The sequence below is a fragment of the Cellulomonas sp. Leaf334 genome, assembly GCF_001424195.1.
Taxonomy (GTDB): domain Bacteria; phylum Actinomycetota; class Actinomycetes; order Actinomycetales; family Cellulomonadaceae; genus Cellulomonas.
In genome coordinates this window covers 283,641-341,046 of the sequence record NZ_LMOO01000008.1, presented here as the reverse complement: position 1 = coordinate 341,046, position 57,406 = coordinate 283,641, and the positions used below count along the sequence as shown (strand labels likewise).

49 protein-coding genes (2 of these 49 only partly in view) are annotated in these 57,406 nt (G+C 72.1%); 24 read left to right on the top strand and 25 right to left on the bottom strand.

Annotated elements, in window-relative coordinates:
* A protein-coding gene (gene nth, locus ASF78_RS19650; protein ID WP_056593547.1) for an endonuclease III crosses the window boundary here: on the top strand, positions 1–202 show its final stretch. Its footprint begins 500 nt before the window's first position; the window shows 202 of its 702 coding nt (coding positions 501–702); its start codon lies beyond the left edge, outside the window; its stop codon occupies positions 200–202.
* Here nth and ASF78_RS19645 read toward each other — a convergent pair.
* The 3 genes from ASF78_RS19645 to ASF78_RS19635 form a co-directional block, all read right to left on the bottom strand.
* Complete coding sequence (locus ASF78_RS19645; RefSeq protein WP_056593544.1) at positions 192–1,133, bottom strand: alpha/beta fold hydrolase; 942 nt, start codon at positions 1,131–1,133, stop codon at positions 192–194. The genes nth and ASF78_RS19645 overlap by 11 nt on opposite strands.
* Positions 1,134–1,144: 11 nt before the next feature.
* Positions 1,145–2,425, bottom strand: a complete 1,281-nt coding sequence (gene nhaA, locus ASF78_RS19640; RefSeq protein ID WP_056593541.1) for a Na+/H+ antiporter NhaA — start codon at positions 2,423–2,425, stop codon at positions 1,145–1,147.
* Between the two features lie 62 nt (positions 2,426–2,487).
* Positions 2,488–3,216 (bottom strand): response regulator transcription factor, encoded by a 729-nt coding sequence (locus ASF78_RS19635; RefSeq protein ID WP_056593539.1) that lies wholly within the window; start codon positions 3,214–3,216, stop codon positions 2,488–2,490.
* A 210-nt stretch (positions 3,217–3,426) separates the two neighbouring features.
* Between ASF78_RS19635 and ASF78_RS19630 the strand changes: the two genes are divergently transcribed.
* The 3 genes from ASF78_RS19630 to ASF78_RS19620 all read left to right on the top strand — a co-directional run bounded on the left by ASF78_RS19630 (position 3,427) and on the right by ASF78_RS19620 (position 5,153).
* On the top strand, positions 3,427–4,161 hold the full coding sequence (locus tag ASF78_RS19630; protein WP_056593536.1) for a hypothetical protein: 735 nt from the start codon (positions 3,427–3,429) through the stop codon (positions 4,159–4,161).
* Positions 4,162–4,164: 3 nt separating this feature from the next.
* Positions 4,165–4,626, top strand: a complete 462-nt coding sequence (locus ASF78_RS19625; protein ID WP_056593534.1) for a thioredoxin family protein — start codon at positions 4,165–4,167, stop codon at positions 4,624–4,626.
* 74 nt (positions 4,627–4,700) lie between these two features.
* Entirely contained in the window at positions 4,701–5,153 is a 453-nt protein-coding gene (locus ASF78_RS19620; RefSeq protein ID WP_156374247.1) for a DUF4395 domain-containing protein, read from the top strand.
* Here ASF78_RS19620 and ASF78_RS19615 read toward each other — a convergent pair.
* The gene (locus ASF78_RS19615) at positions 5,150–5,521 is read right to left on the bottom strand and encodes a DsrE family protein (RefSeq protein WP_056593531.1); all 372 of its coding nucleotides are present in this window, start codon (positions 5,519–5,521) and stop codon (positions 5,150–5,152) included. The genes ASF78_RS19620 and ASF78_RS19615 overlap by 4 nt on opposite strands.
* A gap of 174 nt (positions 5,522–5,695) precedes the next feature.
* Here ASF78_RS19615 and ASF78_RS19610 point away from each other — a divergent pair, with 174 nt between their 5' ends.
* From ASF78_RS19610 to dtd, 8 genes are read left to right on the top strand one after another with little or no spacing between them, the layout of a single operon-like run.
* A complete protein-coding gene (locus ASF78_RS19610) occupies positions 5,696–6,274 on the top strand; it encodes an FABP family protein (RefSeq protein WP_056594079.1) in 579 nt (192 codons plus the stop codon).
* A complete protein-coding gene (locus tag ASF78_RS19605; protein WP_056593528.1) occupies positions 6,274–7,461 on the top strand; it encodes a folate-binding protein YgfZ in 1,188 nt (395 codons plus the stop codon). The genes ASF78_RS19610 and ASF78_RS19605 overlap by 1 nt, the downstream gene beginning before the upstream one ends.
* Complete coding sequence (locus ASF78_RS19600; RefSeq protein ID WP_056593523.1) at positions 7,458–8,558, top strand: aromatic acid exporter family protein; 1,101 nt, start codon at positions 7,458–7,460, stop codon at positions 8,556–8,558. Before ASF78_RS19605 ends, ASF78_RS19600 begins: the two co-directional genes overlap by 4 nt.
* Before the next feature lie 33 nt (positions 8,559–8,591).
* Positions 8,592–8,861, top strand: coding sequence for a type II toxin-antitoxin system Phd/YefM family antitoxin (locus ASF78_RS19595; RefSeq protein WP_056593520.1), 270 nt, complete (start codon positions 8,592–8,594; stop codon positions 8,859–8,861).
* A 1-nt stretch (position 8,862) separates the two neighbouring features.
* Positions 8,863–9,282, top strand: a complete 420-nt coding sequence (locus ASF78_RS19590) for a type II toxin-antitoxin system VapC family toxin (protein WP_056593517.1) — start codon at positions 8,863–8,865, stop codon at positions 9,280–9,282.
* 19 nt (positions 9,283–9,301) lie between these two features.
* Complete coding sequence (locus ASF78_RS19585; RefSeq protein ID WP_056593514.1) at positions 9,302–9,643, top strand: DUF2516 family protein; 342 nt, start codon at positions 9,302–9,304, stop codon at positions 9,641–9,643.
* A gap of 11 nt (positions 9,644–9,654) precedes the next feature.
* Complete coding sequence (locus ASF78_RS19580) at positions 9,655–10,602, top strand: asparaginase (RefSeq protein WP_056594076.1); 948 nt, start codon at positions 9,655–9,657, stop codon at positions 10,600–10,602.
* A complete protein-coding gene (dtd, locus tag ASF78_RS19575; protein WP_056593511.1) occupies positions 10,599–11,036 on the top strand; it encodes a D-aminoacyl-tRNA deacylase in 438 nt (145 codons plus the stop codon). Before ASF78_RS19580 ends, dtd begins: the two co-directional genes overlap by 4 nt.
* Here dtd and ASF78_RS19570 read toward each other — a convergent pair.
* Complete coding sequence (locus ASF78_RS19570) at positions 11,033–11,671, bottom strand: hypothetical protein (RefSeq protein WP_156374246.1); 639 nt, start codon at positions 11,669–11,671, stop codon at positions 11,033–11,035. The genes dtd and ASF78_RS19570 overlap by 4 nt on opposite strands.
* Positions 11,672–12,585: 914 nt before the next feature.
* Between ASF78_RS19570 and ASF78_RS19565 the strand changes: the two genes are divergently transcribed.
* Both ASF78_RS19565 and ASF78_RS19560 read left to right on the top strand, forming a co-directional pair.
* A complete protein-coding gene (locus ASF78_RS19565) occupies positions 12,586–13,104 on the top strand; it encodes an O-acetyl-ADP-ribose deacetylase (RefSeq protein WP_056593505.1) in 519 nt (172 codons plus the stop codon).
* A 10-nt stretch (positions 13,105–13,114) separates the two neighbouring features.
* Positions 13,115–13,864, top strand: a complete 750-nt coding sequence (locus tag ASF78_RS19560) for a PIG-L deacetylase family protein (protein ID WP_056594073.1) — start codon at positions 13,115–13,117, stop codon at positions 13,862–13,864.
* Here ASF78_RS19560 and ASF78_RS19555 read toward each other — a convergent pair whose 3' ends face one another.
* From ASF78_RS19555 to ASF78_RS19515, 9 genes are all read right to left on the bottom strand, one after another.
* Positions 13,865–16,642: a cation-translocating P-type ATPase gene (locus ASF78_RS19555; protein ID WP_369816348.1), complete on the bottom strand. Its 2,778-nt coding sequence runs from the start codon at positions 16,640–16,642 to the stop codon at positions 13,865–13,867.
* 102 nt (positions 16,643–16,744) lie between these two features.
* Positions 16,745–18,847 carry an MMPL family transporter gene (locus tag ASF78_RS19550; protein ID WP_056593502.1) on the bottom strand — a complete coding sequence of 701 codons (2,103 nt, stop codon included), beginning with the start codon at positions 18,845–18,847 and terminating at the stop codon, positions 16,745–16,747.
* 169 nt (positions 18,848–19,016) lie between these two features.
* Entirely contained in the window at positions 19,017–20,069 is a 1,053-nt protein-coding gene (locus ASF78_RS19545) for an aminotransferase class V-fold PLP-dependent enzyme (protein ID WP_056593499.1), read from the bottom strand.
* Positions 20,070–20,126: 57 nt separating this feature from the next.
* Complete coding sequence (locus ASF78_RS19540) at positions 20,127–20,654, bottom strand: alpha/beta family hydrolase (RefSeq protein ID WP_056593493.1); 528 nt, start codon at positions 20,652–20,654, stop codon at positions 20,127–20,129.
* Positions 20,654–21,460: a Cof-type HAD-IIB family hydrolase gene (locus tag ASF78_RS19535; RefSeq protein WP_235518712.1), complete on the bottom strand. Its 807-nt coding sequence runs from the start codon at positions 21,458–21,460 to the stop codon at positions 20,654–20,656. Before ASF78_RS19535 ends, ASF78_RS19540 begins: the two co-directional genes overlap by 1 nt.
* 13 nt (positions 21,461–21,473) lie before the next feature.
* Entirely contained in the window at positions 21,474–22,718 is a 1,245-nt protein-coding gene (locus ASF78_RS19530; protein ID WP_056594066.1) for an allantoate amidohydrolase, read from the bottom strand.
* The gene (locus tag ASF78_RS19525; RefSeq protein WP_056593489.1) at positions 22,718–23,935 is read right to left on the bottom strand and encodes an alanine--glyoxylate aminotransferase family protein; all 1,218 of its coding nucleotides are present in this window, start codon (positions 23,933–23,935) and stop codon (positions 22,718–22,720) included. Before ASF78_RS19525 ends, ASF78_RS19530 begins: the two co-directional genes overlap by 1 nt.
* On the bottom strand, positions 23,932–25,419 hold the full coding sequence (locus ASF78_RS19520; protein WP_235518710.1) for an AtzH-like domain-containing protein: 1,488 nt from the start codon (positions 25,417–25,419) through the stop codon (positions 23,932–23,934). Before ASF78_RS19520 ends, ASF78_RS19525 begins: the two co-directional genes overlap by 4 nt.
* Positions 25,416–26,489 (bottom strand): acetamidase/formamidase family protein, encoded by a 1,074-nt coding sequence (locus ASF78_RS19515; protein WP_056593481.1) that lies wholly within the window; start codon positions 26,487–26,489, stop codon positions 25,416–25,418. Before ASF78_RS19515 ends, ASF78_RS19520 begins: the two co-directional genes overlap by 4 nt.
* Before the next feature lie 65 nt (positions 26,490–26,554).
* Between ASF78_RS19515 and ASF78_RS19510 the strand changes: the two genes are divergently transcribed.
* Entirely contained in the window at positions 26,555–27,196 is a 642-nt protein-coding gene (locus tag ASF78_RS19510) for a YoaK family protein (protein ID WP_056594064.1), read from the top strand.
* A 4-nt stretch (positions 27,197–27,200) separates the two neighbouring features.
* Here the strand turns inward: ASF78_RS19510 and allB are convergent, their stop codons facing one another.
* From allB to ASF78_RS19495, 3 genes are read right to left on the bottom strand one after another with little or no spacing between them, the layout of a single operon-like run.
* The gene (gene allB, locus ASF78_RS19505; protein ID WP_056593478.1) at positions 27,201–28,517 is read right to left on the bottom strand and encodes an allantoinase AllB; all 1,317 of its coding nucleotides are present in this window, start codon (positions 28,515–28,517) and stop codon (positions 27,201–27,203) included.
* 26 nt (positions 28,518–28,543) lie between these two features.
* On the bottom strand, positions 28,544–29,296 hold the full coding sequence (locus tag ASF78_RS19500) for an aspartate/glutamate racemase family protein (protein WP_056593475.1): 753 nt from the start codon (positions 29,294–29,296) through the stop codon (positions 28,544–28,546).
* Positions 29,297–29,299: 3 nt separating this feature from the next.
* Positions 29,300–30,895, bottom strand: coding sequence for an NCS1 family nucleobase:cation symporter-1 (locus ASF78_RS19495; RefSeq protein WP_056593472.1), 1,596 nt, complete (start codon positions 30,893–30,895; stop codon positions 29,300–29,302).
* A gap of 218 nt (positions 30,896–31,113) precedes the next feature.
* Here ASF78_RS19495 and ASF78_RS19490 point away from each other — a divergent pair, with 218 nt between their 5' ends.
* Entirely contained in the window at positions 31,114–31,755 is a 642-nt protein-coding gene (locus tag ASF78_RS19490; protein ID WP_056593469.1) for a helix-turn-helix domain-containing protein, read from the top strand.
* A 48-nt stretch (positions 31,756–31,803) separates the two neighbouring features.
* On the opposite strand, the gene ASF78_RS19485 is transcribed toward ASF78_RS19490, so the two are convergent.
* Complete coding sequence (locus tag ASF78_RS19485) at positions 31,804–32,772, bottom strand: ScyD/ScyE family protein (RefSeq protein WP_056593466.1); 969 nt, start codon at positions 32,770–32,772, stop codon at positions 31,804–31,806.
* Between the two features lie 312 nt (positions 32,773–33,084).
* Between ASF78_RS19485 and ASF78_RS19480 the strand changes: the two genes are divergently transcribed.
* From ASF78_RS19480 to ASF78_RS22120, 3 genes are all read left to right on the top strand, one after another.
* On the top strand, positions 33,085–35,670 hold the full coding sequence (locus ASF78_RS19480) for an ATP-dependent Clp protease ATP-binding subunit (RefSeq protein ID WP_056593463.1): 2,586 nt from the start codon (positions 33,085–33,087) through the stop codon (positions 35,668–35,670).
* Between the two features lie 288 nt (positions 35,671–35,958).
* The gene (locus ASF78_RS19475; RefSeq protein WP_056593460.1) at positions 35,959–37,410 is read left to right on the top strand and encodes a serine hydrolase; all 1,452 of its coding nucleotides are present in this window, start codon (positions 35,959–35,961) and stop codon (positions 37,408–37,410) included.
* 78 nt (positions 37,411–37,488) lie between these two features.
* Positions 37,489–39,867, top strand: a complete 2,379-nt coding sequence (locus ASF78_RS22120) for a pectinesterase family protein (RefSeq protein ID WP_082495250.1) — start codon at positions 37,489–37,491, stop codon at positions 39,865–39,867.
* A gap of 173 nt (positions 39,868–40,040) precedes the next feature.
* On the opposite strand, the gene ASF78_RS19465 is transcribed toward ASF78_RS22120, so the two are convergent.
* Positions 40,041–41,249, bottom strand: coding sequence for an MIR domain-containing protein (locus tag ASF78_RS19465; RefSeq protein WP_056593458.1), 1,209 nt, complete (start codon positions 41,247–41,249; stop codon positions 40,041–40,043).
* A gap of 215 nt (positions 41,250–41,464) precedes the next feature.
* Between ASF78_RS19465 and ASF78_RS19460 the strand changes: the two genes are divergently transcribed.
* Positions 41,465–42,292 carry an Ltp family lipoprotein gene (locus tag ASF78_RS19460; RefSeq protein WP_056593455.1) on the top strand — a complete coding sequence of 276 codons (828 nt, stop codon included), beginning with the start codon at positions 41,465–41,467 and terminating at the stop codon, positions 42,290–42,292.
* 60 nt (positions 42,293–42,352) lie between these two features.
* On the opposite strand, the gene ASF78_RS19455 is transcribed toward ASF78_RS19460, so the two are convergent.
* The 3 genes from ASF78_RS19455 to ASF78_RS23160 all read right to left on the bottom strand — a co-directional run bounded on the left by ASF78_RS19455 (position 42,353) and on the right by ASF78_RS23160 (position 49,195).
* Complete coding sequence (locus ASF78_RS19455; protein WP_056593451.1) at positions 42,353–44,956, bottom strand: discoidin domain-containing protein; 2,604 nt, start codon at positions 44,954–44,956, stop codon at positions 42,353–42,355.
* A gap of 67 nt (positions 44,957–45,023) precedes the next feature.
* The gene (locus ASF78_RS19450) at positions 45,024–46,412 is read right to left on the bottom strand and encodes a DUF1996 domain-containing protein (RefSeq protein ID WP_056593448.1); all 1,389 of its coding nucleotides are present in this window, start codon (positions 46,410–46,412) and stop codon (positions 45,024–45,026) included.
* 164 nt (positions 46,413–46,576) lie between these two features.
* A complete protein-coding gene (locus ASF78_RS23160; protein WP_056593445.1) occupies positions 46,577–49,195 on the bottom strand; it encodes a discoidin domain-containing protein in 2,619 nt (872 codons plus the stop codon).
* 327 nt (positions 49,196–49,522) lie between these two features.
* Here ASF78_RS23160 and ASF78_RS19440 point away from each other — a divergent pair, with 327 nt between their 5' ends.
* On the top strand, positions 49,523–50,671 hold the full coding sequence (locus ASF78_RS19440; protein ID WP_082495210.1) for a LacI family DNA-binding transcriptional regulator: 1,149 nt from the start codon (positions 49,523–49,525) through the stop codon (positions 50,669–50,671).
* 155 nt (positions 50,672–50,826) lie between these two features.
* Here ASF78_RS19440 and ASF78_RS19435 read toward each other — a convergent pair whose 3' ends face one another.
* From ASF78_RS19435 to ASF78_RS19425, 3 genes are all read right to left on the bottom strand, one after another.
* A complete protein-coding gene (locus ASF78_RS19435) occupies positions 50,827–52,137 on the bottom strand; it encodes an ABC transporter substrate-binding protein (RefSeq protein ID WP_056593443.1) in 1,311 nt (436 codons plus the stop codon).
* Positions 52,138–52,205: 68 nt separating this feature from the next.
* On the bottom strand, positions 52,206–53,141 hold the full coding sequence (locus ASF78_RS19430; protein WP_082495209.1) for a carbohydrate ABC transporter permease: 936 nt from the start codon (positions 53,139–53,141) through the stop codon (positions 52,206–52,208).
* Complete coding sequence (locus ASF78_RS19425) at positions 53,134–54,075, bottom strand: carbohydrate ABC transporter permease (RefSeq protein WP_056594055.1); 942 nt, start codon at positions 54,073–54,075, stop codon at positions 53,134–53,136. The genes ASF78_RS19430 and ASF78_RS19425 overlap by 8 nt, the downstream gene beginning before the upstream one ends.
* A 168-nt stretch (positions 54,076–54,243) precedes the next feature.
* Here ASF78_RS19425 and ASF78_RS19420 point away from each other — a divergent pair, with 168 nt between their 5' ends.
* The 3 genes in view from ASF78_RS19420 to ASF78_RS19410 are tightly spaced (at most 11 nt apart) and all read left to right on the top strand, a layout consistent with a single transcriptional unit that may run on beyond the window.
* Positions 54,244–56,196: a DUF6807 family protein gene (locus tag ASF78_RS19420; protein WP_056593440.1), complete on the top strand. Its 1,953-nt coding sequence runs from the start codon at positions 54,244–54,246 to the stop codon at positions 56,194–56,196.
* Entirely contained in the window at positions 56,193–57,350 is a 1,158-nt protein-coding gene (locus tag ASF78_RS19415) for a Gfo/Idh/MocA family protein (RefSeq protein WP_056593438.1), read from the top strand. The genes ASF78_RS19420 and ASF78_RS19415 overlap by 4 nt, the downstream gene beginning before the upstream one ends.
* 11 nt (positions 57,351–57,361) lie before the next feature.
* A protein-coding gene (locus ASF78_RS19410; RefSeq protein WP_200940662.1) for a GNAT family N-acetyltransferase crosses the window boundary here: on the top strand, positions 57,362–57,406 show its 5' portion. The gene runs 432 nt beyond the window's last position; only the first 45 of its 477 coding nucleotides appear in the window; the start codon lies at positions 57,362–57,364; its stop codon lies off the right edge, out of view.

Sequence of the window (57,406 nt, the reverse complement as noted above, 5' to 3'; positions counted from 1 at the left end):
GCTGGTCGTCGAGCAGGAGCTCGGCGCGCTGCTGCCCCGCAAGGACTGGACGATGGCCTCGCACCGGCTGATCTTCCACGGGCGGCGCACCTGCTTCGCGCGCAGGCCCGCGTGCGGGGCGTGCCCGGTCGCGGCGATGTGCCCGTCGGCGGGGATCGGCGAGCTCGATCCCGCGAAGGCGGCAGCGATGGTCAAGCCGTGAGGGGTTCGACCTCGCGCAGCCAGGCCAGGAGCAGCTCGGTGACGCGCTCGGGCTCCTCCTCCGCGGGGTAGTGGCCGGCCTGCGGCAGCAGCTCGTACTGGTAGCGCGACGCCACCAGCGCGGCCGTGTCCTTGGACAGGGCTGCGCGGGACGCAGGTCGCAGCCCGTCGCGACCGCCGTGCACCTGCAGGACCGGGAGCGGCCGGGTGCTCTCCGCGAGCGTCGAGTGGTAGCGGCGGCCGTCGGGGCGGGGCCGTGACCGGACCATCCAGCGCAGCTGCTCCATCTGGCTGTGCGCCGCGAAGGGCACGCGCGCCGCGGACCGGTACATCGTCTCCGCACGGGGGTCGAGCCAGCCCGTCACGCCGCCCCAGTCGCGCAGGAGCTGGACCACCAGGTCGCCCTCCATCAGGGCCTGCTCCGGGAACGACGGCAGCTGCACGAACGCCAGCCGGCGCAGCGCGGACGGGCGGACGGCGGTACGGGGGTGCCGACGGGTGTCCAGCGGGTGGGGGGCCGCGAGCGCGGCGACCGCGCGGACGCGGGCGGGGTGCAGGCCGGCCATCGCCCACGCGATCTCGCCGCCCGTGCCGCTGCCGACGATCACCGCGTCCGCGGCGCCGAGCGACTGGATGACACCCGCGACGTCGGCGGACAGCGTCGGGACGTCGTAGCCCACCGGTGGCTTGTCGGAGCCCCCCGTGCCGCGGACGTCCATCGCCGCCACCCGGTAGCCCGCGTCGGCGAGGGCGGGCAGCTGGTGGCGCCACGCCCACCAGAACTGCGGGATCCCGTGCAGGAGCACGACCAGAGGGGCGTCGCGGTCGTCGGGGCCGGCGACGGCCACGTGGAACCGTGCGCCGTTCGCGGCCACGTAGCGGTGCTCCCACGGGCCGTCGACGAGGAGCGAGGCGGAGTCGACGGTGCTCATCGGTGCCGAACCTACCCGGTCTCGTCGGTGTCGCGTGAGGCCCGGGCTGCCACGTGCGCGTGATGCCGGTCGCGCTGGTACAGGGCTGTCCCGCCGAGGACGGCCGCGACGAGCGACGCCACGAGCACGGAGACGACGACGTGGTCGTCGTGCGGGCTCCCGGCGCCGAACGCGAGCTCGCCCACGAGCAGCGAGACGGTGAACCCGATCCCGCCGACCAGCCCGACGGCCCCCACGTCCGCCCAGCCGAGGCCGGGGGCCAGCGTCGCGCGCGTGAACCGGGCGACCAGCCAGGTGGCACCGAGGATGCCCAGAGGCTTGCCGACGACGAGGCCGAGCGCGACGCCCTGCGCGACGGGGTCGTCGAACGTCGTCCGCACCGTGCCGAGGCTGAGGGTCACCCCCGCCGCGAACAGCGCGAACACGGGCACGGCGATCCCGGCGGACAGGGGTCGCCACAGGTGCTCCCACCGTTCCGCGAGCGACTCCGTCGGCAGCGCGTCGAGCCGGAGCGCCCGTCGGGTGGCCTCGGGCGTGGCGGGCACGACGAGACCGAGAGCGACCCCCGCGATCGTCGCGTGGACGCCGGACGCGTGGACCGCCGCCCACGCGACGACGCCGAGGGGCACCAGCAGCCACCCGCTGACCCAGCCCCGCCGGATCAGGAGCGCGAACACGACCACGGTCGCGACGCCGGCGCCCAGCCAGAGCGCGGAGACCGATTCGGTGTAGACCGCGCCGATGACGATGATCGCGAGCAGGTCGTCGACGACCGCGAGGGTGAGCAGGAACGCGCGCAACGCGTTCGGCAGGCTGCGCCCCACGATCGCGAGGACGGACACCGCGAACGCGATGTCCGTCGCCGTCGGGACCGCCCACCCGCGCACGTTGCCGTCGGGGGACGACAGGTTGACGGCGAGGTAGATGGCGGCGGGGACGAGCATGCCGCCGACCGCGGCGACGATGGGCACCACCGCCGTGCGCGGGTTGCGCAGCTCACCGGCGACGATCTCCCGCTTGAGCTCGAGCCCCACGACGAAGAAGAAGATCGCGAGCAGCCCGTCGGTCGCCCAGGTGGCGAGGGTGAGGTCGAGGTGCAGCGCCGCGGGTCCGACGACGGTGTCCGAGACCGCCGTGTACGACGCCGGTGCGACGTTGGCCCACAGCAGGGCGACGACGGTGCCGGCGAGCAGCAGGGACCCGCCGACGCGTTCGCCGCGCAGGGTGTCGAGCAGGTTGCGCTCGGCGCCGGGGGAGAGGGCGGCGAACAGGCGACGGGCGGGCGTGGGCACGAGGACCTCCGGGCAGGCTGGTGGGACTGCCGACCAGGCTTCCCGGCGCACCGCGGGACAGGCTACGCGTCCGCGGGCTCCGGGACCTCGTTGCGACCGTCCACCGCGCCACGGCGGTCCTTCGGTGGGTCGAAGCGGTAGCCGACGTTGCGGACCGTGCCGATGAGCTGCTCGTGCTCGGGCCCGAGCTTGGCGCGCAGGCGTCGCACGTGGACGTCGACCGTCCGGGTGCCTCCGTAGTAGTCGTAGCCCCAGACCTCCTGCAGCAGCTGGGCACGCGTGAACACGCGGCCAGGGTGCTGGACCAGGTACTTGAGGAGCTCGAACTCCTTGTAGGTGAGGTCGAGCGGCCGACCACGGAGCCGGGCGGTGTAGCCCCCGGCGTCGATCGTGAGCTCGCCGGACGAGATCTCCTGCGGCGCGTCGTCGTACCCCGCGGTGGCCGCACGCTCCATGACCAGCCGGAACCGCGTCTCGACCTCGGCCGGGTTGGCGGTCTCCAGGATGATGTCGTCCGCGCCCCACTCGGCCGTGACGACCGTGAGGCCGCCCTCGGTGAGCACGAGGATGAGCGGGACGGTCAGCCCGGTCGCGCGCAGCAGCCGGCAGGTGGTCCTGGCCGTGACCAGGTCGCGTCGTGCGTCGAGCACGACGATGTCCGCGTCCGGTGCGTCCACGAGAGCCGACGGTTCGACGGGAAGCACACGGACGCGGTGGGACAACAGACCGAGGGCCGGGAGCACCTGGGCGGAGCCCCCGGACGCTGGAGTGAGCAGCAGCAGATCTGCCACCTGGGACCTCCCCGCGTGCGAGTGGGGGCAACGGTACCGCGCGACCCGAGCAACCTGCGCCCGCGGGTCGGGTGATGGCGCGTCTCACCGGTTTGCGCCGGCCCGATCTCACCGGGATGCGACAATCGGCGGCGTGCTCCTCCCCTCCGTGCCGACCGTTCCGCCGTGCGTACCCCCGGTGACCCCGGTCGCAGGACGGTAGGGGACTCCATGCAGCTCGCCACCAGGGCGGTCGTCACGGCCGTGCTCGCCGCCGCCGTGGCCGTCGCCGGCTACCTCGGCGGCCTGCCGCTGAGCGCCACCGCGGCGGTCCTCGCGATCCTGCTCGCCCTCGGCTGGCCGGCGCTCGCGGGCCTGCCGTTCAAGCCGGGGTCCGCGACGGTCGTCGCGCTGGGAGGCGTCGGTGCCGTCGCCGTCGTCCATCTCACCGTCACGCAGCCGTACCTGCGGGACCTCCCGGTCGTCTTCGCGGCCGCGATCCTGCTCGCGTTCCTCAACGAGCTCCTGCGGCGCGACGGCCGCACCCGCCTCGTCGAGTCGGTGTCCGGGACGGTCGCCGGCACGCTCGTCGCGGTCGCCGTGGCCGGGTGGGTCGCGATCGGCCGGACGCCCGGCGGGGAGCCGATCGTGGTCGTCGGTGCCCTCGCGCTGGCCGTCGGCTCGGTCGTCGTCGCGCTGCACCTTCGGCCGTGGGTCGGTGCGCTGGCCACCGCGGGGGCCGCAGCCGCGGCCGGTGCCCTGGGCGGGGTCCTGCTCCCGGCGATCGACCCCCTGGCGGGCGCGCTGCTGGGGCTCTCCGTCGGGGTGCTCGTCGCCACCCTGCACGCGCTCTTCGACCAGCTGCCGTCGCTCCAGAAGCGCTGGCCGTCGCTGGCCGCCGTGACCCTGCCGGTGACCGTGACGGGCATCCTCGTGTACGTCGTCGGCCGGGTCCTGGTGGGCTGACGCGTGGACCGCGTCCTGCTCGTCCTCGCCCTCCTGGCCGTCGCGGCGGTGCTGGGCCTGTGGTGGCGGTCGCGCAACGGCCGCTACACCGCGGTGGACCGGGCGCTGCTCGCGGACGTCCCGGTCGACGTGGTCGACGACGCGCGCCTCACCGCCGACGAGCTCGGGGTGCCGCTGGGCAACCGGGCGACGTTCGTGCAGTTCTCCAGCGAGGTCTGTGCGCCCTGCCGCCGCACCCACGCGGTCCTCGCGCAGCTCATCACCGAGCACGAGGGCCTCTCACACGTCGAGATGGACGTGGTCGAGCACCTGGGTCTCGTGCGACGCTTCGGCATCATGCGCACCCCGACCACGCTCCTGCTCGACGCCCGCGGCGTCGTGGTCGGACGCCTGTCCGGTGCCACGGACCGTCGGCACGCGCTCGCGGCTCTCGACTCGTGTCCGGGCGGGGTCTCCGCAGCCTGAGCCGGCTCCCGGCGCGGGCGCGCAGCCCCCGGCCGATGGACCCCTCATCCTTGCGCGACCCCCTGGAGCCCTCCATGAGCACGCCCGTCCCCGCCGGCATCGACCCCCGCGCCCCACGCTTCGGCGCCGCCGTCACCCTCGTCCTGCTCGTCGCCGTCCTCCTGCTCGGCACCAGCCCGGCCGCCTACGTCGTCCTGGGCGTGATCGTCGCGAGCTTCGCGCTCGGTGCGTTCGGCGGCATCGGTCGCACCTGGCAGGGCTGGGTGTTCCGCACGCTCGTCCGCCCGCGCCTTGCGCCGCCGACCGAGCTCGAGGACCCCCGGCCGCCGACGTTCGCGCAGCTGGTGGGTCTGATCATCACGGGTGCGGGGCTGGTGCTCGGGCTGGCCGGCGTCGCCGTCGCCGTCCAGGTCGCCGCCGCGTTCGCGCTGGTCGCGGCGTTCCTCAACGCGGTGTTCGGGCTGTGCCTGGGGTGCGAGATGTACCTGCTGGGCCTGCGGCTGCGCGCCGGGCGCGCCGCCGTCTAGTAGACGAGCGCCTGGGCCCGCTCCGCCAGGGACTCCTCGACGAACACGGCCGCGCCGGCGATCCGGACGCCCGGCAGCACGTCCTGCGGACCGATGCCCCGGCGGGCGGCGCACTGCGTGCACACGGTCACGCGGCCGCCCTCGAGCACCAGGTCCAACAGCTCGCCCAGGGGGGTCGCGTGCTCCAGGACGAGGTCGGCCGCGCGCCCCGGGAGCCCGAACCACGCCGACTCGCCCGTGAGCCACAGGCTGACGTCCGCACCGGCCGCGACGGCGGCAGCAGCCACGGTGAACGCCTGGTTGGTGGCCTCCGGACGGTCGGTGCCGGACGTGGTCTTGATCACCAGGGGACGTGGCGTAGGACTCATCGGAACAGGTTAGGGGTCAGTGCTCGTTAGGATCGTCGGCATGACTGGGCTCGAGATCTTCTTCATCGGCCTGCTGGTCGCGGCGACACTGGTGATCGGTTGGTTCTCCGTCTTCGTCGTGTACCGGCTCTACAAGGGCCAGCGCTGACGTCTGCCGTGATGCTGGGAGGCTCCATGCCGTTCGTCCTCGACCCCGAGGGTCTCGCTCCCGAGGTGTACCCGCTCGCGTGGCTCGTCGGCACGTGGCGCGGTGAGGGCGTCGTCGACTACCCCGGTATCGACGAGGCGACGTTCACGCAGGAGATCGTCATCGCCAGCGACGGCGGGCCGTACCTGTCGTACACGTCGACCATCCGCCTCGTCGTGGCGCCGTCCAGCACCGCTGCACTGGAGGACGAGCCGCCCGCGCCCGTCTGGCAGACCGAGTCCGGCTACTGGCGGATCCCGCCCGAGCGGCCCGCGGACTGGGGGCTGACCGAGGACCAGCATGCCGTGGAGCTCCTCGTCGCGGACCCGTCGGGACACGTCGCCGTGTACATCGGGGCGGTCGGCAAGGGACGCATCGACCTGGTGAGCGACGCCATCGTGCGCACGGCCTCCGGGGCCGACGTCAGTGCCGGCAAGCGCCTGTACGGGCTCGTCAACGGCGAGCTCATGTGGGCGCACGACATCGCCGCGTTCGGTCACCCTATGCAGTCCTACGCCTCCGGCCGCCTCGCGCGCGTCGAGGCCCTCACCGACGACGAGGCCTGATGACCACCGACGTTCCCGTCGAGACGCCTTCCGCACACGGCGAGCCTCCCCGTCACGTCAGTCCCTTGCTGGCCCGACGAGGTGCAGTCCGGGGGGCCGGCCCCGACGACGGGGTCGCATGGCACTACGGCGACCCCACCGCCGAGCAGCGCGCCCTGTCCCGCGGCGGTGCCGTCGTGGACCAGTCGCACCTCGGCGTCGTCACCGTCACCGGCCCCGACCGGCTGACCTGGCTGAACTCCATCACCACGCAGGAGCTGACCGCGCTGACGCCGCGGACCTCGACGGAGCTGCTGGTGCTCAGCCCGCAGGGGCACGTCGAGCACGCCGCGGCAGTCGTCGACGACGGCGAGACCACCTGGCTGATCACCGAGACGCCGATCGCGCTGGCGGCGTGGCTGAACCGGATGAAGTTCATGCTGCGCGTGGAGATCGTCGACGCGACCGACGACTGGGCCGCCATCGGCGAGCCCGTCGACGCGGAGGGCACGCCCGACGAGCCGATCACCTGGCGCGACCCGTGGCCCACCACGGCGACCGGTGGCACCCGGTACGGGCCCGCCGACGACGAGCACCCCGGCGCCGACCGCGACTGGCGGCTCGTGCTGGTCCCGCGCGACCGGCTGGTCGAGGAGGTGCGCGCACGGGAGGCCGCCGGCTGGCCGCTCGTGGGCACCTGGGCCAGTGAGGCCGCCCGCGTCGAGGCGTGGCGTCCGCGCGCGTCCCACGAGGCCGACCACCGGACCATCCCGCACGAGCTCGACTGGTTGCGCACCGCGGTGCACCTGACGAAGGGCTGCTACCGCGGGCAGGAGTCCGTCGCGCGCGTGCACAACCTCGGCCGACCCCCCCGTCGCCTCGTGATGCTGCACCTCGACGGGTCCGGGCACCTGCTGCCCGAACCCGGCGCGTCCGTGCACGACGTGGTGAAGACGGCCGACTCGCAGGAACCGGGCCGGGTCGTCGGGCACGTCACCACCGTCGCGCGCCACCACGAGCTCGGTCCGGTCGCGCTGGCAGTGGTCAAGCGGTCCGTGCCCGCGGACGCGGAGCTCGTCGTCGAGTCCGAGGCCGGGTCCGTCGCGGCCGGGCAGGAGCAGATCGTCCCGGGCGACGGTGTGTCCGTGGACCGGCCGGCGGCCCGCGGACCCCTGACCCGCGGCCTGGGGCAGCACCCGATGCTGTGACCGGTTCCGACTCGCGTGCGCGCGTCGTCGTCGAGATCCGGGTGCGCCAGGGCTGGGCGCGCGTCCGCGCTGCGTGGTTCCCGATCCTGCAGGCGTCGATCGCGGCGGCGATCGCGTTCGCCATCGCCAAGTACGCGATCGGGCACCCGTACCCGTTCTTCGCACCCGTCAGCGCGTGGATCGCGCTCGGGTTCACCACGGACCGGTCGGTCCGACGGGTCGCCGAGCTGGCCGTCGGCGTGGCCATCGGGGTCGCGCTCGGGGACCTGCTGGTGCACCTCATCGGGAACGGCGCGTGGCAGGTGGCCGTCGTCCTGTTCCTGGCCGCGATCATCGCGCGGTTCATCGACCGCGGGGGGATGCTCACCACGCAGGCGGGCGTGCAGGCGCTCGTCATCGTGGGCCTGCCGGCGATCTCCGCGACCGGGGGGCCCGTCGGCCGGTGGATCGACGCCGCGATCGGCGGTGCCGTGGCGCTCGCGGTCGCGCTGCTCACCCCGAGCGACCCCCGTCGGCACCCCCGGACCCTGGCCCGCGCTGCGGTCGAGGACCTGGCGGGCGTGCTGCGCGTCCTGGCGCGCGGTCTGCGCGCGGGGTCGACGGCGGACGTCGAGGACGCACTCGTGCGGGGGCGGGCGTCCCAGCCGGCGCTCGACGAGTGGTCCGAGACGGCGACCAACGCGGGCGAGCTGGCCCGCGTGTCCCCGACCATCCGTAAGCACCGCGAGGAGCTGGCCGGGCTCGCCGCCGACGCGGTCCTCGTCGACCGGGCCATGCGCAACGCCCGGGTGCTGGCGCGACGCTGCCTCGCGGCGGTCGAGGCGCAGACGCACGACATGACGACGATCGCCGTCCAGGTGGAGGCCACCGCCGTGGCCGTCGACGAGCTCGCCGCAGCCCTCGGCGCGGGCCGGGACCCCGAGCGCGCGCGGACGCTGCTGCTGGCGGTCTCCGGTGCGCTCGACCCGTTCCGGCTGGCCGCCCTCGACTGGCAGGTGCAGAGCCTCGTGCTGCTGCACCGCTCGCTGGTGGTCGACCTCCTGGAGGCGGCGGGCGTCGACCCGCAGGTCGCCCGAGACTCCCTGCCGGAGATCTGACCCGCGGAGCCGCGGGTTCGGTACGGTCGCTGCGTGGACGTCTCGGTCAGCGCGTTGCGCGCAGAGCTCAGGCAGTGGATCGAGGCCGCACGCGCCGGGGAGGACGTGGTCATCACCGAGCGCGGGATCCCGGTGGCGAGGCTCAGCGGCATCGCGGCGGCGGACCTGCTGACGCGGCTGGAGCGGGACGGGCTGCTGACGCCCGCCCCGGCACCGCGCCCACCGGCGCGGTCGTCCACGGAGCGCGGCGCCCCGGCAGCCAAGGGTGGGGTCTCGGACCTGGTCCGCCGGCTGCGACGCTGAGATGGCGGTCGTCTACCTCGACACCAGCGCGCTGGTGAAGCTGTGCGTCGCCGAGCCTGGTACCGCGCTGGTCGTGGCGCTGTGGGACGGCGCCGACCTCGTCGTCACGTCCCGGCTCGCCGACGCCGAGGTGCGGGCGGTGCTGGCCGGTGGCCGGCGCGCGGGTCGGCTCGACGACGAGGCCGCGGCACAGGCGCTCGCGGCGTGGGATCGGCTGTGGCCCGGGCTGCACGTGATCGAGCTGCGCGACGTCGTCACGGCGTCGGCCGCCGCGCTCGTCGGGCGCCACCCGCTGCGCGCCGCGGACGCCCTGCACCTCGCCTCCGCCCTGGAGCTGCGGTCGCCGGACCTCGTCGTCGCCGCGTGGGACGAGCACCTCGCGGCCGCGGCGCGTGCCGAGGGCCTGCTCGTCGTCCCCTGATGTCTCGTAGGCTCGCCCCGTGATCGCGAGCCTGCAGGTCGTCATCTTCATCGTCTTCTACGTCGCCATCTTCGGGCTGAGCCTGTGGGCGCTGATCGACCTGCTCCGGCGGCCGTCGAGCGCGTTCCCGCAGGCGGGGAAGCGGACCAAGGGGTTCTGGGGAGCGATCGTCGGCGTCGCCACGGCCGTGTCGTTCAGCGTGATCCCGATCCCCGGGGTGCCGCACCTCCCGTCGTTCCTCGCGCTGCTCGCCGCGGTCGGCGCGATCGTGTACCTGGTCGACGTGAAGCCCGCCGTCGCCCCGTACTCCGGCGGCCGCCGCGGACCCCGCGGACCGTCCGGCCCCTCCGGCGGCTGGTGAGCGTGCCCGACATCGGCGCCGCCGCGGTCCCGCTCGCGCGGGTGCTGCGCGGGGGACTGGTGGAGTCGGTGCACACCGGCCACGTCGTGGTGCTCGCACCCGACGGGTCGCAGCGGTTCGCCCTGGGTGACCCCGACGCGACGATGTGGGCGCGGTCGTCGCTCAAGCCGTTGCAGGCGGTCGCGATGCTGCGCGCGGGGCTCGACGTCGACGGCGCCGAGCTCGCCCTGGTGTGTGCGAGCCACAACGCCGAGCCCGCGCACCTCGACGTCGTGCGCGACATCCTCGCGGCGGCAGGACTGGGTGCCGACGACCTGCGGAACACACCCGACTGGCCCCTGGACCCCGACTCCGCGTGGCGGCGGCGCGCCGACGGGCACGGCACCGAGCCGCTCACCCAGAACTGCTCCGGCAAGCACGCCGGGATGCTCGCGACCTGTGTCGCCGCGGGGTGGCCGACCCAGGACTACCTCGACCCGGAGCACCCGTTGCAGGTGGCGACGCGTGACGTCGTCGGCGAGCTCACCGGGGTGCCCGTGGAGCTGGCGACCGTCGACGGCTGCGGCGCACCGCTGTTCTCGACGACGCTGCGCGGGCTCGCCCGCTCGTTCGCCGCCCTCGCGTCCGGTGCCGGGCTCCCGCGGCGTACCGGGCGCGCGATGTCGACGCACCCGTGGCACGTCGCCGGCACCGGTCGGGACGCCACGCGGTTCATGGAGGCGGTTCCGGGCCTCGTCGCCAAGGACGGTGCCGACGGCGTCTACGCCGCCGGCCTGCCGGACGGCGGTGCGGTCGCGCTGAAGATCCTCGACGGGTCGTCCCGGCCCCGGCCCGCCGTGCTCGCGGCCGCGCTCACCGTGGCGGGTGTCGATCGCGCGCTGGTCGAGGCCGTCGCCCTGACGCCCGTCCTGGGCCACGGCCGAGCCGTCGGCGAGGTCGTCGCGACCTTCGGCGCATGAGGGCCGTCGTCCAGCGCGTCACGCGCGCGTCCGTCACGGTCGACGGTGTCCTGGTCGGCGCGATCGACCGGCCCGGACTGGTGGCACTGGTCGGCGTGACGCCCGGCGACGGTCCCGCGCAGGTCGAGCTCGTCGCCCGGAAGATCGCCGAGCTGCGCATCCTGCGGGACGAGCAGTGCGCTGTGGACGTCGGCGCACCCGTGCTCGTCGTGAGCCAGTTCACGCTCTACGCCGACACCCGCAAGGGCCGGCGGCCCACCTGGAACGCGGCGGCGCCCGGGCCGGTCGCGCAGCCGCTGGTCGACGCCGTCGTGGAGGCCCTGCGCGCTCGCGGGCTCGAGGTGGCCACCGGGGTGTTCGGGGCGGACATGGCCGTCGAGCTGGTCAACGACGGACCCGTGACGATCCTCCTGGAGTCGGTGCCCGACGCCTAGCTCTCCCCGCAGCGGCTCGTCGCGACGCTCAGGAGCTCCATGCCGGGCGGTGGTGCCGGCGGGTCGTCGATCGCGGGGTCGGCGGTGTCGGTCAGGCGCACCCCGAACCGGTCCCGGCAGTACGCGCCGTCGCCGAGCGCCTCCCACCCGCGGGCCAGGAGCTCGGTCCCGACGTCGGCTCGTGCCGTGCCGGAGTCGTGCACCGCGTACAGGTACGACACCTGCGAGCACTCCTGCAGGCAGAGGGTGTTCTCGACGCTCGACACCGTGAGCAGCTGGGCGCCGGTCGCCACGGGCAACGACGCCCCCACGCTGGTCATGCGCGCGAGGCTGGGTCCGCCCAGCCCGCCCAGGTTGAACCCCACCGCGACCAGGACCGTCGCGGCGAGGGCCATGAACCACCCGCGGGAGGGGGCTGCGCGGAGCAGGAACCAGGTCGGGACGAGCGCCACCATCATCGCCGTGACGGCGACCACCGTGCTCACGGCGGTCCCACCGCTGCCCGTGAGGAGCAGCGTGGCGCCCACGAGGAACGCCCACACCGTCATGACGGCCAGGACGCCGACTCCGCGGAGCACCCACCTGCCGGCCGTCGCCCGACGCTCCACGTCGGCGGGCTCCGTCACCATCGCCACCACGGCACTCCCTCCCCGGCCGCGACCGCGCGGCAGCACTGATGCACACCCACGCGATCGGTGCTCCGCGGGCGGGACGGACCATACCGAAACGGGAGAAACGCCACGCCAAGAGGAGGTGCTCGGCACCCGAGCCAAAACGATTCGGTGGGAGCGAACGGAGAGGGCCCCTCGGAGTAAGCGTCCGAGGGGCCCTTCCGTGCTCGCAGGCCGTGCGTCACCGGCGGACCGGTGACCAGCGCCGCGCTGACGGTGCGGCTCCGTCTCGACCCCGGGTTTCGTCGCCGACGCGGTCACCCCGAGGGGTTCCGGCACCGACGACCCGCCGCGGGCGGGACGACTGCGAACGACCTTCCGGTCCTTGACGGCCCCCGCGTCGTCATCCGCGGGTCGTCGCGTTGCCACGACGATGTGGTCATCCGTTCTCCGGTCGGTCCGACATCCACAGCCTGTCCCCACCGACGCCACCTCCCCGAAGGGCGTTCTGCGCCGCCTGCTCGGCTCCCCGGAGGGACCCGTGCGTCGAGGTTCCGGCCCTGTCCGAGTGGTCGTCGACCCGGTCCACGCGATCTCCGAAGAGGCCACCTGACCTGCGGTTTCAGTCTCCCCGGGAGGGATCCTTCGCCTGCGGTTCTCGATCTGTCGATCTCGATGTGAGATTTCTAACCCTCTTCGGTAGGGGGCCGCAAGGGCTTCTCGGACCTTTCTTTGTCCACCGCTCCGTCCACAGCCTCGTCCACAGGTTCGCCTGCGTGAACACTCGGTAGACACAGGGGTGTGGACGAAAGATGTGGACGACGGGCGCGTCGTTCACCCGTCCGGCAGGGGGCCTCTTGTACCCTGGGAACCGGTGAAGGCCCCTCGGAGTAAGCGTCCGAGGGGCCTTACCCATGTGCGTGGGTCACGATGGTTCGATGCAGATCGAGGCCGTTCTCGGTGACATCACCACGCAGGACGTCGACGTCGTCGTCAACGCCGCGAACTCGTCCCTGCTCGGCGGTGGGGGAGTCGACGGGGCGATCCACGCCGCCGCAGGCCCCGAGCTCCTGGCCGCGTGCCGGGAGCTGCGCCGGACCACGCTGCCGGACGGGCTCCCCGTCGGGGACGCCGTCGCGACCCCCGGGTTCAGGCTCCCCGCCCGGTGGGTGATCCACACCGTCGGGCCGAACCGGCACCGGGGCCAGACGGACCCCGCGCTGCTGGCATCGTGCTTCGCACGGCCCCTGGAGCTCGCCGTGGAGCTCGGGGCGTCCAGCGTGGCGTTCCCTGCCGTCAGCGCAGGCGTGTACGGCTGGGCGGTCGAGGACGTGGCTCGGATCGCCGTCGGGACGGTCCGGGGGTGGCAGGACGTGTCCGAGGTCGGGCTCGTGCGGTTCGTGCTCTTCTCGGCCGCCGCGCTCGACGCCTTCCGTGCGGAGCTGGACCGCGCGTAGCGTCACCGGCATGCCCGAGCTGCTGCTGGCCCTGCCGGACTCCGAGTTCCGTCGCGTGCTGTGCGTCGTGGCCCACCCCGACGACGTCGAGTACGGCACCTCGTCCGCGGTGGCGGTGTGGACCGCGCGCGGTGTCGAGGTCTCCTACCTGGTGCTCACCCGCGGGGAGGCCGGCATGGACGCGTCACCGCCGGACCGCACCCGGGAGATCCGCACCCGTGAGCAGGTCGCGGGATCGGCGGCGGTCGGGGTCACCGACGTGACGTTCCTCGAGCACCCCGACGGTGTGCTCGAGTACGGGCTGCCGTTGCGGCGGGACATCGCGCGGCGCATCCGGGAGCTGCAGCCCGACGTGGTCCTCACCGGGTCGTGGGAGATCGAGTTCGTCGCCGGGCTGAACATGGCGGACCACCGGGTCGCCGGGCTGGCCACGCTCGACGCGGTGCGCGACGCCGGCAACCGGTGGGTGTTCACCGAGCTCCTCGACGACGACGGCCTGGAGCCGTGGCAGGTCCGCTGGCTGCTCGTCAGCGGAGATCCCCGCGCGACCCACGGCGTGGAGGTCACCGCAGAAGCCCTGCGGGCCGGGGTCGCATCCCTGGAAGCGCACGAGGAGTACCTCGCGGGACTGCCGGGGCACCCCGCCCCGAAGGACATGCTCCCGATGATCGCCGGCATGCAGGGGCGTGCGATGGGGGTCGAGCACGCGGTCCTGTTCCGGGCGTACGACCTCCAGGCGCCGCCGCCGATGCTCGAGTGACTACCCGCGGGCGCGTGCCGGGCTCACCGCCTCCTGCGGGTGCAGGACGAGCGCGGTGGCCGCCCGGCGCCGCATGAACACCTTGTCCAGCTCGGCGACGATCGGCAGCAGCAGCGCGAGGCCCAGGCAGGCCAGCCACTGCGGACCGGACAGCGACTGGGTCGTGAGCCACCCCTGCAGGAAGCCCAGCTCGGTCGCCAGCACGACGAGGATCACCGGGGCCGAGAGGACCTTCACCGCCGTCAGCAGGGGTGCCGCGAGGCCCGACTCCGGCTCGCGGCGCATGACCAGCCCGGACAGGACCGAAGCGAGCCCCATCACCACGAACGCCATCGTCATCGACGCCGTGGGTCGGTCGGCGGCCGGGGTGTCCGGTCCGGCCACCAGCGGGATCGCCGACGAGATGCACAGGACCATCCCGTAGAGGATCCAGCGACGCACCGCGGAGCCGTTGCTGATGCCCAGCTTCGGGTCGCGTGGCGCTCGGTCCATGATGCCGGGGCCCACCGGGTCGAGCATGATCGCGATCACCGGGAACACGACGACGAAGAAGTTGAGGAACAGGACCATCATCGGGGTCATCGCGACACCGTCGGCGATGTCGAAGACGCTGGCCGCCAGGAACAGGACCACGAGACCGATGAGCTGGCTCATCTGGAAGCGGATGTACGCGGTGATCTTCTGGTAGATGCTGCGGCCCAGCTCGACGGCGTGCACCAGGGTGCTGAAGTTGTCGTCGGTGAGCACCAGGCGGGCGGCCTGCTTGGTGACCTCGCTGCCGGAGCCCATCGCGACACCGATGTCGGCCTGCTTGATGGCGGCGGCGTCGTTGACGGCGTCGCCGGTCATGGCGACCACCAGGCCCTGCTTCTGCATGAGCTGGACGAGCCGGAGCTTGTCCTCGGGGGTGACGCGGCCGAACACGTGCAGGTCCGGCAGCCGCTCCAGCAGCTCCTCGTCGGTGAGGGCGGCCAGCTCGGGCCCGCTGATCGCGCCCGGGCCGAGACCCAGCTGCCGGCCGATCGCGCTCGCGGTCACGGCGTGGTCGCCGGTGATCATGCGGACCTCGATGCCGGCCTTGAGGGCGATCTCGACGGCCACCTTCGCGGTGGGCCGCAGCGGGTCGACGATGCCCACCAGGCCGACGAACACGAGCTGCTCGACGTAGGACATCGGGTCGGCGACCAGGGCGCTCTCGTCGGCGGGCGTGAGGAACCGCGTCGCGAACGCGAGCGTGCGCAGACCCTGGTCGGCGAGCCGGTCCATCTCCTCCTCGATGTCGGCGCGCATGGTCTCCAGCGGGACGACCTCGCCGGGGCCGGCGAGCGCGTGCGTGCAGCGCTGCAGCACCACGTCCGGGCCGCCCTTGACCACCTCGACCAGAGACCGGTCACCACGCCAGGGCAGCCAGTGGGCGGTCGCCATGAACTTGTACGCCGAGTCGAACGGCACCTCCGCGACGCGGGGGTACGTCCGGCGGCTCTCCTCCGCGTCGATGCCCAGCTTCGCGGCGAGCACCACGAGCGCGGCCTCGGTCGGGTCGCCGATGACGGCACCGTCGTCGGACACGGTCGCGTCGCTCGCCAGGCACAGGCCGTACGCGAGCGGCGTCAGGTCCGGGACCTGGGCACCGGCCGTCTGCAGGATCTTGCCCGTCTTGGCGTACCCGTTGCCCTCGACGGTGAAGTGCTGGCCCACCGTGTACAGCGCGACGACCGTCATCTCGTTGAGTGTCAGCGTGCCGGTCTTGTCGGAGTTGATCGAGCTGGTCGCCCCGAGCGTCTCGACGTCGTTGAGGTTGGCGACGACGGCCTTCGCGTCGGCGAGCTGACGCGCCCCGTACGCGAGCATGGCCTGCACGAACGTCGGCAGACCGGTCGGGATGGCGGAGATGGCCACCGCCGTGGCGAGAAAGAGCAGGTCGCTCGGGGACTGGCCGCGCGCGATGCCGATGAGCACGATGACCGCCACCGCGCTCCACGCGATGACGCCGAGGACCTTGGTGAGCTTGTCGAGCTCGCGCTGCAGCGGCGACTTCGTCTTCTCCACCGACGACAGGAGCGTCGCGATGTTCCCGATCTGCGTGGTCATGCCCGTCGCGGTGACGAGCATCGTGCCGGTACCGCGGGTGACCGACGTGTTCTGGAACGCCATGTTCGCGCGGTCGCCGAGGGGGACGTCGTCGTCGGCGAGGGTGATCACGTCCTTGCCGATCGGGGTGCTCTCGCCGGTCAGCGCGGCTTCCTGCGTCTCCATCGTCGCCGTCCGCAGCAGCCGGCCGTCGGCGGGCACGATGTCACCCGCCTCGAGCTCGACGATGTCGCCGGGCACGAGGTCGTGCGCGGGGATCTGCACCAGGGAGCCATCCCGTCGGACGCGGGACTGCGGCTCCTGCATCGTCGCCAGGGCGTCGACGCTCTTGCGCGCGAGCATCTCCTGGCGGGCCCCGATGACGACGTTCACCACCACGAGGAACCCGACGATGAGCGCCGTCGACCCCTGCCCGATGGCCGCGCTCACCGCCGCGACGGCGATGAGCATGATGTTCATCGGGTCGCGCAGCTGCTGGAACACCACTGCCCACACCGACGGTGGCGCCTGTGCGGTGAGGGTGTTCGAGCCGTACCGCTCCCGCCGGGCGGAGACCTCCGCCGCGGACAGCCCCGTCGTCGGGTCGGTGCCCAGCTCCGCGGTCGCGGCGTCCGGGTCGAGGGCCCACCATCGCGTAGCAGGGCTGGCAGGGGTGGAGGAAGACGGGGGTGCAGCGATCTCTGTCACGTGCGCTCCTGGGCCGCAGTGATGCCCCGCGAGGGGCCCTGAGCCGACGCTAGCGCGAGATGCCCGGATCGCGGACGATCCGGGCATCTCGCGTCGTGACGGTCAGGCCACCGGGACCGGGACCTTCTCCTGCGCGGGCTCCGGGTCCGGCGCCTTGCTGAGTGCGCTGGGCCACCACATCGCCTTGCCGATGTCGAGGTTCAGGGCCGTGACCAGCACGGACCGGACCACCAGGGTGTCGAGCAGGACCCCGAACGCCACCGCGAACCCGATCTCCGCGAACGACACCAGGGGCAGCGTGCCGAGCACCGCGAACGTCCCCGCGAGCACCAGACCGGCCGACGTGATCACCCCGCCGGTTGCCGCGAGACCGACCAGCGAGCCACGCCGGTGCCCGAGGCGGATCGCCTCCTCCCGGACCCGGGTCATGAGGAAGATGTTGTAGTCGATCCCCAGCGCGACCAGGAACACGAAGACGAACAGCGGGAACGACGAGTCCGCCCCGGCGTAGCCGAACACGTACCGGAAGATGAGCGCGCTGACGCCGATCGCCGCTCCGAACGAGAGCACGACCGTCCCCATGAGGACCAACGGGGCCAGGATCGACCGGAGCAGGACCACGAGGATGAGGAACACGACGAGCAGGATGATCGGGATGATCAGCCGGTTGTCGGCCGCCGAGGCCCGTTGCGCGTCGAGGTTGACCGCCGTCGCACCTCCGACGAGGGCGTCCGCGTCCGGCACCGCGTGCACGGCGTCCCGCACCCGGTCGACCGTGTCGTAGGCCTCGTCGCTGTCGGGTGCCGACGTGAGCGTGCCCTCGAGGTACGCCAGGTCGTCGATCACGACCGGCTCCGCGACGCTCGTCGGGTCGATGCCCTCGACGTCCCTGAAGACCGCGGCCACATCGGTCGCGCGGTCGGCGTCCGAGATGACGACGACCGGGGCGCCGGCGCCGCCGGGGAAGTGCGCGGAGAGCACCTTCTCGCCCTCGATGGACGGCTGCTCGCCGGTGAACGACTCCTCCGTGGTCAGGCCGGTCGCGTTCAGGGTGACGATGCCGAGGCACGCCACCGCGAGGATCGCGGACGTCCCGATCCAGGTCGCGCGCGGCCGGCGTTCGATGCGGCCGCCGACACGTGCCCAGAAGCCGTGCTCGGACGGCTCGTCGTCGCCGAGCTTCGGGGTCCGGGGCCAGAAGATCCACCGGCCGCACGTCACGAGCAGCGCCGGCAGCAGGGTCAGCATGACGAGGACAGCGACGCCGACGCCGATCGCGGCAACCGGGCCCAGGCCCGCGGTGGAGTTCATGGTCGCGAACAGCAGGCACAGCATGCCGATGGCCACGGTGGCGCCGGACGCGATGATCGCCGGGCTGGCGCGGTGCAGGGCCAGCGCCATCGCCTCGTGCCGGTCGCCGTGCTTGCGCAGCTCCTCGCGGTACCGCGCCACCAGCAGGAGGGCGTAGTCCGTCCCCGCACCGAACACGAGGACCGTGAGGATGCCGGCGCTCTGCGCGTTGACGGTCAGGTCGTAGTTGTCGGCGAGCAGGTAGATGAGGGCCTGCGAGACCGTGAGCGCGACGCCCGCCGACAGGACCGGCAGGATCCACAGCACCGGGCTGCGGTACGTGATGAGCAGGATGACGATGACGACCGCGACGGCCGCGTAGAGCAGCGTGCCGTCGATGCCCTCGAACGCCGCCGACGAGTCCGCGGCGCTCCCGGCCGGGCCCGTCACGTAGACGTCCAGGTCACCGGCGCCGTCCTCGGCCGTGGCGCGCAGGTCGTCGACCGCGTCGGCCGCGAGGTCCCAGCCCTCCGCCCCCAGGTCGAGCGGGACGATGATCTGCGCGGCCTGCCCGTTCTCCGACGGGATCGGACCGATCACGTCGCCGTCGAGCGTGGCGAGCGTGCCGAACTCCTCGGCGTCCGCCGCGACGGCCTCGAGGTCGGCGGCGGTGAGCCCCGACGTGCGCTCGTACACGATGACCGCGGGGATCGTGTCGGAGGACACGAAGCCGCTGGCGACGTCGAGCACCTCCGTCGACTCGGCGTTGGCGGGGAGCCAGGACTTCGCCTCGTTGTCCTGCGCACCCGTGAGCTTGCCTGCGAGGGGTCCCAGGAGTGCCACGACGACGAGCCAGAAGACGATGACGGCGAACTTGAGGTAGCGGTGGGTGATCCATCCGGCGACCTGAGACATGGGTGCGTCCTCATGTTGGGGTGTGTCGACGACGACAGGAAGGTGCGGCCAGCTCGACGGGAGATACGTCGTCGAGAGCCGGTGTCGATGCTGTGAACGAGCCTAGGATTTCGCCGTCACCCGGGACAGGGATATCGGGGAGACCCCCGAGTCGCCCCTCAGGTTCCCCTCAGGAAAGAGTCAGGGTGGCCACCGCACGCTCGACGTCGGCAGCGTCGTTCCAGACGTGGAACGCGAGCCGGACACCGCCGCCCCGCCCCGCCGCCCTGGTCCCCTGCGCCGCGAGCAGCGTCCGGCGCGAGCCTGCCGCGTCGTCGGGGAGCCGGACGATCGCGCTCCCGCCCGGCGGCAGGCCGACCCCCGCGCGGAACGCGTCGGCGAGGCCGACCGTGTACCGGTGGACGGCGTCGCGCGGGACGGCCGCGAACAGCTCCAGCGCCGGGACGGCCCCCACCCAGCACAGCCATGCGGGGGAGACGTCGAACCGTCGCGCGTCCCGGGCCAGCGCCATCGACGGCCCGTACACGGACGACCAGATCTCCTCGCCCGCGTACCACCCGGCGCTCGTGGGGCGCAGCCGGTCGAGCAGCTCGGGCCGGACCGTGAGGAACGCGGTCCCGCGCGGGGCGGACAGCCACTTGTACGACGCGCACACCGTCACGTCGAACAGTGCCGCGTCCACCGGCAACCATCCGGCGGCCTGCGTCACGTCGCAGACCGTCAGGGCACCCGACGCGGCAGCCACGCGACCGACGGCCTCGACGTCGGCCACGCGTCCGTCGACCGACTGCACCAGCGAGAACGCGACGACGTCGGTGGACGGTCGGATCGCGTCGGCCAGCGACTCCAGCGGCACGGTCCGGACGGTGACGCCGCGGTCCGCGTGGGCGAGGAACGGGAAGACGACCGAGGCGAAGTCCCCGTCGACCGTGAGGACCTCGGCACCGTCCGGCAGGCTCGCCGCGACCACGCCGAACAGCACGGACGCCTGCGAGCCGACCGCCACCCACGACGGATCCACCCCGACCAGCCGGGCGTACGCCGCACGCGACGCGGCGACGGCCTCGTCGTACACCGCGAGGTCCGCCTTCCCCGCCTGCCAGGTGTCGAGCGCCGTGTGCATCGCGTCCGCGGTCGCCCGCGCGGGCAACCCGCAGGTGGCGGCATCGAGGTAACCGGGAACGGGGGAGAACGCTGCGCGCAGCGTGTCGAGGGTCTCCATGGGTCGATCGTCTCGCACGCCACCGCCGGACGGACGCTCCTCGGCCGGGGTCCGGGCTCAGCCGAGCGTCGCGAGCCAGTCGCGCACCGCGTCCGCGACCGCGGTGACGCTCGTCGGCAGGTGCGGGCCGGGCAGGAAGACCGTGGTGACCGGGCCCGGGACCGCGGCGAGGTGGTGGGTCAGCTCGTCCGGGGAGCCGAACGGGTCGGTAGAGCCCGAGACGGCGAGGACCGGGACGTGGATCTCCGGCAGGTGCGCGGTGCGCAGGGTCTCGGGGCGGCCCGGCGGGTGCAGCGGGTACGAGAGCAGAACGAGCCCGGCCACGGGCAGCCCCTGCGCGACCGCCATCGAGCACATGCGACCGCCGAAGGAGCGGCCGCCGAGCACCAGGTCCGCGGTGCCGACGCCCAGCGACGACGCGAACGCCTCGGCCTGCGCGCGGACCTCCGCGATCGCCGGGCCGGCCGTCTTCGGCAGGCCGAGCCGCAGCACCGGGAGCGGCGCGACGCCCTTCTCGACGGCCACCAGCGGCGCACTCTCACGGCTCCCGCCGAAGCCGGGCGTCAGCAGCAGGCCGGCGACCATCACACGAGCCCGAGGACCGAGCGGATGGTGCGGACCACCCCGTTGGCGGTGTTCGGCGGGGCGACGAACCGCGCGTGCGCCCGGACGTCGGGGTGCGCGTTGTCCATCGCGAAGGAGAAGGTCGCCGCGTCGAGCATGCCGACGTCGTTGAAGTAGTCGCCGAACGCCATCGTCTGGTCGGCGGTGATGCCGAGCGTGTCCTGGGCGGCGCGCAGCGCGTGCCCCTTGTCCGCGGTCGGGCTCATCACGTCGACCCAGTGCTCACCGGACACCAGGGCGTCGAACCGGTGCAGCAGCGGACCGGCGCCCGTCGTCGCGGACCCGAAGTCGTACACGGCGACCTTGAGGACGTCGTCGTCGACGGTGAGCAGGTCGTCGACCACCTGGAGCTTCGCGTAGTACGGGGTGGCCTGGTCGAGGAAGGCGTCGTCGGTGCGCTCGACGTACGCGGACCGTTTGCCGCACAGGACCGTGCCGAGGTCGAGGTCGGTCGACGCGCGGACCCGCTCGATGGCGGCGCGGGCCGTGTCCAGGGGCAGGCCGTCCGCGCTGATCTCCTCGTCGTGCTGGACGACGTGCGCGCCGTTCTCCGCGATGTAGACCAGCTCGTCGCGGCCCATCTGGCGGCGCAGGGTGGCGTACTGCCGGCCGCTCGCCGGGCACAGGAGGATCCCGCGGGCGGCCAGCTCGTCCAGGAGCGGCCAGAAGTCGTCGTGGATGCGCTTCTCGTCGTCGAGCAGGGAGCCGTCCATGTCGACGGCGATGAGCCGGATGTCGGGCACGGTGTCGAAGACGGGAGGTTCCACGGGAACGATCTTCTCAGCCGGCCTCGCGGGCCAGGTGCTCGACCGTCGCGACCAGCGCCGTCAGGCCCGTCTCGACGTCGGCCAGGCTGACGTCCTCGTCGGGGTGGTGGCTGATGCCGTCGGGGTTGCGCAGGAACAGCATGCCGACGCCCGTGATCGCGCCCATCGCCATGGCGTCGTGCCCGGCACGGCTGAACAGTGCGGGGACGTTCCGGCGGCCGGTGTCCTCGATCCCCGCGCGCACGACGTCCTGCAGGAGGGAGTCGCACCGGACGGCGGGCGCCTCGTGCAGCTCCCGCGCGGACCAGGTGAGCCCGCGTCGGCCGGCGATCTCGTCGAGCTCGCGCGTGATGCTGCCCCAGACGCGGTCGCGGTCGTCGTCGTGCTCACCGCGCAGGTCGACCGTGAGGCGCGCCTCGCCGGGCACGACGTTGACGGCACCCGGGAACGTCTCCAGGCGGCCGACGGTGCCGATGATGTGGTGCTCCGCGCGGCACAGCCGCTCGACCGCGAGCGCGACCTCGCTGGCGCCCAGCAGGGCGTCGTGCCGCTTCTCGTACCGGGCCCCGCCCGCGTGCCGGGCCTCGCCGTCGATCTGCACCGCGAACCGTCGGGCGCTCGCGATCGAGGTGACGACGCCCAGCGCCGCGCCCCCGTCGTCGAGCTCCGGACCCTGCTCGATGTGCGCCTCGAGGTAGCCGGCCAGCGACTCCCGCGACCGCGCGGCCGTCCCGATGCGACCCGGGTCGAGCCCGAACTCGCCGAACGCCGTGCGCAGCGTGGTGCCGTGCTCGTCGGTGAGGTCCCACCACGCCTCGTCCCAGCGGCCTGCCATCGCGGACGACCCGAGCAGGGCGGTGCCGAACCGGGCGCCCTCCTCGTCCCAGAACGCGACGACGTCGAGCCCGAACCGCAGCGTGCTCGCGACCGGCCGCAGAGCACGCACCACCTCGATCGCCATGAGCACGCCGAGGATCCCGTCGTACCGGCCGGCGTCGCGCACGGTGTCGAGGTGCGACCCGAGCAGCAGCGACGGCGCCTCCGGGTCCCGCCCCGCCAGGTGCCCGCACTGGTTGCCGGCCGCGTCTTGCCACGTGTCCAGCCCGACCTCGCGCATCCAGCGGGCCGCCACGCGGTTCACGCGCGCGTGCTCGGGGGAGAGGTAGACGCGCTCGATGCCGTCGGTCATCGAGGTGTACGCCGCGAGCTCGTCGCAGCGCGCCATGATGCGCCGGGCAGCGGAGTGGGCGTCGAGCATCAGGCCGCTGACCACCCTGAGTAGGCGGCGTCGACCCCGCCGCCGTGGGGGACCGTGGCACCCGCACGGCGCAGCACCTGCTCGAGCGCGGCCAGCGTGGTGAGCACGGTGTCGAGCCGGGCGTTGGCGCCCATCGTGCCGATCCGCCACACGCGGCCGTGCAGCGGGCCGAACGACGTGCCGATCTCGATGCCGAAGTCCTGCAGCAGCGCGCCGCGGACCGCGTCGCCGTCCACGCCGTCGGGGATCTCGACGGCGACCACGTTGTTCATCTTGTGCGCCACGTCCCCGAACACCCCCAGCCCCAGACCCCGCACCCCCGCGAGCATCGCGCGGCCGGCCCGCTCGTGCCGGTCGATGACGGCCTGCCGGCCTTCCTCGACGATGATCCGCGCGCACTCCCGCGCCGCGTACAGCATGCTCGTCGCCTCGGTGTGGTGGTTGAGCCGCCGCGGACCCCAGTAGTCGAGGATCATGCCGAGGTCGAAGTAGTTGGAGTGCACGGGCTCGCCGGTGTCCTCGTCGGACTCCTCGCGGATCCCCGCCTCGATGCGCCGACGCCCCCGGATCACCTCGACAGCCTTCTCGGACAGGCTGATCGGCGCGCTTCCCGACGGGCCCGACAGGCACTTCTGCAGCCCGGCGGTGGCCGCGTCCAGATCCCACGCATCCATCTCGAACGGGTTGCCGCCCAGGGACGCGGTCGCGTCCGTGTAGAACAGCACGCCGTGCTTGGCGCAGACCTCCCCGAGCTCGTCGAGCGGCTGGAGCATCGTCGTCGACGTGTCGCCCTGCACCATCGCGAGCAGGTGCGGGCGCACGCGCACGATCGCCTCCTCGACGGCTCGCGCCCCGAACACCTGCCCCCACGGCACCTCGATGGTGTGCACCTCGGCCTGCGCGCGCAGCGCGATCTCCGCGAGCAGGTGCCCGAACCGCCCGAACACCGGCACCAGGACGCGCTCGCCCGGCCGGACCAGCGACACCAGCGCCGCCTCGATCCCGGCGCGGGACGTGCCGTCGACCAGCAGCGTCGCCTCGTTGGTCGTCGCGAAGACCTCGCGGTACAGCGCCATCGTCTCGTTCATGTAGCCGGTCATCACCGGGTCGTACTGGCCGACCAGCGGGGTCGAGAGAGCGCGCAGCACGCGTGGGTCCGCGTTGACCGGTCCCGGGCCCATGAGGAGGCGGGGCGGCGGGTTCACCGGGTGGGTCATGTGAGGCCTCCAAGGGCGTGCCGGACCAGGGACAGATCGCTGCCGCGAGGCCCGACGAGGCAGACGCCGACGGGAGCGGACCCCACCCGCAGCGCGGGGACAGACAGCGCGGGCAGCCCGCCGATGCCGGCCAGTGCCGTCATCCGCAGCGTGGTGGCGCGGACCCGGTCGAGCTCGGCGGCGCTCGCGGTCCTCGCCGGGGCCGGACCGGGCGTCGTCGGCAAGACGAGGACGGCGTCGTCGACGATCGCGCGGATCGTCTCTGCGAGCCGCTCGACCTCCCCGCGGGCAACGGCCTCCTCGGTGGCGGTCACGTCGCTCGCGATCGCGAACCGCTCCCGGGCACCGGGCCCGACCGCCTCCGGGTGCGCCGTGACCCACTCGCCGTGCGCGCGCCACGCCTCCGCGGCCTGCACGACGCGGAAGGCCTCGAACCACTCGTCGAGCGGCCCGACCTCGACCTCGTCGACGGCACCTCCCGCCCAGGTCTCGACAGCCTCGCGCGTCGCCGGGTCGACGAGCCGGAGCACCTCCACCGGGACCGCTCGCCGGGCGGGGAGCGGCGGGGCGTCGTCCTCGAGGCACCACGTCGCGACCGCGTCCAGGGTCGTGCCGTCGCGGGTCAGCCAGCCGACGGTGTCGAACGACGGCGCCAACGGCACCATGCCCTGCCGCGGCACCAGCCCGTGCGTCGTCCGCAGGCCCCACAGCCCCTGGTAGCTCGCCGGGACGCGGATCGACCCCGCCGTGTCGCTGGCCAGGCCCACGTCCGCCTGGCCGGTCGCGACCGCGGTCGCGGGACCGCTCGACGAGCCCCCCGGCAGCGCCCCCGGGACGGCGCCGTTGGCCGGGGTGCCGTAGTGCGGGTTGGCGCCGGCGATCGAGTACGCGAGCTCGTCGGTGCGGGCCAGGCCACGCACCGACGCGCCCGCCTTGAGCAGGTCGAGGACCGCCGGGGCGTGCTCGCGCTCGCGGGCGGCACCCCGCAGCCACGTCGGGTTGCCCGCGCCGATCCGGTAGCCGCGCACGGCGAACAGGTCCTTGACCGCGACGCGCAGACCGAGCAGCGGCCCGTCGAACGCACCCTGGTACAGCGGGTCCCCGACCGTCCGCCACACGGACGTGTCGAAGCTCGGCGTGCGGCCGGTGACGTGCGCGGCCGTGATGCGCCAGCGACCGTAGGCGCGCTGCCACACCTGCGTCTGCAGCCCCGTGCCGCCACCCTCGTAGCGCGACGTCGCCACGATCAGCCAGCAGTCGTCGGCCAGGCGGCGGGACTCGACGCGGTCCAGCACCCGGGGCGTGATGCCGCCGCGTGCGGCCCGGAACGCGCTGATCGCGTCGTGCCCGACGAGCAGGCCGTCACGGTCCCCGCGGAGGGTGTCGTCGCCCGGGGCGAACGCGTCGTCCAGGGCCGCGACGTCGTCGGTGGCCAGGGCGCGCTCGTAGGCGTCGAAGGCGTCCTGGAGCTCGGTCGGCATCATCGGCCGATCGCCTCCAGGTCGGCCTTGCGGATGCGCGCGTGCGCACCGCAGACCTGGTCGACCACCTGCGAGATGTTGATGTCGGTGGCCGCGGACAGGTAGGCGTACGCGAGGTGCTCGTCGAGCCCCCAGCGCGCCTGCAGCAGGGCGAGCGCCGCCCGGACGCATCGGCGGACGGCCTCGTCCAGGTCCTTGTCGAGGCCCGTCGGGACGAGGTACTCCGGCGTCTCGACCAACGGCCCTTCGAACGGCCCGAACCGCGCGAGCGCCTCGACCGCCGGGACCACGTCGAACCGGAGGGTGACCCGCAGGGACGCCTCCAGCGCGGTGAGCGCGACCTCGCCGTCGCCCTGCGCGAAGTGCGGGTCGCCCACGTACGCGAGCGCACCCGGCACCTGCACCGGCAGGTACAGCGTGCTGCCCACCTGGAGCAGGTTGATGTCGATGTTCCCGCCGTGCGTCCCTGGCGGCACCGAGTGCGGGCGCTGGTCACCGGCCACCGCGACGCCCATGATGCCGAGGAACGGTGCCAGCGGGAACTCGATCAGCCGCTCGCCGCCCTCGACCGCGGGGAGGCAGCCCACGCGGCCGTCCCTGACCGTCGCGAACACGCTCACGTTCCCCGGGCCCCTCGGCAGCTCGCCCGGCAGCGCGCCGCGCCCGTGCCGGTTCGAGATGACGCCGTAGGGGACGCGGGGGGTCGTCTCCAGGACGGTGATCGCGAGCAGGTCGCCCGGCATCGCGCCCGCGACGTGGATCGGTCCGGTCACCACGTGCGGACCGTCCTGAGCCGAGCGCGTCAGGGTGCCGACGATCTCCACCGCGTCGGTCAGGACGTCGTCCGGAGAGACGCCGTGGCCGGTGAAGAACGCCACCGGGTCGCTGCCCTGGTCGTCCAGCAGCCCCTCGTGGCTGACCGTGTCGATGGTGACCTCGGTGCCGGGCTCGACGCTCAGCACGGGCGCGTCGGTCGCGCAGGGGAGGCGCCCCCAGAGGACGGTGGCGGGCGTCGACGGCAGGTACGCCGCGGCGCGGATCGGGCCCGAGCCCGGCTGGAGCGTTGCACTCATCGGTCCTGCACCCCCACGATGACGCGGTGAAGACATGGGACGACGCTCGCCGACACCTGGTGCTCATGCTGGCACTGACGTTCACGACGGGCATCGTCGACGCCGTCGGCTACCTCGGCCTCGACCGGGTGTTCACGGCGAACATGACCGGCAACGTGGTCATCCTCGGCATGGCGCTCGCGGGTGCCGACGACCTGCCCGTGCTCGGTCCGACGCTCGCCCTGGCCGGCTTCCTGGCGGGTGCGGCGATCGGCGGCAGGGTGCTCCGGAGCGCGCCGGCCGGCTGGTCCGACCGCACCAGCGGGACGTTCGCGGCCACCGGGGTGCTCGCGGCGGGCCTGGGGGTGGGTGCCCTCGTCGCCCCGCCGGAGGAGGGGACGGCCTGGGGCCTCGTCGTGACCGGCGTGCTGGCACTCGCCATGGGCCTGCAGGCCGCGGCGGCCCGCCGGCTCGCGGTGAAGGACGTGACGACGGTCGTGGTGACCTCGACGCTCACGGGTCTCGCCGCGGACAGCAGGCTGGCCGGGGGCACCGGTGACGGCTGGGCCCGCCGCGTGCTCGCGGTCGCGTTGATCCTGGTCGGTGCCGCCGTGGGTGCGCTGCTGCTGGCGGTCAGCGGGGACCTGGGCGTCGGCGTCGGGATGCTGGTGGCCGGTGTGCTGGCGCTGGCGGCCGCGGGGCTCGGGCACCGGCACCGCGAGGCCTGACGGCTCAGTCACGCAGGTTCCCCCGCCCCGGTGCGGTGACGGCGCCGCGCTCCACGATGGGCACGCCGTCCAGCCACACCGTTCGCACCGCGCCAGCGAGCGTCGCGCCGTCGTAGGGCGAGACCGGGTTCTTGTGCTCCAGCGCGTGCACGTCGACCACGTGCTCCTCGTCGGGAGCGAACGCCACCAGGTGGGCCGGGGCTCCGACCGCGAGGATTCCCGCGGACAGCCCGGCGACCCGCGCGGGGCCGGTGGTGAACAGCGGGAGCAGGTCGTCGAGCGCGATGCCGCGCGTCCGGGCCTCCGTCCACACGGCCGACAGGCCCAGCTGGAGCCCCGCGATACCGCCCCACGACAGCCCGAAGTCCGCGTTCTTCAGGTCCGCGGTCGACGGCGAGTGGTCGGACACGATCGCGTCGATCGTCCCGTCCAGCACCGCCGCCCAGAGCAGGTCCTGGTTGCCGGCGTCGCGGATGGGCGGGCAGCACTTGAACTGCGTCGCGGCCGACGGCACGTCCTCTGCGCGCAGTGCCAGGTAGTGCGGGCACGTCTCGACGGTCAGTGGCAGCCCCTCGGCCTTCGCGGACCGGATCAGGTCGAGCGAACCCGCGTCGGACAGGTGCAGGATGTGCGCCCGGGCGCCGGTGCGGCGCATCGCGTCGATCACGCGGGCGATCGCGTGGCGCTCGCTGACCGCGGGGCGGCTGGCCAGGAAGTCGGCGTACTGCTCACCCAGGGCGCCGTCGCCGCGCAGGTCCGCCGGGTCCTCCGCGTGCACGACCAGCACGCTGCCGAGCGCGGCGACCTCCGCCAGTGCCGTCTCCAGCTGCTCGGTGTCGAGGTGCCCGAACTCGTCGACGCCCGACGGCGTGAGGAACGCCTTGAACCCGCGGACGCCCGCCGCGTGCACCGGACCGAGCGACCCCAGGTTCTCCGGCACCGCCCCGCCCCAGAACGCGACGTCGACGCTGAGCTTGCCGTCCGTCGCGGCCCGCTTGGCGGCGAGCGCCTCGACCGTCGTCGTGGGGGGGATCGAGTTGAGCGGCATGTCGACGAGCGTGGTGACCCCGCCCGCCGCCGCAGCCCGCGTCGCCGACGCGAAGCCCTCCCAGTGCGTGCGGCCCGGCTCGTTGACGTGCACGTGGCTGTCGACGAGGCCGGGGAGCAGGACCTCGTCGTCGGCCAGCTCGACCACGACGACGCCGTCGGCGGTGCCGTCGAGCGCGGTGATCCGCCCGTCGGTCACCGCCACGCGGGCGGGCTGCCAGGCGCCGTCCACCCACGCTCGGCGGGCGCGTACGACGAGGTCAGGCAGGGTCATGGCGGCTCCCGGGGTCGTCTGCTGCGTCAGGCTACGGCCACGGGCACGCCCGCGCGGATCTCGAAACCCGTGAGGAGGCCGGCCATCGGCTTGGCGGGCGGCGCTGCGTACTCGCCGGTCGTGGCCGGCCGGAGCCCCAGCGCGACCAGGGACTGTGCCAGCACCGTCCCGGCGGCCACGCCGTCGACCACCGGGACCCCGACCGCGTCGGCGATCCCCTCGCACAGCTCCGCCATCCCGGCACAGCCCAGCACGACGGCATCGGCCCCGTCGACGCGGACCGCCGAGCGGCACTCGTCGGTCAGGCGCGCCAGGGCGCCCGGGTCCTCGAGGTCCAGCACCGGCACCTCGCACGCCCGCACGGCGACGCACGTCTCGCGGAAGCCGTACCGGTCGGCCAGCTCACGGGCGCGGGCCACCGTCCGGCCCAGGGTCGTGACGACCACGAACCGGCGACCCACCAGCGCGGCGGCGTGCATGGCCGCCTCGGCGATGCCGATCACCGGACCGTGCGCCAGCTCCCGGGCGGCGTCGAGGCCCGGGTCGCCGAAGCACGCGACGACGTACGCGTCGACCCCCTCGGCCTCCCCGAGCGCGACCTGCTCGAGGATGCCGGGCACGGCCAGTGCCTCCTCGTAGTGGCTCTCGATGGACGCGGGGCCCATCGTCGGCTGGACGGCGTCGACGACCGTTCCGGGCGCCGCCACCACCCGGGCGGACCGACCGATCAGGTCGGTCATCGCCCGGGTGGTGTTGGGGTTGATGACCCGGATGTGCACCTCTCAGACCGCTGCCTCGAGGGGGGCGCCCGTGCGCTCCTCCACCGTGCCGTCCGAGACGTGCTCGTCGGACGCGTCCAGCAGCGGGATCTGCGGGTTGCGACGCTCGAGGAAGACGAAGGTCACGAAGCCCAGCCCGCAGCCGATGAACCAGCTGTAGCTCGCGATCCAGGTGACGTCGAACGCGCCCATGTCCGCGAAGGCCTTGGGCAGCACCGCCGCCGCCACGGAGATCAGGCCCGCGACGAGCACGGTCGCCACGGCGTTGCGGTTGTAGCCACCGGAGTACCAGTACCGGCCCTTGGGGGACATCGTGAACATGTCGTCGACGTGCACGCGCTGCTTGCCGATCACGTAGTAGCCGGCGATGAGGATGCCGAACAGCGGGCCGATGAGTGCACCCAGCACGCCCAGCGTGTAGTGGATCGCGGTGGCGTTGGAGTACCAGTTCCACGGGGTCAGCAGCACCGAGCCGACCGCCGCGATCATGCCGCCCATGCGCCAGCTGATCTTCTGCGGGGAGACGTTGGAGAAGTCGAACGCGGGCGAGATGAAGTTGGCGACGATGTTGATGCCGACCGTCGCGGTGACGAAGGTGAGCCCGCCCAGCAGGATGGCGAACGGCGTGTCGATCTGCTCGACCGTGTGGATCGGGTCGGTGATGAGCTCGCCGAACACCGGGACCGTGGCGGACGCGCAGATGACGGTGAGCAGCGAGAAGAACAGGAAGTTGATGGGCAGCCCCAGGAAGTTGCCCTTCTTCACCGCCGCGAAGCTCTTGCCGTACCGGGCGAAGTCGCCGAAGTTCAGCATCGGGCCCGAGAAGTACGACACGACCAGCGCGATCGCCCCGAGCATCACCGGGATGGAGGCCCAGAAGCCCATGGGCGGACCCGAGGAGAGGCTGAACGAGATGTTGCTCCAGCCCGCCTCGGAGACCAGGTAGACAGCGAGCATGATCATCACGACGTACACGGCCGGGCCTGCCCAGTCGATGAACTTGCGGATGGACTCCATGCCCCGCCAGAACAGTGCCGCCTGGGCGACCCAGAGGATGGCGTAGGAGATCCAGCCGAGCGTCGACAGCCCGAGGAAGCCGGTCTCGAGCAGCTGCGCGGAGCTCGGGACGAACTTGAGGAAGATGATGTTCAGGGCCTCGGCCGCGAGGAACGTCTGCACGCCGTACCAGGCGACCGCGATGAGGCCGCGGATGATGGCGGGGATGTTGGCGCCGAGCACGCCGAACACCGCGCGGTTGATGACCGGGTACGGCACACCCGTCTTCTGGCTCGGCTTGGCGACGAGGTTGCAGAAGACCTGCACGATGACGATGCCGACGATGAGCGCGACGAGCACCTGCCAGCTGGCGATGCCGAGCGCGAACAGGCTGCCGGCCGTGACGTAGCCGCCGACGCTGTGCACGTCGGACATCCAGAACGCGAAGATGTTGTACGACGACCAGGTCTGCTTCTTCAGCGGTGCCAGGTCCTCGTTGGTGAGCCGGGGGTCGTAGCCGGGCTGCATCTCCCCGGCGCCCGGGGGCAGGCCGGCGGCCTCGACGACGTCATTGGGCAGCTCTGTGGTCTCGGGCTGGTTCATGGGTGGTCCTCACGCGGGGAAGGTCGTGGTGGGGGTGGTCGGACCTGGCCGTCGGCGTCCCGACGTGCTCTGTCCGTCTGTGTCCGTCATCCCGTACGGTGAAGCGATCGCTGAACGGGTGTGAATCTATGACTTCACATCTGGCGATCGGTTTCCGTTTCGTAAAGTTTTGTGAACTTTGGGGTTCAGTCGTGAGTCCTAGGCGAAAGGTGCTCGATGTGACGACCTCGTCGGTCGACGACGCCGGCCGGCTGCTCGACGCCTTCGACTCCGAGCAGCTCGGCGCCCGCCTGCGGCAGCTGCGCGAGGAGCGCGGGCTGACCCTCAAGGAGGTCGGCAGGCGTCTCGGCATCTCCACCAGCGCGGTCTCCCAGATCGAGCGCGGGGTGCTGCGGCCGTCGGTGAACCGCCTCTTCGCGTTCGTCACCGCGCTCGACGCCTCGCTCGTGGACGTCTTCGGCGGACCCGAGCCGGTCGACGCCCCACCCGTGCTCGACGGCTACGTGGTCCGCCGCGCCGTCGAGGCCGAGGTGGTCCGCCTGGCCGGTGGCGTGGTGTTCCGACGCCTCTCCCCGGGCCCGTCGCGCGACGTCGACTTCTTCGAGTCCACCTACCCGCCCGGCTCCACCGGCTCGTCGAGCTCTGCGCAGAACGACCTGCTGACCCATGTCGGCTACGAGATCGGCACCGTCACGCAGGGCGAGCTGACCATCGACTTCCCCGACGAGCGCGTCGTCGTGCGCGCCGGCGACACCGTCTCCTACGCGTGCGGGACCCCGCACCGGCTGAGCAACCAGTCCGACGGCGTCACCGTGGCGACGTGGGTGATCGTGCACCCCGCGGACGCCGGTCGCCCCTGAGGGTGCGACGAGGGGCCGGGCGACGGCGCCCGACCCCTCGTCCGTCCGTCAGCGGTGACCGTGCCTCCGGTCGAGGTCGACCGTCCACACCTCGCCACCGAGCGTGACGACGTACGCGGTGCCACGGATGATCTGGAACGAGACCGGCTGGTCGAGCCCGTCGGCGACGACCTCGAGCGTTCCGTGCCGCCCGACCTCCACCAGCTGGCCGGTGTCCGGCGAGGCCGGCGAACCCTCGGGACCGCCGAGCGGCCAGACGCCCTGGGCGAGCCCGTACAGGTGGTGTCCCCGGCCGAGCTCGACGTCCACCATCAGCGGAGCGCCCGAGGCGACCTCGGTGGCCGTCGCCGACCGGGACCCGAACGTGACGATCTTGCCCGTGTCGGGCAGGTGCGGGACCGGTCCCGACTCGGTCATGTAGACCTTCCGCCCGTCGATGGCCAGGCCGGTCGGGACGATGTTCCCGAACGCGATCCGCACCGCGATCGAGCCGTCGAGCCCCACCTGGTACACGCGGTTGTGGTGGCCGTCGGTGACGAGGAACCCACCCCCGTACGGCTCGAACGCGTACTGCACCCCCGTCGGCACGAAGAAGGCGGTGGTCGGCGGGTGCTCCGCCGCCCACGTCCCGATGTCGACCACGAGCGTGGCGGTGCTCGGACCGTCGATGCGGTAGATGCCGTCGAGGAAGGTCCCGCCGACGTCCGCGCTCACCCCCGTGACCAGCGCGTAGGCGGTCCCGCGCACGAACGCCACGTCGAACGCCCCGCCGAAGGCGCCGCCGTTGGACACGTTGGTGGGCAGCGCGGAGGCGAACGTCGTCACCGCACCCGTGCGGGGATCTACCCGCGAGATCTCACCGACCGACGGCTCGGTGACGTACAGCGCACCGTCGGGACCGACCGTGCTCCCGAACCCGCCGGACAGGCCGCCGGCCAGGAGCTGCGCCTCCCTGTCGGGCGACGGATGGTGGGCGCTCGCCGCGGACGGCATCAGCACCAGCAGGACTGCGGACAACAGGACAAGAACTCGTCGGGGACCCATAGGACCCCTCCCCTCGACAACTTCCTCGGAGTCGTGCGTGTCGGGGTTGCAGGGGCGGCCGCGCCGCCTCGGCGCGCCCGGGATGACCCTCCGCCGCCGTCCGACAGACGCTAGACCCGGACGCGCAGGTGATCCATGACCCGGGGCAACCACGGGCGGTCGTCACGCCTGCGGCGAACACGGGCAGTTGAGGCACCACCCCGCGGTTAGCATCGAACAACGCCGCCCCGTCGACCCCCGGTGCGCCAGCCAGGGGAGCCGGCACGCAGCTCGTGAGGAGTGCACATGTTCGAGAGATTCACGGACCGAGCCCGTCGTGTGGTCGTCCTTGCCCAAGAAGAGGCACGGATGCTCAACCACAACTACATCGGGACGGAGCACATCCTCCTGGGCCTCATCCACGAGGGTGAGGGTGTCGCAGCCAAGGCACTGGAGTCGCTCGGCATCTCGCTCGAGGCCGTGCGCGCCCAGGTGCAGGAGATCATCGGCGAGGGCCAGCAGGCTCCGTCGGGCCACATCCCCTTCACCCCGCGCGCCAAGAAGGTCCTCGAGCTGTCGCTGCGCGAGGCGCTGCAGCTCGGCCACAACTACATCGGGACCGAGCACATCCTGCTCGGCCTCATCCGCGAGGGCGAGGGCGTCGCCGCCCAGGTCCTCAACAAGCTGGGTGCGGACCTGAACCGCGTGCGCCAGCAGGTCATCCAGCTCGTCTCCGGCTACCAGGGGAAGGAGCCCGTCGCCGCCGGCGGTCCGCAGGAGGGGCAGCCCTCGGGCAGCGCCGTCCTCGACCAGTTCGGCCGCAACCTCACGCAGGCTGCGCGCGACGGCAAGCTCGACCCGGTCATCGGGCGCGAGAAGGAGATCGAGCGGGTCATGCAGGTGCTGTCCCGCCGCACCAAGAACAACCCCGTCCTCATCGGGGAGCCCGGCGTCGGCAAGACCGCCGTCGTCGAGGGCCTCGCGCAGGACATCGTGCGCGGCGACGTGCCCGAGACGCTCAAGGACAAGCAGCTCTACACGCTGGACCTGGGCGCGCTCGTGGCCGGCAGCCGCTACCGCGGTGACTTCGAGGAGCGCCTGAAGAAGGTGCTCAAGGAGATCCGCACGCGCGGCGACATCATCCTGTTCATCGACGAGATCCACACCCTCGTCGGGGCGGGTGCCGCCGAGGGCGCCATCGACGCCGCGAGCATCCTCAAGCCGATGCTGGCGCGCGGCGAGCTGCAGACCATCGGTGCCACCACGCTCGACGAGTACCGCAAGTACGTCGAGAAGGACCCGGCCCTGGAGCGTCGCTTCCAGCCGATCCAGGTGGCCGAGCCCAACCTGCAGCACGCGATCGAGATCCTCAAGGGTCTGCGCGACCGGTACGAGGCGCACCACCGCGTGTCCATCACGGACGCCGCGCTGGTCGCCGCCGCCACGCTGGCGGACCGGTACGTCAACGACCGCTACCTGCCGGACAAGGCGATCGACCTGGTCGACGAGGCCGGCGCCCGCCTGCGCATCCGCCGCATGACGGCTCCCCCGGAGCTGCGCGAGCTCGACGAGCAGATCGCCGAGACGCGTCGCGACAAGGAGTCGGCGATCGACGAGCAGGACTTCGAGAAGGCAGCCCGACTCCGCGACGCCGAGAAGCAGCTCGGTCTCAAGCGCGTGGAGAAGGAGAAGGCCTGGAAGTCCGGCGACCTCGACGCCGTCGCGGAGGTCGACGAGGAGCTCATCGCCGAGGTGCTGGCGATCGCCACGGGCATCCCGGTGTTCAAGCTCACCGAGGAGGAGTCCAGCCGCCTGCTCCACATGGAGGAGAACCTGCACAAGCGGGTCGTCGGCCAGGACGCCGCCATCAAGGCGCTCTCGCAGGCCATCCGTCGCACGCGTGCCGGGCTCAAGGACCCGAAGCGTCCCGGTGGGTCGTTCATCTTCGCCGGCCCCACGGGCGTCGGGAAGACCGAGCTGGCCAAGGCGCTCGCGGAGTTCCTCTTCGGCGACGAGGACGCGCTCATCCAGCTCGACATGTCCGAGTTCTCGGAGAAGCACACCGTGTCGCGGCTGTTCGGCTCGCCCCCCGGCTACGTCGGGTACGACGAGGGCGGCCAGCTCACGGAGAAGGTCCGTCGCAAGCCGTTCTCGGTGGTCCTCTTCGACGAGGTCGAGAAGGCCCACGCGGACATCTTCAACTCGCTCCTGCAGATCCTCGAGGACGGTCGCCTGACCGACTCGCAGGGCCGCGTGGTCGACTTCAAGAACACCGTCATCATCATGACCACGAACCTCGGCACCCGGGACATCGCCAAGGGCCTCATGACCGGCTTCCAGGCCGGCGGGGACCTGTCGACGTCGTACGAGCGCATGAAGTCCAAGGTCAACGACGAGCTCAAGCAGCACTTCCGGCCCGAGTTCCTCAACCGCGTCGACGACGTGGTCGTGTTCCCGCAGCTGTCCCAGCCGGAGATCTTCCAGATCGTCGACCTCATGGTCGCCAAGCTGGCGAAGCGTCTGCGGGACAAGGACATGGACATCGAGATCACGCCCGCGGCCAAGAAGCTGCTGTCGGAGAAGGGTTACGACCCGGTCCTGGGTGCTCGGCCGCTGCGCCGCGCCATCCAGCGGGACATCGAGGACGCACTGTCCGAGAAGATCCTGTTCGGCGAGCTCAAGGCCGGCCAGAAGGTGATCGTGGACGCCGAGGGCGAGGGTCTGCTCGGGGAGTTCACGTTCCAGGGGGTCCCGCGTGGGGCGCACCCCGCGGAGCCGGTCGCCGTCGGCGCGGCGTCGTCCTACGGCACGCCGAGCTCGGGTACCGACCTGCCCGCAGCGGGTCCGACCATCAGCGACGGCGGCGCCGGCACCCTGCCCCAGGTGGGCTGACCCGCCGCATCCGCGTACGACGAACGCCCCGGTCCGACGGACCGGGGCGTTCGCCGTCTGCGCACGGGTCGGACGCGTCTGCGCACGGGTCGGACTCGTCTGCGCGGACGAACTCGTCCCTCCGCGCCGAACTCGTCGGTTGCAACCGACGAGTTCGGCTGCAACCGACGAGTTCAGCTGACGTTCGGCGGACGAGTTCGGCGGCGAGTTCGGCGGCGGGGACGGGCGGGTGGGGCCGGATGGACGTGGAGCCGGGCCGAGTGCTGGTCGGGGTGGCAGGGTGGGCCTATGCCTGGACTGCGTCGTCTGCCCCGTTCCACCCCCGAGGAGCAGGGGGTCGACCCGCGGGCCCTGCACCGGTTGGTCGACGCGCTCGTCGACTGGCCGGAGCTGCACTCCGTGATGGTGGTGCGGCACGGGTCGGTGGTCGCGGAGGGGTGGGCGGCGCCGTTCGCGGCGGACCGGCTGCACGAGCTGTTCTCGCTGAGCAAGAGCTTCACGTCGACAGCGGTCGGGTTCGCGGTCTCCGAGGGCCTGGTCGGTGTGGACGACCTCGTGCTGGGCCACTTCGTCGACGAGGCGCCCGCGGACCCGGACGCCCACCTGCAGCGGATGCGGGTGCGGGACCTCCTGACGATGACGACCGGTCACGCGGACGACCCGACGGAGCGGGTGTTCGCCACGGCCGACTGGGTCAGGGCGTTCCTCGCGGAACCGGTGGAGCACGAGCCCGGCACGTTCTTCGTCTACAACACCGCGGGCACGCACCTGCTCGCCGCGCTGGTGCAGAAGGTTACCGGCCAGCGCCTGCTCGACTACCTCGGCCCGCGGCTGTTCGAGCCGCTGGGCATCGAGGGCGCGACGTGGCAGCAGTCACCGAGCGGTGTGGACGTCGGCGGCAGCGGGCTGTCGGGCACGACCGAGGACATCGCGGTGTTCGGCCAGCTGTACCACCAGGACGGTGTCTGGGAGGGGCGGCAGGTGCTGCCCGGGGGCTGGGCCGCGGAGGCGACGAGGCTGCAGGTGGAGAACGGTCCGAGCCCAGACGTGGACTGGGCACAGGGGTACGGGTACCAGTTCTGGCGGGGGCGCCACGGCAGCTACCGCGGCGACGGCGCCTTCGGTCAGTACTGCGTGGTGCTGCCCGAGCAGGACGTCGTGGTGGTGACGACGTCCGGGGTCGGTGAGATGCACGGTCAGCTCGCCCTCGTCTGGGAGCACCTGCTGCCCGGCCTGGCCGACGGGCCGCTGCCGGACGACCGCGACGGTCGGCGACTGCTGACGGAGCGGCTCGACGGGATGCGTCTCGACCCGCCGCACGGGTCGCCGACGTCGCCGACGGGGCACCGGCTGCGCGGGCGGACGATCACGTTCGAGCCGAACACCCTCGGGATCCGCAACGCCGTCCTGGAGACGGCCGACGGGCACGACCGGCTGACCGTCGACCACGAGGAGGAGACGGTCATCGTCTCGGTCGGGCACGCCGAGCCGGTGCTGGCCCGGACGAGCCTGCGGCGGGGGACCCCGGAGGACGTGCTGGTCAGCGGCGCGTGGACGTCGCCGGAGACGTATGTGCTGACGCTCCGGTTCGTCGAGTCGCCCTTCGTGGTCACGGCGACCGCGACGGTGAGCGGGGACGACGTGGTGGTCGAGGGCGGGTTCAACGTCGCCTTCGGTCCGACGGCGGCGCCGAGGTTGACGGGGACGGTCGTGCAGGACGAGGACGTGTGGGTCGGCTGACCAGATCGCGTCTTGAATCGATTAACGGCCCTCTGCAGCGTTGTAAACCGACAGATGTCGGTCATAGCGTTCGACGCCATGCGCACCCCTCGCACCCTGCTCCGACCGCGCGGCAACGACGCCGTCCGTTCACCCCGCTCGCGCTGGACGGCGCTCCTCGCCGTCGGCGCCCTGGCGCTCTCCGCGGCAGTCGTCGCTGCCGCGCCCGCCACCGCCGCGCCCGGTGACCCGGTCGCCGTCCAGACCGGCACCTACGTCCTGCGCTCGGGCGCCTCGGGCAAGTGCCTCGAGGTCCCCGGCGGGTCGACGACCAACGGCACGCTCCTCACGGTGGCGACCTGCGTGACCGGCGCGACGAACCAGCAGTGGACCGTCACCGCGCAAGGTGCGGGCTTCCGGCTGGCCAACGTCGCCTCGGGCCGCTGCCTGGACGTGCCGGGCGCGTCCACGGCCGCCGGCGCCCGGCTCCAGCAGTGGGGCTGCGCCAACCAGACCAACCAGACGTGGAGCGCCAAGGCGTCGGCGGGTTCGGGCAAGGCGATGATCGCGTCGGCCTCCAGCGGGCTCTGCGTCTCCGTCGAGGGTGGGTCCACCGCCTCGGGCGCCCCCGCCGTGCAGGACGCGTGCGACGACGCGGCGAAGGTCCAGTGGTCGCTGCCCGTCTCCGGCGGCACGTCGACCGGGCCCTGGTCGGACGTGCCCGACGGCTTCGCGACGGGCGTGACGGGCGGCACCGGCGGTACGACCGTCACGGTCACGACCCTGGCCGACCTGCGCAAGTACGCGTCGGCCACCGGCAGGTACGTCGTGCGCGTGGCGGCCGCGATCACGGTGACGCCCTACGGCGACGAGATCCCGATCACCTCCGACAAGACGATCATCGGCGTCGGCACCAGCGGGCAGATCGTCAACGGAGGGCTGCGCCTCAACGCCGGCACGAACAACGTGATCATCCGGAACCTCACCATCCGCGACACGAAGATGGCCGACGACGACCCCGACGACAAGGTCTACGACTACGACGGCATCCAGATGGACACCGCGTCGAACGTGTGGATCGACCACAACCGCATCCTGCGCATGAACGACGGACTCATCGACAGCCGCAAGGACACCACCAACCTCACGGTGTCCTGGAACGAGATGGGCGGCAGCAACAAGTCGTTCGGGATCGGCTGGACGGAGAACGTCACGGCGCGGATGACGATCCACCACAACTGGATCCACGACACCAGCCAGCGCAACCCCAGCACCGACAACGTCGCGTACGCGCACCTCTACAACAACCACCTGCAGAACATCACGTCGTACGGGAACCTCTCGCGCGGCGCGACGAAGATGGTGCTGGAGAACAGCTACTTCGACAACGTGAAGAACCCGTACGCACCCCAGGACACGGCGGAGCTGAAGCAGTCGGGGAGCGTCGTCGTGAACTCGACCGGGAACCAGACGACCCGAGGGTCGGCGTTCGACCCGAAGGCGTTCTACGCCTACACCCTCGACCCGGCCTCGTCGCTCCCCGCCCTCCTCAAGGCGTCGACCGGGCCGCAGGCGAGCATCGGCGGGGCGGTCCCGCCCACCGCGGCCCCCGTCGTCGCGGCGGACGGCTCCGGCACCTACCGCACGATCCAGGCGGCCATCGACGCGGTGCCCGCGAACAACACGTCGCGTCGGGTCATCACGATCAAGCCGGGCACCTACCGCGAGATCGTGACCATCCCCGCGAACAAGCCACTGGTCACCCTCCAGGGTCTGGGCGGGTCCGCGGCGGACACCGTGCTCGTCAACAACCGCAGCAGCGCGGGCGGGTACGGGACGTCGGGGAGCGCGACGTTCTTCGCGAAGGGCGCCGACCTCGTCGCCACCAACCTGACGATCGCCAACGACTACGGCGAGGGAAGCCAGGCCGTCGCCGCCAACCTGGAAGGCGCTCGCCTGGTGTTCCGGAACGTGCGGTTCACCGGCAACCAGGACACCCTGCTGGTCAACGACGCCGCGCGGGCCTACGTCGTCGACAGCTATGTGGAGGGCACCGTCGACTTCATCTTCGGCGGCGGCACCGCGGTGTTCGACCGGACGTCCGTGTACCAGAAGCGGTCCACGGGCGGACCGGTCACCGCGGCGCGCACGGACCCTGCCAAGCAGTACGGCTTCCTGTTCTACAAGAGCACGATCACGGGCAAGACGGCGGCCACCACCCAGCTCGGTCGCCCCTGGGGCGCTGACGCCCAGGTGCTCTACCGCGAGAGCTCGCTGAGCAGCACCATCGCCACCGGGCAGCCCTGGACGAACATGTCCTCGAACGTGTGGACCGCCGCGCGGTTCTCCGAGTACAGGAACACCGGTGCCGGCGCTGGGACGGGCAGCAACCGACCGCAGCTGAGCGACGCCCAGGCACCGAGCTACACCCCGCAGAAGTACCTGGCGGGCAGCGACGGCTGGAACCCGGTGGGGTGAGCCGGAGTGCAGCGGAAGGTGTGGGTCGCGCCAGCGGCACGCGCCTGTAGCGGAGCGCAGGTTCACTCCACCGCATGAGCACCGGTGGGGTGAGCCGGAGTGCAGGTTCGCTCCACCGCATGAACCCGGTGGGCTGAGCCGGGACGCGCACCGGTGCTGGGGTTCGGCTGAGGTCAGCCGAGCTCCAGCACCGTCCACCAGTCGTTGACGTCGCGCTTGCGGTAGCCGGTGACCTCGTGCTGGCCAGCGGTCAGTCGCGGGTCGGACGCGCGGTGGGAGTGCAGGGCCGTGTCCGTCGCGACGTGCACGAGGCGGACCCGGGCCCCGGCGGTCCAGGGCCGCGCGTCGACGACCTCGACCCGCCAGTTCGCGTCGGCGTCCGCGGTGTCCGAGGCGCTGACCTGCTGCTGGCGCGAGAGCGGCGACTGCACACCGGCGCTGCTGCGGAGCCACCTGCCGGTGGACACGTGCTGCAGCCGCACGACCGACCCGTCGCGCAGGCCGGTGCCGGCGGGCGTCCCCGCGGTCCCGACGAGCAGCCAGCGGTCGTTGTCGTCGGACCCGCCGAAGCACGTGACCTGCTGGAGGCCGTCGGAGCCGGGGTGGGTGTACGGGAGGTCGTGGGAGTGCAGCGTCAGGCCCGTCCACACGTGCGAGAGCTTGACGGTGTCACCGGTCGACACGGGGTCCTTGACGCCGGGCGCCTTCGTCGTCAGCACCCGGGGGCGTCGGGGCGTGTAGTCCTGCAGGAAGAACCCCCGCCAGGAGTGGCCGTTGGACGCGGTCCAGTCGTGCTGGTCCGCCTCCGACGTGAGCGTCACCGTCTTTCGGGGCGTGTTGTTGTCGTAGATCAGCACGGTGGTCCGGCCGGTGGAGCGGTCCTGCTCGTAGCCGTAGGCGATGACCTGGTGGTTGTCGCCGATGGAGGCGAGGTTGCGCGCGACGACCAGTCCGAGCACCACGGGCCGTCCGGCGTCGATGGACGCGACGAGCCGGGGGAGCTCCTCCTCCTTGGTCCAGCGCGTGACGCCCTTGAACACCCAGGTCTCGTCGTCGGAGTGCATCGACCAGGTGACGAACTTCGCTGCGGAGCCGGTGAAGAACGAGTCCCGCAGGCGCTGGGTGAACAGCTGCGCGAGCCAGTGGCTGTCGGGCGGGACACGGCTGGGCGTCCACAGGTCGGAGCGCCAGACGGGCACCGGCTGACCGGCGAGGAAGTAGTCGAGCGCCGCGTACGCCATCCCGCCGCACCGTCCCGCCGTGGTGATCTTGGCGCCGTTCGGCAGCGTCAGCACCTCGTTGACGAACGCGTTGGGGAACGCGAAGCCGTGGGTGGCGGGGTCGAACGCGACCGCCCGTCCGGTGAGGACCTGCTCCGGCATCGCTGTCCCTCTCGTCCTCGCGAACCGCACATCAGCGTGGCGGCACCCTCCTGACGAGGGTGACACGAAGGAGTCGGCGGGGCCGGGTGAGATACATCCCGGCTGCTCGGGTGTGACCCGGTCGACGGGGACCAAGGTCCCTACGGTGCAGCGAGCGCGACCGAAATAATTATGTCACAACTGCTCGTCCCATCGACGCAAGGATGCACATTCCCATGGCTGCACGCTTCAACCCTGCTCCCGGCTGGCCGGCTGCTCCCGAGGGCTGGTCCCCCGAGCCCGGCTGGAAGCCGGACCCGAGCTGGCCCGCCGCCCCCGAAGGTTGGCAGCTGTGGCTGGACGACGCGAGCGCGGCCCCGGTCGGGCCGGCCGACCTGTCGCCCGCCGCGACCACGCCGCCGCAGGACGCCACCGACAAGTCGCCGAAGCCCTGGTTCAAGAAGAAGCGCTTCATCATCCCGATCGGCCTGGTCGTGCTGAGCGTCTTCATCGGATCGCTCAACGGCGGCGATGCGCCCGCCCAGGAAGCAGCCGAGCCGGCCGCCACCGCGCAGGGGGAGAAGGCCGAGCCCGAGCGTTCTGCGGAGGAGCTCGCCGCCGAGGAGGAGGCGGCTCGGGTCGCCGCTGAGCAGAGGGCTGCGGAAGACGCCGCCGAGGCCGAGGCCGAGCGGGTCGCCGCCGAGCAGGAGGCGGCCGCCGCCGCTGCCGCCGAAGCCGCGAAGGGCACCGTCTCTCAGCAGAACGCGTACCGGTCGGCCGAGTCGTACCTGAGCTACACGGCCTTCTCCCGCGCCGGCCTCATCGGCCAGCTCACGAGCGAGTACGGTGCGGGCTTCCCCGCGGCAGACGCCGAGTTCGCCGTCGCCCGCCTGGAGGCCGAGGGTGGCGTGGACTGGAACGCCGAGGCAGCCGAGGCCGCGAAGTCGTACCTGGAGTACACGTCCTTCTCGCGTCAGGGGTTGCTCGACCAGCTGACGAGCGAGTACGGCGCGCAGTTCACCCCCGAGCAGGCGGAGTACGGCGTGAGCCTGACGGGTCTCTAGCCGAGGACGCCGACGGACCCGGTCGTGGGACCGGGGCCGTCGGCATGCCTCTGCTCGGGATCAGCCGCCGTAGCTGGCCAGGTACGCCGGGATGGTCGCGGTGCCCTGCGCGACGCCGCCGGTGTCGTTGATGACGTGCGCGATCACGCCGTTGCCGCCGAGCGAGACCGTGAGGATGTTGTGGAACCGCACCCCCGGCTTGACCGGCACCTGGAACCCGCTGTCGACGACGATGCTCGGGTCGACGTTGAAGAAGCTGTACACGCCGCCGCCCCACAGCTCGTGGGTGGTGACGGCGTCGGCCACCCGGTAGCCGGCGTAGCCGCGGCGGGTGCCGTTCTGCCACGCCGCCTGGTTCGGAACGTCGTACGGCAGCTCGTTCTGGTAGAAGATCGTCCGCCCGCGGTCGCCGTTCCAGAGGGTGTTCTCCTTCTGGTAGTGCTCGACGAACAGCCCCAGGCCGAGGACGTCGTTGCCGTTGACGACCAGGCCGTACGCGGACGGGTTCTCGTTCCAGCCCACCCCGGCCCCGTGGTCACCGCGCCACGACCAGATGTGGTCGATGAGCGTGTCGTCGGAGTGGACGACGATCGCGGAGGTCACCTTGCCGGGGATCCGGCCGCCGACGCGGACGAACACGTCGTGCAGCGACACCGGGTTGGACGCGCGGTCGGTGTGGTTGCCGGCCGACCCGACCTCGAGCATCGCCGGGGAGTTGGTGACGCCCGCGTCGAACAGCACGCTCGCGATCCGGACGCCGTTGACGTCGCCGATCTTCATGGCCGTCTGACCGGCCGTCGGGACGATCGTCGCGTAGCCGAGGCCGAGCACCACGGTGTCCGCACGGTTCACCTCGATCGTCTTGTCGAGGGTGTAGATCCCCGGGGTGAGCAGCAGGTGCAGGCCCTGCGCCAGCGCCGCGTTGATGCGGTCCGCGCTGTCACCGGGCTTGGCGACGTAGAACTGGCTCAGCGGGATCGACGTGCCCGGCGTGTTCGGCCACGAGACGCCGCGGGCGTTGGTGCGGGACGACGGCACGAACACCGCGTAGCTGGAGCCGTCGAGGTACAGGTACGGCTTCTCCCGGCTGATGGGCGTCGTGTCGAGCACGGTGTGCGACGGGTTCGGGAAGCTCGGCGGCGGTGAGCCGGTCACGCCCGAGAAGACCATGTTCCAGACCGAGCCCTCCCAGCGGCCCAGCGCCGAGTCGCGGGTGTACCACTGCTGCTGCGACGCCGACTTCATCGCGCCGTCGACCTGGGAGTCGGCCGTGAAGCCGCCCGACGCCCAGCCGTACGACGACGGGAACACCGCGAGGTCGCCCGCCACGTGGATGCGCCGCATCGGCGCAGCCTGCGAGACCGCCCAGCGGTTCTCCCCGGTGAACGGCGTGATCTTCAGGTTCTCCATCGAACGCCAGAAGTTCTGCGTCGCGTTGCCGCCGAACCACTGCGCGTCGGCCCACACGCCACCGGTGATGTTGACGTCGTCGGGGTTGCGGCCGAGGCCGTTGATCGACGTGTTGAACCCGATGTGGGCCTGCACGTCGTAGGTGCCGGGGGCGAAGAGGAACTGGTCGCGGCGGGTGCCGAACTGCGCCTCCTCCTGGGCCGTGAACGTCTCGTCGAGCTTGGCCTGGATCGCGGCCTGGCCGGTGGTCGGCGTGAACACGTGGACGTTCGGGCCGAGGTCGCCGCCGCCCGGGATCGGGTCGGTGACCGGGGGCGTTCCTCCTGCGTTGATCTGGACCTCCCAGAGCGAGTAGCCGTACCCGGTGCCACGGGTCGTCAGGTCGAGCCGCACGTAGCGGGCGGTCGCGGCGACGTCGATCGCCTGCACGCCCCCGGTGCCGTTGGTGACGGTGGCCGCGGTCGTCCATGTGGTGCCGTTGGTCGACGTCTGGATGCGGAACGCCTTGCCGTACGCACCCTCCCACCGCAGCGTCACCTTGCAGACGGCCTGCGACGAGCCCAGGTCGACCTGCCACCACTGCGCGTCCGCGAACGTGCTGGACCAGCGGGTGCCGAGGTTGCCGTCGACAGCCGCGCTCGCGGGCGTGCCGCCGTTCTCCGTGGTCGACGCGGTGGCCGGCTTGCCCTGCGCGACGTTGGCCGTGCCGCAGGTGCCCGCGGTCGGGGTGGGCGTCGGGGTCGGGGTGATCCCGCCGACCTCGCCGAACACCTGGAACTCCCACAGCGAGTAGCCGTAGCCGGTGCCGCGGGCCGTGAGGTTGAGCCGCACGTACCGGGCGGTGCCGGTGACGTTCACGTTCTGCGTGCCGCCGGTGCCGTTGGTGACCGTGGCCGCCGTGGACCAGGAGGTGCCGTTCGTGGACGTCTGGACGGTGAACGCCTTGCCGTACGCGGCCTCCCACACGAGCGTGACGTGGTCGAGCGTGGCGGTCTGGCCGAGGTCGACCTGGATCGACTGCGGGTCCGCCGGGAGGCTCGCCCAGCGGGTGGCGGCGTTGCCGTCGACCGCGTTCCGGGCGGGGGTGTAGTCGGCGTTCTCCGTCGAGGAGGCCGTGACGGTCTTGCCTTGGGACAGGTTCACGGGTGCGGCGTTCGCGGCGGTGGCAGCGGTGATCGCTCCGACGGCGACGACGCCGGCCGCGAGCACTGCCGCCACCCAGGCGCGAGCCCGGGAGTGGACATGGGTGTGCATGAGATTCCTTCGGGAGGTGGGTGGGCGCGCGTCCCGGCCCTCGCGGACCGGGACGCGCGAGGGGGTGTTACGGGATGAGGTTGTAGCTCGCGTCCAGCACGGCTCCGGCCCACGGCTTGTACAGGTCGTAGCCGCGCGGGTTGCACTGCAGACCGCCGTTGATGCAGTGCTCGGTCAGCGCCTGGAGCACGGCCGGGTCCCACGCGTTGAAGAAGTCGTAGTGGAACGAGAACCCACGACCGCTCGAGAACCGGACGTCCGACATGTTCCCGTCGGCCGGCCACGACAGCTTGAACTCGATCATCGGCACCGCGACCGGGTGGCTCGCCGTGCACTCACCGTTGACGGGGTACGCCATGTGGCTCTTGTGGTTGGCCGAGTCGAGGTTGACGCCGTCCCAGCAGCTCGGCGCCTGGTAGCGGACGTTGAGCTGGGACCCGACGGGGCAGCTCGCCGGGATGTCCCAGTTGAACGAGCTGTTCCCGCACTCGAAGCCCTCGACCGTGCCGGGGGCCGTCCGGAACTCGTCCTTCGTCGCCGTCATGCTGCCGACGAGGAACCGCAGACCCTGCGGGAACGGGACGACCTTCTTGTAGTCGATGATCCCGGCCTTGTAGTAGATGGTCTGCTCGTTGCTGGCGACGACCTTGTTCTCGCCGCGCATCAGTGTCGGGAACCAGTACGCCGACTCGTCCTGCGGCACCGTGCAGCTGGTGCTGTTCGCGGCCAGCAGCGACGCCGTCGTCGTGTTCGCGTTGGTCGAGCGGTTGCCCAGGAACGTGTGGCTGTGCGACGCGCCCGCCTGGCCCGGGTAGACGATCGGGTCGTCGTTCAGCGTGTGCGTCGGGGTGCAGTTGGCCTGGAACTCGTGGTGCGTCACCGACGTGTCGGCGCCCGGCGGGGGCGACGGCAGCGGCTTCGGCGTGTGCGTGGGCGACGTCGCGCCCCCGGTGCCGAGGACCGCGAGGTCGTACAGCGAGTAGCCATAGCCCGTGCCGCGCGCGGTGAGGTGCAGCCGCAGGTACCGACCGGTGCCCGACGCGGCGACGGTCTGGTTGCCGCCCGTGCCGTTGGTGACGGTCGCGACGGTGGTCCAGGTGGTGCCGTTCGGGGAGAGCTGCACCTGGAACGCCCTGGCGTAGGCGGCCTCCCAGCGCAGCTCGACGCGGTCGACCGTGGCGGTGCCGCCCAGGTCGACCTGGATCCACTGCGCGTCGGAGAACTGGCTGGCCCAGCGGGTGCTGCCGTTGCCGTCGACGGCCCTGGACGCGGTGAAGTCCGGGCCCTCCGCCGACGAGGCCGTGGCGAGCTTGCCCTGCGAGATGTTGACGGGTGCGGCGCTCGCGGACGACGCGATCGCGACACCGAGACCGGTCGCGACGAGCACCGCGGACAGGCTCCCGGCCAACCAGGCCCGGGCCTTCCTCGAGCGTGGGGCATGGAGATGGGTGGGCATGAGGTCTCCTTCAGACGAGGTGCGGAAGGGACCCGAGGGTGGTGCGACGATGCACACGACCCTCAGGCGGTTCGGCTCTGTGAGGGGTTGGCCGAGGGTTGGTGCCCGGGGCGGGTGGCCGCCCGCCCCGGGCACGTCAAAGAGCAGCGGAAACGTCGATGCTGCTACCCATAGATGCCAAGCTCGTACAGCGAGTAGCCGTACGCGGTGCCGCGGGCTGTCCCGTGCACCCGCACGTAGCGGGCCGAGCCGGCGGTGTTCAGGGTGTCGACGTTCCCGTCGCCTGCGGTGACGGTGGTCAGCGTCGCCCACGCGTTCCCGTCGTTCGACGTCTCGATGCGGTAGCCCTTGCCGAACGCGGACTCCCACACGAGCTGGACCGACGAGAACGACCGGACCGAGCCCAGGTCGACCTGGATCCACTGGTCGTCGGACCAGTTGCTGGCCCACCGCGTCGAGTAGTCGCCGTCGGTCGCCTGACCAGCGGTGAAGTTGCCGTTGTACGGGTCGAACGACGACGCGGTCGCGGGGCGGCCCTTCGCGATGTTCGTCCCGTTGACGGCCGGCGGGACCACACGGAACGACTTCGTCTCGACGCCCACGTTGCCCTTGCCGTCCTCGGCGAACACGTAGACCTTCCAGACGCCGAGCGTCTGCGGGGCCGTCACCGAGAACGTGCTGCCGCTGCGCGTGAACGTCGCCGGGGCCAGGCCGCCGGAGTCGTTCACGTACTTGCTGTTCAGCAGCACGTTGTAGGTGATCGGGTCACCGTTCGGGTCGCTCGCCGACGCGTTGACGGTGAACGTCGAGCCGGCCACCACGCTGCCGCTGTTCGGCACGGTCATCGAGCTGAACGTCGGGGGAGTGTTGACCCCTGCCGCCCCGGCCGAGCCGCCGTACGCCTTGGCGACCGCGTAGTACGACAGGCGCTTGTTGTTGCCCGGCTTCACGTTGAACCAGATGCCGCCGAAGTCGCCCTCGTTGCCGTAGTGGAACAGCGTGGCGCCGAGCGCGACGCCGGGGTGCGCCTTGATGCAGTTCCACGCCCGCGTGTACCCGTCGGCGTTCTGCTGGTCGGTGCCCTGGTCCGGCACGCCGTTGGCGTCGTCGGGAACCTCCCACTCGCCGGCCGGGCCGCCCTCGGTGATGAGGTACGGCTTGGTGTAGCCGCCCGCGATCCACGTCGCCTTGGCGTCGCACACCGCGTTGTAGGCGTTCAGGCCGTACAGGTCGAGGTCGGGCGAGTTGGCCTTGTAGTACGGCCACGCGCCGGTCCACGCGTCGGTCGACGTCACCGGGTGGTTCGGGTCGATCTGGTGGATCCGCTTGGCGGCGTCGTTGACGAACGTCGCGTAGGCGGCGCGCTGTGCCTCGAGCTCGGCGCCCGAGAAGCAGCTGCCGAGGCCGAGCAGGGACTCGTTGCCGACGTTCCACATGAGCACGCCGGGGTGGTCCTTGTACGCCGTGACCCAGGTGACGATGTCGTTCATCGAGTTCGTCTTGTACGTGGTGTCGGTGACGTAGTTCGGGCACCCGCCCGAGCCGGGGCCGCCGCCGGGCGCGAGCCAGAAGCCCGCGACCGTCCGCATGCCCGCCGCCGCTGCCGCGTCGAGCAGGACCTTCGAGCCCGCGTCCGTGCCCCACGTGCGGATGGTGTTGACGCCCATCGCCTGGAGGTTGGCGGCGTGCTGCGGGAACTCGGCCGGGGCCGGACCCCACGTCATGCCCTTGGTGACCCAGTTCTGGCCGTTCACCAGCAGCGACCAGTCGCCCTGGCTGCCCGCGACGCGGACCTTGCCGTCGGCGGGGCCGGTGGGATCAGGGTCGGGCGTCGACGTGCCGGTCGTCCGCACCGACACCTCCCACAGCGAGAAGCCGTAGCCGGTGGCGCGGGTCTGCAGCTCGAGCCGCAGGTACCGGGCGGTGCCGTTGACGGTGATCGTCTGCGTGCCACCCGTGCCGTTGGTGACCGTCGAGAGCGTGCTCCACGTCGTGCCGTTGGTGGAGCCGCGGACCAGGAAGGCCTTGCCGTACGCGCCCTCCCAGCTCAGCGTGACGTTGCAGAGGGCCTGGCTCGAGCCGAGGTCCACCTGCCACCACTGGTTGTCCGCGAACGTGCTGGCCCAGCGCGTGCCGGCGTTGCCGTCGACCGCGAGGCCGGCCGCCGTGCCCGCACCCTGCTCGGAGGAGGATGCGGTCGCAGCCTTGCCCTGTGCGACGTTGGTCGTGCCGCAGGTGCCCGTCGGCGGCTGCGTGCCGCCCGGCGTGCCGTAGACCTGCACCTCCCACAGGGAGTAGCCATAGCCGGTGGCGCGCTTGGTGCCGAGCAGCTGCACGTACCGACCGCTGCCGGCGACGTTCAGCGTCTCCTTGCCGCCCTTGCCGGTGGTGGTCGTGTAGATGCTGGTCCACGACGTGCCGTTGTCCGACGTGCGGATCTGGTAGCCCGACCCGTAGGCGGCCTCCCAGGTCAGGACGACCTGGTCGACCTGCGCGGTCGCCCCCAGGTCGATGGTCAGCCACTGGCCGTCGGACGGGGTGCTCGCCCAGCGGGTGCCGGCGTTGCCGTCCACGGCGGCGGACGCCGGTGTGTAGTCGGCGCTCTCCGTGGACGACGCGGTGGCGGTCTTGCCCTGCGAGAGCAGGACGGGCTCGGCCTGTGCCGAGGTGGCGGGGATCGCGATGCCTGCCGCGACGACGGCGGCCGCGGCCAGGACGGCAAGCAGGCGCCGGCTGCGGCCGGGTGGTGGGGAGGTGCGTGGGTGGGTGTGTGCTCTGAACACAGGTGTCTCCTCCGGGGCTGGCCCGTGCAGGGGACGGGAGGTCGGTCCGCAGTCGACCTCGTCGTCGGTCCGGTGCGCCGGGCGTGCAGTTCGTCGTTGAGCTGAGTGCCGGGTCATGTACGGGAGAGCGCTCTATCGGCGGATCCAAGTTCAGGCCGTCGACATCGTGCTCGAGGGGTGTGGATGGCGCCCTTCTGGCTCCCGGAGGGACCGTATACCCGCTTTCGCCCGCTCGTATAGTCGAGATGACGGGAGAAGCGTCCGTCGTGACGCCCGCAGCTGAGGGAATTCGGCGAGAGCGCTCTCCGAGACTGGTAGCCTGACCGTATGGCAGACGAGCCCGGCGTCGGGAGTGCGAGCGTCGACTCGCGCGCGGGTGCGGCCCTCGCGGGGACCCTGGAGGCGACGCCGCCGAGCGGCCTGCCCGTCGGCCCGGCCTTGCCCACGATCTCCGGATCCGGTGCCCCCACCCTGGAGGACGTGGCCCGCGTCGCCGGCGTCTCGCGGGCCACCGTGTCGCGGGTCGTCAACGGCCAGCGCCGCGTCGCCGCGGACATCCAGGCGGTCGTCCGCGAGGCCATCGCCACGACGGGCTACGTGCCCAACCTCGCCGCCCGGTCGCTGGTCACCCGCCGCACCGGCGCCGTCATCGTGGTGGTCTCCGGTGCCGAGGAGCAGGGCTCACCCTCGACCATCGACTTCGCCGACCCGTTCTTCGGCCGCGTCGTCGGCGGCATGCTGCGCGCCCTGCGCCCGCGCGACGTCGACCCGGTCCTCATGCTCGCCGAGACCGACTCCGACCGCGCCCGCGTCATCTCCTCCCTGCGCAACGGCAACGCGGACGGCGCCCTCGTCGTGTCCACCCGCGGCGACGACCCGATGCCCGGGCTGCTCGTCGAGGCGGGGCTCCCCGCCGTGGTGTTCGCGCGCCCCGGCCGGCCGATCCCGCTGAGCTTCGTCGACGTCGCGAACCGCGACGGTGCGCGCCTCGCCGCCGAGCACCTGGTGGCCCGGGGGTGCCGGCACGTCGCGGCGATCTCCGGTCCCCTCGACGTGCCGTCCGCGCAGGACCGGCTCTCCGGGTTCCAGGACGCCATGGCCCGCCACGGGCAGGCGTTCGTCCCGACCGTCGGTGGCAACTTCACGTACGAGAGCGGCGTCGCCGCGATGACGTCGCTGCTCGCGGAGTACGGGGACCTCGACGGGGTGTTCGCGTCCAACGACCTCATGGCGCTCGGCGCGATCGAGGCGCTCCAGGCCTCCGGCCGGCGGGTGCCCGACGACGTGCGCGTCATCGGGTTCGACGACAGCTCGGTCGGCGCCGTCTCGCGTCCTGCGCTCACGTCCGTGCGGCAACCGATCGAGGAGATGGCCGCGGAGATGGCCCGCATCCTCCTGGACACCATCGCCGACCCGGGCCGCCGCGTCACGTCGACGATCTTCGAGCCCACCCTGCGCATCCGCGACAGCGCCTGACCCTGGCCTCCCCGGACGTCCGAGGAACTGGCTGCCCCAGCGCGCACATCCTCGGACGTCCGGACGACGGCAGGGTGGAGGGGGCAGACAGCGCGACGTCCGCACGTCCGAGCGGAGGGGGGCTCGGTCGTGCGGACGTCGCGGTGCAGGGGTGATCAGCCGCCGATGGCAGCCTCGACCTCCATCGTGTACTGCTTGGCCGCGTCGGCCGGGGTCAGGCGGCCGAAGAGGACCTCCTGGTTGAGGCGGCGGGTGATCTCCGCGACCTCACCGGCACCGACGGGCGGGACCGGCGGGCCGTCGACGATGACCTCTTCGAGGCCGGCCAGGAACTCGGCGGCCTGCTTGTCGGTGGCCGAGAACAGGTCCTGCACGGCGGCACGGACCTCGGTGTTGGCCGGCAGGCCACGGTCGGAGAGCAGGATCTCGCCGGCGGCAGGGTCGTTGAGCAGGAAGTCGACCAGCAGTGCGGACTCCTCCGGGTGCTCGGACTTGGCCGAGACGGAGTAGTACATGGCCGGCTTGAAGTACATGCCGGTGCGGTCGTTCTCGGACTCGCCGGGGACGCGGAGCAGCTTGAGCTCCTTGCCCGAGGCGTTGGTGATCGCGGTCAGCTGGTTGGTCCAGAACCACGCCATGGCACCGGTGCCGGTACCGACGAGGGACTGCTCCGGACCGCCGGCGTCGACCTCGACCGTCTTGGCGGCGTCGGGCGAACCGCCACCGGCCTGCAGGTCGAGCGAGTACTGCCACCACTCGGCGAGGGTCTTCTCGTCGTACCCGAGCTTGTGGTCGTCGGTGTACAGGGCCTCGCCGCGCTGACGCGCGAAGATCGAGAAGCCGGGCTCGTTGAAGCCGTAGTCCTGCGCGCCGTAGATCGTCTTGCCGGTCTTGGCGGAGATCTCGTTGGCGATCTCGACGTACTCCTCCCACGTCCACGAGGTGTCGTCGGGCATCTCGACACCGGCCGCCGCGAACGCTGCGGGGTCGGCGATGATCGAGTACGCGTTGACGCCGGTGGCGATGCCGTAGAGGGCGTCGTCGATGGTGCCGGACTGGATGACGCCCTCGTCGATCTTCGACGTGTCGATGCCGAGGTCGTTGAGGTCGGCCAGGACGCCACGCGAGGCGTAGTCGTTGAGGAAACGCTCCTCCTGCGTGATCACGTCAGGCGCGTCCCCACCGGCGACGGAGGTGCCCAGCTTGTCGAAGTAGCTGTTCCAGTCGGTGTAGTCGGGGACGACGGTGATGTGCGGGTACTTCTCCGTGAACTTGTCCAGCACCTGCTGGGTCAGCTCGTGGCGGGTGTCGGAGCCCCACCAGGAGAAGCGGATCTCGACGGGCTCGGGCGGGCCGGACGAGGTGGCCTCGGCGGCAGGCTCGTCGGAGCCGGCACAGGCGGTCAGGGCCAGGGCCGCGACGGCCAGCAGGGCACCTACGCGGAGGGACGGACGGGGGCGGCGCATGTTTCTCCTTGGTTGACGAGGACGACGGTGTGCTGTCAAGGCCGGCGGAACAGAACTACACAGGACTGCTACTTGATGCCCGTCGTCGCGATCCCCTTGACCAGGTACTTCTGGCCGAAGAGGAAGGCGAGGAAGACGGGGATGAGCGAGACGATCGACATCGCGAACATCGGGCCCCACGAGCTGGCGCCCGTGGAGTCCAGGAAGGTGCGTAGAGCAACCGGAGCGGTGTACATGTCCGGTCTGATGAGGAAGATCAGTTGGCTGAAGAAGTCGTTCCACGTCCAGATGAAGGTGAAGATCGCCGTGGTCGCCAGGGCCGGCAGCGAGAGCGGGAGCATAATCCGCAGATATATGCGCCCGTGACCGCACCCGTCGAGGCGTGCCGCCTCGTCCAGCTCCCGGGGGATCCCGCGGAAGAACTGGACCATGAGGAAGATGAAGAACGCGTCCGTGGCCAGCAGCTTCGGCACGATCAGCGGCAGGAACGTGTTGATCCAGTCGAGCCGGGCGAACAGGATGTACTGCGGCACGATGATCACGTGGATCGGCAGCATGATCGACATGAGCATGATCGCGAACCACAGCTTGCGGCCGCGGAACTCGAGCCGCGCGAACGCGTAGGCCGCCATCGAGCAGCTGACCAGGTTCCCCAGCAGCGACCCGAGCACGATGATCGCCGAGTTCATCAGGTAGCGGCTGAACGGGTACTGCAGCGCGTTCCAGCCCTCCGAGTAGTTGGTCCAGTCGACCTCGGAGGGGATGAGGGACACGTCCCGGAAGATCAGGTCGGTCGGCTTGAACGAGCTGATCAGGAGCCAGACCAGCGGGTAGAGCATCAGCGCGCAGAGCGCGATGAGGCCGAGGTGCTTGAGCGCGGAGCGCCTGCGGTCGGGCCAGGGGGACCGGTGGCGCAGGGGCGGCGCCTCGTCGGCAAGCGCGGAGATGCGCTGCGCGGGTGTGGGGGCGTCGGTGGGCGTGGTGCGCACGTGGACCTCAGTCATCGTAGAAGACCCAGAACTTGGAGGCGAAGAAGTTGACCAGGGTCATCACCGCGACGATGAGCACCAGCAGCCAGGCCATGGCGGAGGCGTACCCCATGTCGAAGGCTGTGAATCCCTTCTGGTACAGGTAGAGCGTGTAGAACATCGTGGAGTCGGCCGGGCCGCCGGTACCGCCGGAGACGACGAACGCCTGCGTGAAGCTCTGGAACGCCCCGATCACCTGGAGGACCAGGTTGAAGAAGATGATCGGGGTGAGGAGCGGCAGGGTGATCGACCTGAACTTGCGCACGACGCCGGCGCCGTCGATGGCCGCAGCCTCGTAGTACATCTCCGGGATCTGCCTCAGGCCGGCCAGGAAGATGATCATCGGAGCGCCGAAGGTCCAGATGTGCAGCAGGACCAGGGTGTAGAGCGCGGTCTCCGGGTCGGACACCCAGCCCCTGCCCTGGATGCCGAACAGCGCCAGGAACTCGTTCACCAGACCGTCGATGCCGAACACCTGACGCCACAGGATGGCGACGGCGACCGAGCCACCGAGCAGCGAGGGCAGGTAGAGGACCGAGCGGTAGAAGGGCAGCCCCTTCAGGCCGCGGTCCAGGATCAGCGCCAGCGCGAGGGCGGCGAGCAGCTGGAGCGGCACGGCAGTGAACACGTACGTGAACGTGACCTGCAGCGAGTTGAGGAGCCGGGGGTCCTCGAACAGCCGGACGTAGTTCTCGAGGCCGGTCCACTCGGGGGGTTCGAGCAGGTTGTAGTCCGTGAAGGACAGGTAGCCCGATGCGACCATCGGGCCGATCGTGATGAGCCCCAGGCCCAGGAACCACGGCAGCAGGAACACTGCTGCGGCCTTCCCGTCACCGTTGCGCAGACCCCGCCGGGAGGGCGCGGCCTTGGCGCCCTTGGCGGTCTTGCGCAGCTCTGTCACTACGGACATGTCGTCGATCACCTCACTGTGTTCGCGATAAGGATCCGGTGAGAAACCGGTTCCTCGGTCGGTACCGTAGCACCCGTAGAAGTGGTTGGGAACCGGTTTCCCGTAGTGTATGTTCGGCGCGGAGCCGCCTTCACTTGAGTGGCTCGAGGGTGACCGCGGGAGGCTGCAGTGACGCAGAACGGGTGGACGCGCAGCGCGTCGACCATCGCGGAGGTCGCGCACGCCGCGGGCGTGTCCAGGGCCACCGTGTCCCGGGTCATGAACGGCCGGTCCACGGTCGACCCGGAGCTGGCCGCGCGCGTCCGGGAGGTGGCGGAGCAGCTCCACTACCGGCCGAGCAACACCGCGCGCAGCCTGTCTCTCGGGCGGACCAACACGGTCGCCGTGGTGGTCCCCGACCTGGCCAACCCGATGTTCCAGCAGGTGCTCCGCGGCGTCGCCTCGGCCGCGGCCGAGGAGGGGTACCGGGTGCTCGTGGCGGACACCGCCGAGCACGCGGCCGACGAGGAGCGCATCGCCCTCGACGCGCGGCTGCGCTGCGACGCGCTCGTCCTGGTCTCACCCCGGATGCCCGAGCAGACGCTGCGCGCGCTGCTCCCGGAGATCCGCCCGGTGGTCGTCGTCAACCGCGCCGCCGACGGCGCGACGCCCACGCTGGCCATCGACTACGCCGCCGGCATCGACCAGATCGTCGAGCACCTCACCGGCCTCGGGCACCGCCACCTGCTGTACCTGGCCGGTCCCACCGACAGCGCGTCGCACGGCGCCCGGCTCGACGCCCTGCGGGTCGCGGCGGCTCGACGCGAGGACGTGCGGCTCAGCGAGCGGCCCGCCGGCTCGTCGGTCGAGTCCGGGTACGCCGCCGCGCAGGACGTGCTGGCGTCGCGCGCCACCGCCGTGGTCGCGTACAACGACCTGGTCGCGTTCGGTCTGCTCGCACGCCTCAACGAGCTCGGCGTCGCCGTGCCCGGTGACGTGTCGATCACGGGGTTCGACGACATCGAGCTCGCCCGCTTCGCGACGCCCTCGCTGACCACCGCGACCGTCCCGCAGGCCGAGCTCGGCCGGCAGGCGTGGGCGCACCTGCGCTCCCTCGTCGGCGGCGAGACGCTCGACCCGACACCGCCGCTCATCGAACCGATCCTCGCCATCCGGGCCAGCACCGGTCCGGTACCCCCTGCCGCCCGGCTCGGCCGCCGCGCAGCGACCGACCCCGTGGAGCCCGAGGTGCCTGAGCTGACCGCCGCCGCGTGGGGCGACGACCGGAACGCGTACCTGCTCAGCGGCGTCGCCCGGGACAGTGCATCCGTCCCGCTCGCGCGGTACGTCTCCGGTGAGCGGCTGCCCCGCGTCCACGCGCCCCGGCCGTACCTGCACCCGGTGCACACGGCGGCCGGCACGGCGCTGACCGAGACCAGCCCGGTCGACCACCGGCACCACTACGGCGTGTCCATGGCGGTACCCGTCGTCAACGGCACCAACTACTGGGGTGGTCGCACCTTCCTGCGGGACGAGGGCCCGACCCTGCTGCCCAACCACGGTCGCCAGGTCAGCACCGGGACCCGGCTGGACGACGACGGCGCGACGCTCGTCGACGAGATCGAGTGGCGCGACGAGCGCGACCGGCCCCTGCTCGCGGAGGACCGCCGGCTGTCCGCGGCTCCCCTGCCGGACGGGCGCGGCTACGTGCTGCGCTGGTCCAGCGTGCTGCACGCCTCGCACGGCCCGCTGCGCATCGAGAGCCCCGGCACCAACGGCCGGCCGAACGCCGGCTACGGCGGCATCTTCTGGCGGCTCCCGTCGGCGGACGTCACCACCGTGCTCGGCGCCGGGCTCGTCGGTGAGGAGGCCGTGCACGGCAGCCTGTCGCCGTGGCTCGCGTTCGTGCAGCGCCGCGAGGGCGCGACGACGACGGTCCTGCTCGTCCAGCACCCTGCGCACCTGCGCCCGTGGTTCGCCCGCGTGGCCGAGTACGTCGGCGCCGGTCCCGCGCTCGCATGGGACCAGGTCGTCGACGTGGCGCAGGGCGACCGCCTCGACGTGGGGCTGGCCGCCGTCGTGGTGGACCGCGCGCTCGGCGCCGACGAGGCAGGACAGCTCGCCGCGCAGGCGTGGGGATGAGCGTGCACCCGGTCCGCGACGCGCCGCAGTCCACGGCGACCGCCCTGCCGACCATCGCGGTGGTGGGCATCCACGGCCACGGTGCCTCGCACGTCCGGAGGGTCCTCGACCTGCAGGAACGCGGCCTCGCGACGCTCACGGCCCTGGTGGACCCGCGGCCGCTGGACGGTGACGTCCCGTGGTTCCCGGACCTCGACACCCTTCTCGCGGAGGCCCGGCCGGACGTCGTCGTCATCTCGACCCCGATCCACACCCACCTCGCGCTCGCGTCCGCGGCGCTCCGGGCGGGCTGCGACGTGCTGCTGGAGAAGCCGACCACCGCGTCGCTCGCCGAGCACGCCGAGCTCCTCGCCGTGGTCGAGCAGACCGGGCGGCTGTGCCAGGTCGGGTTCCAGACGTTCGGCTCCGGTGCGGTCGACGAGGTCGCCCGGATCGTCGCCACCGGGGAGCTGGGGGAGATCACCGGGGTCGGCGCCGTCGGGACCTGGGTGCGGACCGCGGCGTACTACCAGCGCGCACGGTGGGCCGGCCGGCGCACCCTCGACGGGGTCGAGGTGGTCGACGGGGTCGTCACCAACCCGCTCGCGCACGCCATCGCCACGGCGCTCCTGCTCGCGGGAGCCCGCACGGCGCAGGACGTGACCGACGTGCGGCTCGACCTGTTCCGCGCGCACCCGATCGAGGCGGACGACACGTCGGCCGTCGTCGTCGAGACCCGCGCGGGGGTCCGCGTCGCCGCGGGGCTGACCCTCTGTGCACCCGAGCGCACCCCGGCACGCGTCACCGTGCGCGGGACGCTGGGCACCGCGACCCTGTTCTACGAGTCCGACGAGCTCGAGGTCCGGTCCCCGCGGGGCACCCGTCGGATCACGTGCGGCCGCGTCGACCTGCTCACCCAGCTGCTCACCGCCCGCGCCCACCCGCCCGTCACCCTGCGGTGCTCGGTCGCGGACACGGGCGCCTTCCTGCGCGTGCTGGAGGCCGTGCGGACCGGGCCCGACCCGACGCCCGTCCCGGACGAGCTCGTGGAGTGGGTCGACGAGGGCGGCGCCCGGCACCCGGTGATCGAGGACATCGAGGCGTGGTGCGCGCGGGTCGCCGACGAGGGTGCGACGTTCTCGGAGCTGGGTGCCCCGTTCGCGGCGGGGTCGTAGGCTCGTTCGTCGTGATCCTGCGTGACTACGACGAGTCCGACGGCCCCGCGACGCTC

Coding starts and splice junctions, on each gene's coding strand:
- ASF78_RS19645 (WP_056593544.1), bottom strand. CDS start 1,133: ATGAGCACCGTCGACTCCGCCTCGCTCCTCGTCGACGGCCCGTGGGAG.
- ASF78_RS19630 (WP_056593536.1), top strand. CDS start 3,427: ATGCAGCTCGCCACCAGGGCGGTCGTCACGGCCGTGCTCGCCGCCGCC.
- ASF78_RS19620 (WP_156374247.1), top strand. CDS start 4,701: ATGAGCACGCCCGTCCCCGCCGGCATCGACCCCCGCGCCCCACGCTTC.
- ASF78_RS19615 (WP_056593531.1), bottom strand. CDS start 5,521: ATGAGTCCTACGCCACGTCCCCTGGTGATCAAGACCACGTCCGGCACC.
- ASF78_RS19610 (WP_056594079.1), top strand. CDS start 5,696: ATGCCGTTCGTCCTCGACCCCGAGGGTCTCGCTCCCGAGGTGTACCCG.
- ASF78_RS19605 (WP_056593528.1), top strand. CDS start 6,274: ATGACCACCGACGTTCCCGTCGAGACGCCTTCCGCACACGGCGAGCCT.
- ASF78_RS19590 (WP_056593517.1), top strand. CDS start 8,863: ATGGCGGTCGTCTACCTCGACACCAGCGCGCTGGTGAAGCTGTGCGTC.
- dtd (WP_056593511.1), top strand. CDS start 10,599: ATGAGGGCCGTCGTCCAGCGCGTCACGCGCGCGTCCGTCACGGTCGAC.
- ASF78_RS19565 (WP_056593505.1), top strand. CDS start 12,586: ATGCAGATCGAGGCCGTTCTCGGTGACATCACCACGCAGGACGTCGAC.
- ASF78_RS19560 (WP_056594073.1), top strand. CDS start 13,115: ATGCCCGAGCTGCTGCTGGCCCTGCCGGACTCCGAGTTCCGTCGCGTG.
- ASF78_RS19550 (WP_056593502.1), bottom strand. CDS start 18,847: ATGTCTCAGGTCGCCGGATGGATCACCCACCGCTACCTCAAGTTCGCC.
- ASF78_RS19545 (WP_056593499.1), bottom strand. CDS start 20,069: ATGGAGACCCTCGACACGCTGCGCGCAGCGTTCTCCCCCGTTCCCGGT.
- ASF78_RS19540 (WP_056593493.1), bottom strand. CDS start 20,654: ATGGTCGCCGGCCTGCTGCTGACGCCCGGCTTCGGCGGGAGCCGTGAG.
- ASF78_RS19530 (WP_056594066.1), bottom strand. CDS start 22,718: ATGCTCGACGCCCACTCCGCTGCCCGGCGCATCATGGCGCGCTGCGAC.
- ASF78_RS19525 (WP_056593489.1), bottom strand. CDS start 23,935: ATGACCCACCCGGTGAACCCGCCGCCCCGCCTCCTCATGGGCCCGGGA.
- ASF78_RS19520 (WP_235518710.1), bottom strand. CDS start 25,419: ATGATGCCGACCGAGCTCCAGGACGCCTTCGACGCCTACGAGCGCGCC.
- ASF78_RS19515 (WP_056593481.1), bottom strand. CDS start 26,489: ATGAGTGCAACGCTCCAGCCGGGCTCGGGCCCGATCCGCGCCGCGGCG.
- ASF78_RS19510 (WP_056594064.1), top strand. CDS start 26,555: ATGCTGGCACTGACGTTCACGACGGGCATCGTCGACGCCGTCGGCTAC.
- allB (WP_056593478.1), bottom strand. CDS start 28,517: ATGACCCTGCCTGACCTCGTCGTACGCGCCCGCCGAGCGTGGGTGGAC.
- ASF78_RS19495 (WP_056593472.1), bottom strand. CDS start 30,895: ATGAACCAGCCCGAGACCACAGAGCTGCCCAATGACGTCGTCGAGGCC.
- ASF78_RS19480 (WP_056593463.1), top strand. CDS start 33,085: ATGTTCGAGAGATTCACGGACCGAGCCCGTCGTGTGGTCGTCCTTGCC.
- ASF78_RS19475 (WP_056593460.1), top strand. CDS start 35,959: ATGCCTGGACTGCGTCGTCTGCCCCGTTCCACCCCCGAGGAGCAGGGG.
- ASF78_RS22120 (WP_082495250.1), top strand. CDS start 37,489: ATGCGCACCCCTCGCACCCTGCTCCGACCGCGCGGCAACGACGCCGTC.
- ASF78_RS19465 (WP_056593458.1), bottom strand. CDS start 41,249: ATGCCGGAGCAGGTCCTCACCGGACGGGCGGTCGCGTTCGACCCCGCC.
- ASF78_RS19460 (WP_056593455.1), top strand. CDS start 41,465: ATGGCTGCACGCTTCAACCCTGCTCCCGGCTGGCCGGCTGCTCCCGAG.
- ASF78_RS19455 (WP_056593451.1), bottom strand. CDS start 44,956: ATGCACACCCATGTCCACTCCCGGGCTCGCGCCTGGGTGGCGGCAGTG.
- ASF78_RS19450 (WP_056593448.1), bottom strand. CDS start 46,412: ATGCCCACCCATCTCCATGCCCCACGCTCGAGGAAGGCCCGGGCCTGG.
- ASF78_RS19440 (WP_082495210.1), top strand. CDS start 49,523: ATGGCAGACGAGCCCGGCGTCGGGAGTGCGAGCGTCGACTCGCGCGCG.
- ASF78_RS19435 (WP_056593443.1), bottom strand. CDS start 52,137: ATGCGCCGCCCCCGTCCGTCCCTCCGCGTAGGTGCCCTGCTGGCCGTC.
- ASF78_RS19430 (WP_082495209.1), bottom strand. CDS start 53,141: ATGACTGAGGTCCACGTGCGCACCACGCCCACCGACGCCCCCACACCC.
- ASF78_RS19425 (WP_056594055.1), bottom strand. CDS start 54,075: ATGTCCGTAGTGACAGAGCTGCGCAAGACCGCCAAGGGCGCCAAGGCC.
- ASF78_RS19415 (WP_056593438.1), top strand. CDS start 56,193: ATGAGCGTGCACCCGGTCCGCGACGCGCCGCAGTCCACGGCGACCGCC.